Origin of the sequence: Ewingella americana (assembly GCF_006438725.1) — a bacterium.
GTDB classification, from domain to species: domain Bacteria; phylum Pseudomonadota; class Gammaproteobacteria; order Enterobacterales; family Enterobacteriaceae; genus Ewingella; species Ewingella americana_A.
Window position 1 is genome coordinate 114745 of the sequence record NZ_RCZD01000010.1, and the last position, 57671, is coordinate 172415.

Annotated in this window: 47 protein-coding genes (2 of these 47 only partly in view); 12 read left to right on the plus strand and 35 right to left on the minus strand. The window is 51.0% G+C overall.

The window, feature by feature from the left end; translation table 11 throughout:
* Both EAH77_RS18020 and rbsK read right to left on the minus strand, forming a co-directional pair.
* Nucleotides 1-242, minus strand: partial view of a dihydrodipicolinate synthase family protein gene (locus EAH77_RS18020; RefSeq protein WP_140474198.1) — the start only. It extends 682 nt beyond the left edge of the window; only the first 242 of its 924 coding nucleotides appear in the window; the start codon lies at nt 240-242; the stop codon falls past the left edge of the window.
* A gap of 74 nt (nt 243-316) precedes the next feature.
* On the minus strand, nt 317-1528 hold the full coding sequence (gene rbsK / locus EAH77_RS18025; protein WP_140474199.1) for a ribokinase: 1212 nt from the start codon (nt 1526-1528) through the stop codon (nt 317-319).
* 261 nt (nt 1529-1789) lie between these two features.
* Here rbsK and glpG point away from each other — a divergent pair, with 261 nt between their 5' ends.
* The 3 genes from glpG to glpD all read left to right on the plus strand — a co-directional run bounded on the left by glpG (nt 1790) and on the right by glpD (nt 5185).
* Nucleotides 1790-2620, plus strand: a complete 831-nt coding sequence (glpG, locus tag EAH77_RS18030; protein ID WP_140474200.1) for a rhomboid family intramembrane serine protease GlpG — start codon at nt 1790-1792, stop codon at nt 2618-2620.
* Nucleotides 2621-2635: 15 nt separating this feature from the next.
* On the plus strand, nt 2636-3394 hold the full coding sequence (locus EAH77_RS18035; RefSeq protein ID WP_140474201.1) for a DeoR/GlpR family transcriptional regulator: 759 nt from the start codon (nt 2636-2638) through the stop codon (nt 3392-3394).
* 279 nt (nt 3395-3673) lie between these two features.
* Entirely contained in the window at nt 3674-5185 is a 1512-nt protein-coding gene (gene glpD, locus EAH77_RS18040) for a glycerol-3-phosphate dehydrogenase (protein WP_140474202.1), read from the plus strand.
* Nucleotides 5186-5246: 61 nt separating this feature from the next.
* On the opposite strand, the gene glgP is transcribed toward glpD, so the two are convergent.
* From glgP to asd, 6 genes are all read right to left on the minus strand, one after another.
* On the minus strand, nt 5247-7694 hold the full coding sequence (gene glgP / locus EAH77_RS18045) for a glycogen phosphorylase (protein WP_140474203.1): 2448 nt from the start codon (nt 7692-7694) through the stop codon (nt 5247-5249).
* A 55-nt stretch (nt 7695-7749) separates the two neighbouring features.
* A complete protein-coding gene (gene glgA / locus EAH77_RS18050; protein ID WP_140474204.1) occupies nt 7750-9186 on the minus strand; it encodes a glycogen synthase GlgA in 1437 nt (478 codons plus the stop codon).
* A gap of 260 nt (nt 9187-9446) precedes the next feature.
* Complete coding sequence (gene glgC / locus EAH77_RS18055) at nt 9447-10724, minus strand: glucose-1-phosphate adenylyltransferase (protein WP_140474205.1); 1278 nt, start codon at nt 10722-10724, stop codon at nt 9447-9449.
* Nucleotides 10725-10775: 51 nt separating this feature from the next.
* Nucleotides 10776-12782 carry a glycogen debranching protein GlgX gene (gene glgX, locus EAH77_RS18060; protein WP_140474206.1) on the minus strand — a complete coding sequence of 669 codons (2007 nt, stop codon included), beginning with the start codon at nt 12780-12782 and terminating at the stop codon, nt 10776-10778.
* Nucleotides 12779-14965 carry a 1,4-alpha-glucan branching protein GlgB gene (gene glgB / locus EAH77_RS18065; protein WP_140474207.1) on the minus strand — a complete coding sequence of 729 codons (2187 nt, stop codon included), beginning with the start codon at nt 14963-14965 and terminating at the stop codon, nt 12779-12781. Before glgB ends, glgX begins: the two co-directional genes overlap by 4 nt.
* A 515-nt stretch (nt 14966-15480) precedes the next feature.
* Nucleotides 15481-16584 carry an aspartate-semialdehyde dehydrogenase gene (gene asd / locus EAH77_RS18070; RefSeq protein WP_140474208.1) on the minus strand — a complete coding sequence of 368 codons (1104 nt, stop codon included), beginning with the start codon at nt 16582-16584 and terminating at the stop codon, nt 15481-15483.
* A 330-nt stretch (nt 16585-16914) separates the two neighbouring features.
* Here asd and EAH77_RS18075 point away from each other — a divergent pair, with 330 nt between their 5' ends.
* Nucleotides 16915-17508, plus strand: coding sequence for a YhgN family NAAT transporter (locus EAH77_RS18075; RefSeq protein WP_140474209.1), 594 nt, complete (start codon nt 16915-16917; stop codon nt 17506-17508).
* 67 nt (nt 17509-17575) lie between these two features.
* Here the strand turns inward: EAH77_RS18075 and nadS are convergent, their stop codons facing one another.
* The 3 genes from nadS to gntT form a co-directional block, all read right to left on the minus strand.
* The gene (gene nadS / locus EAH77_RS18080; protein ID WP_140474210.1) at nt 17576-17866 is read right to left on the minus strand and encodes a NadS family protein; all 291 of its coding nucleotides are present in this window, start codon (nt 17864-17866) and stop codon (nt 17576-17578) included.
* Nucleotides 17859-18107: a hypothetical protein gene (locus EAH77_RS18085; protein WP_140474211.1), complete on the minus strand. Its 249-nt coding sequence runs from the start codon at nt 18105-18107 to the stop codon at nt 17859-17861. The genes nadS and EAH77_RS18085 overlap by 8 nt, the downstream gene beginning before the upstream one ends.
* Before the next feature lie 144 nt (nt 18108-18251).
* Nucleotides 18252-19568 (minus strand): gluconate transporter, encoded by a 1317-nt coding sequence (gene gntT, locus EAH77_RS18090; RefSeq protein ID WP_140474212.1) that lies wholly within the window; start codon nt 19566-19568, stop codon nt 18252-18254.
* Nucleotides 19569-19815: 247 nt separating this feature from the next.
* Between gntT and EAH77_RS18095 the strand changes: the two genes are divergently transcribed.
* Complete coding sequence (locus EAH77_RS18095; RefSeq protein ID WP_140474213.1) at nt 19816-20331, plus strand: gluconokinase; 516 nt, start codon at nt 19816-19818, stop codon at nt 20329-20331.
* Between the two features lie 24 nt (nt 20332-20355).
* Here the strand turns inward: EAH77_RS18095 and licT are convergent, their stop codons facing one another.
* The 9 genes from licT to EAH77_RS18140 all read right to left on the minus strand — a co-directional run bounded on the left by licT (nt 20356) and on the right by EAH77_RS18140 (nt 30846).
* The gene (gene licT, locus EAH77_RS18100) at nt 20356-21183 is read right to left on the minus strand and encodes a BglG family transcription antiterminator LicT (protein WP_140474214.1); all 828 of its coding nucleotides are present in this window, start codon (nt 21181-21183) and stop codon (nt 20356-20358) included.
* 129 nt (nt 21184-21312) lie between these two features.
* Nucleotides 21313-22725, minus strand: a complete 1413-nt coding sequence (locus EAH77_RS18105) for a glycoside hydrolase family 1 protein (protein ID WP_140474215.1) — start codon at nt 22723-22725, stop codon at nt 21313-21315.
* Nucleotides 22726-22757: 32 nt separating this feature from the next.
* On the minus strand, nt 22758-24626 hold the full coding sequence (locus tag EAH77_RS18110; RefSeq protein WP_140474216.1) for a beta-glucoside-specific PTS transporter subunit IIABC: 1869 nt from the start codon (nt 24624-24626) through the stop codon (nt 22758-22760).
* Nucleotides 24627-24820: 194 nt separating this feature from the next.
* On the minus strand, nt 24821-25816 hold the full coding sequence (gene gntR, locus EAH77_RS18115) for a gluconate operon transcriptional repressor GntR (RefSeq protein ID WP_140474217.1): 996 nt from the start codon (nt 25814-25816) through the stop codon (nt 24821-24823).
* A 71-nt stretch (nt 25817-25887) separates the two neighbouring features.
* Entirely contained in the window at nt 25888-26808 is a 921-nt protein-coding gene (locus EAH77_RS18120) for a LacI family DNA-binding transcriptional regulator (protein ID WP_140474218.1), read from the minus strand.
* A 21-nt stretch (nt 26809-26829) separates the two neighbouring features.
* The gene (locus EAH77_RS18125) at nt 26830-28212 is read right to left on the minus strand and encodes a glycoside hydrolase family 1 protein (RefSeq protein ID WP_140474219.1); all 1383 of its coding nucleotides are present in this window, start codon (nt 28210-28212) and stop codon (nt 26830-26832) included.
* A gap of 18 nt (nt 28213-28230) precedes the next feature.
* The gene (locus EAH77_RS18130) at nt 28231-29556 is read right to left on the minus strand and encodes a PTS sugar transporter subunit IIC (protein WP_140474220.1); all 1326 of its coding nucleotides are present in this window, start codon (nt 29554-29556) and stop codon (nt 28231-28233) included.
* Nucleotides 29553-29876, minus strand: coding sequence for a PTS sugar transporter subunit IIB (locus EAH77_RS18135; RefSeq protein ID WP_140474221.1), 324 nt, complete (start codon nt 29874-29876; stop codon nt 29553-29555). Before EAH77_RS18135 ends, EAH77_RS18130 begins: the two co-directional genes overlap by 4 nt.
* Nucleotides 29877-30150: 274 nt before the next feature.
* The gene (locus EAH77_RS18140; protein WP_140474222.1) at nt 30151-30846 is read right to left on the minus strand and encodes a pirin family protein; all 696 of its coding nucleotides are present in this window, start codon (nt 30844-30846) and stop codon (nt 30151-30153) included.
* Nucleotides 30847-31182: 336 nt separating this feature from the next.
* Here EAH77_RS18140 and EAH77_RS18145 point away from each other — a divergent pair, with 336 nt between their 5' ends.
* The 6 genes from EAH77_RS18145 to EAH77_RS18170 all read left to right on the plus strand — a co-directional run bounded on the left by EAH77_RS18145 (nt 31183) and on the right by EAH77_RS18170 (nt 38280).
* Nucleotides 31183-33630, plus strand: a complete 2448-nt coding sequence (locus tag EAH77_RS18145) for a glycoside hydrolase family 73 protein (protein WP_161985822.1) — start codon at nt 31183-31185, stop codon at nt 33628-33630.
* A complete protein-coding gene (locus tag EAH77_RS18150) occupies nt 33614-33961 on the plus strand; it encodes a hypothetical protein (RefSeq protein WP_140474223.1) in 348 nt (115 codons plus the stop codon). Before EAH77_RS18145 ends, EAH77_RS18150 begins: the two co-directional genes overlap by 17 nt.
* A gap of 219 nt (nt 33962-34180) precedes the next feature.
* On the plus strand, nt 34181-34606 hold the full coding sequence (locus tag EAH77_RS18155; RefSeq protein WP_140474224.1) for a hypothetical protein: 426 nt from the start codon (nt 34181-34183) through the stop codon (nt 34604-34606).
* A 438-nt stretch (nt 34607-35044) separates the two neighbouring features.
* Complete coding sequence (locus EAH77_RS18160) at nt 35045-35542, plus strand: GNAT family N-acetyltransferase (RefSeq protein WP_140474225.1); 498 nt, start codon at nt 35045-35047, stop codon at nt 35540-35542.
* Between the two features lie 215 nt (nt 35543-35757).
* On the plus strand, nt 35758-37458 hold the full coding sequence (locus tag EAH77_RS18165; protein WP_140474226.1) for a lysophospholipid acyltransferase family protein: 1701 nt from the start codon (nt 35758-35760) through the stop codon (nt 37456-37458).
* 537 nt (nt 37459-37995) lie between these two features.
* A complete protein-coding gene (locus EAH77_RS18170) occupies nt 37996-38280 on the plus strand; it encodes a helix-turn-helix domain-containing protein (RefSeq protein ID WP_140474227.1) in 285 nt (94 codons plus the stop codon).
* 128 nt (nt 38281-38408) lie between these two features.
* Here EAH77_RS18170 and EAH77_RS18175 read toward each other — a convergent pair whose 3' ends face one another.
* Both EAH77_RS18175 and EAH77_RS25175 read right to left on the minus strand, forming a co-directional pair.
* Nucleotides 38409-39659 (minus strand): diguanylate cyclase, encoded by a 1251-nt coding sequence (locus EAH77_RS18175; RefSeq protein WP_140474228.1) that lies wholly within the window; start codon nt 39657-39659, stop codon nt 38409-38411.
* 353 nt (nt 39660-40012) lie between these two features.
* Nucleotides 40013-40186, minus strand: coding sequence for a hypothetical protein (locus EAH77_RS25175; protein WP_161985823.1), 174 nt, complete (start codon nt 40184-40186; stop codon nt 40013-40015).
* A gap of 254 nt (nt 40187-40440) precedes the next feature.
* Between EAH77_RS25175 and EAH77_RS18180 the strand changes: the two genes are divergently transcribed.
* Nucleotides 40441-40752, plus strand: a complete 312-nt coding sequence (locus tag EAH77_RS18180) for a hypothetical protein (RefSeq protein ID WP_161985824.1) — start codon at nt 40441-40443, stop codon at nt 40750-40752.
* Here EAH77_RS18180 and EAH77_RS18185 read toward each other — a convergent pair.
* From EAH77_RS18185 to EAH77_RS18245, 13 genes are all read right to left on the minus strand, one after another.
* The gene (locus EAH77_RS18185; RefSeq protein WP_140474230.1) at nt 40733-41443 is read right to left on the minus strand and encodes a GNAT family N-acetyltransferase; all 711 of its coding nucleotides are present in this window, start codon (nt 41441-41443) and stop codon (nt 40733-40735) included. The genes EAH77_RS18180 and EAH77_RS18185 overlap by 20 nt on opposite strands.
* Nucleotides 41444-42363: 920 nt before the next feature.
* On the minus strand, nt 42364-43929 hold the full coding sequence (locus tag EAH77_RS18190) for a putative bifunctional diguanylate cyclase/phosphodiesterase (protein ID WP_140474231.1): 1566 nt from the start codon (nt 43927-43929) through the stop codon (nt 42364-42366).
* Nucleotides 43930-44670: 741 nt separating this feature from the next.
* Nucleotides 44671-45234: a fimbrial protein gene (locus EAH77_RS18195; RefSeq protein WP_161985825.1), complete on the minus strand. Its 564-nt coding sequence runs from the start codon at nt 45232-45234 to the stop codon at nt 44671-44673.
* Nucleotides 45235-45257: 23 nt separating this feature from the next.
* Nucleotides 45258-45788, minus strand: a complete 531-nt coding sequence (locus EAH77_RS18200) for a fimbrial protein (protein WP_140474233.1) — start codon at nt 45786-45788, stop codon at nt 45258-45260.
* A gap of 54 nt (nt 45789-45842) precedes the next feature.
* On the minus strand, nt 45843-46463 hold the full coding sequence (locus EAH77_RS18205) for a fimbrial protein (RefSeq protein ID WP_140474234.1): 621 nt from the start codon (nt 46461-46463) through the stop codon (nt 45843-45845).
* Between the two features lie 9 nt (nt 46464-46472).
* Complete coding sequence (locus EAH77_RS18210; protein ID WP_140474235.1) at nt 46473-47525, minus strand: fimbrial protein; 1053 nt, start codon at nt 47523-47525, stop codon at nt 46473-46475.
* Nucleotides 47526-47527: 2 nt separating this feature from the next.
* Nucleotides 47528-50191, minus strand: coding sequence for a fimbria/pilus outer membrane usher protein (locus EAH77_RS18215; RefSeq protein ID WP_241673491.1), 2664 nt, complete (start codon nt 50189-50191; stop codon nt 47528-47530).
* A gap of 48 nt (nt 50192-50239) precedes the next feature.
* Entirely contained in the window at nt 50240-50941 is a 702-nt protein-coding gene (locus tag EAH77_RS18220; protein ID WP_431306778.1) for a fimbria/pilus periplasmic chaperone, read from the minus strand.
* 117 nt (nt 50942-51058) lie between these two features.
* Nucleotides 51059-51622 (minus strand): fimbrial protein, encoded by a 564-nt coding sequence (locus tag EAH77_RS18225; protein ID WP_161985826.1) that lies wholly within the window; start codon nt 51620-51622, stop codon nt 51059-51061.
* Nucleotides 51623-52093: 471 nt separating this feature from the next.
* On the minus strand, nt 52094-53029 hold the full coding sequence (locus EAH77_RS18230) for a LysR family transcriptional regulator (RefSeq protein WP_140474238.1): 936 nt from the start codon (nt 53027-53029) through the stop codon (nt 52094-52096).
* Nucleotides 53030-53235: 206 nt separating this feature from the next.
* Nucleotides 53236-54405 carry a fimbrial protein gene (locus EAH77_RS18235; RefSeq protein WP_140474239.1) on the minus strand — a complete coding sequence of 390 codons (1170 nt, stop codon included), beginning with the start codon at nt 54403-54405 and terminating at the stop codon, nt 53236-53238.
* Between the two features lie 18 nt (nt 54406-54423).
* Entirely contained in the window at nt 54424-55140 is a 717-nt protein-coding gene (locus tag EAH77_RS18240; RefSeq protein ID WP_140474240.1) for a fimbrial biogenesis chaperone, read from the minus strand.
* A gap of 12 nt (nt 55141-55152) precedes the next feature.
* Nucleotides 55153-57671: the 3' portion of a fimbria/pilus outer membrane usher protein gene (locus EAH77_RS18245; RefSeq protein ID WP_241673487.1), read on the minus strand. 22 nt of this gene lie beyond the right edge of the window; the window shows 2519 of its 2541 coding nt (coding positions 23-2541); its start codon lies off the right edge, out of view; the stop codon is at nt 55153-55155.

The following is a 57671-nucleotide window of genomic DNA, read 5'->3' on the forward strand; positions in this document are numbered from 1 at the left end:
ATATGCCCAGAAGCGATCACCGGAATACGACCCGCCACTTTTTCAACCACAAAACGTGACAGTTCAACACGCTCATCAAGAGTGAGAAATTGCATTTCACTTGACTGGCATACGGCAAACAACGCATCGACCCCCTTATCCAGATACCAGTCGATCAGACGTGCCAGACCGGCATAATCAATTTGGTTGTCGCCCGTGAACGGGGTCAGCATAACCGGCACAATACCTTCAATTTTCTTCATTTTATTCTCCTTGTGATACTCCAATGGCATCGACGTAATCGATTACCTTTCTAGTCAAAAACATGTTGCGAAATTTAGTACTGCGCCATGCGCGCTAAAGCCTGCGCATTGTCTGGCATATTGGATGCACCTTCCCGCTCCACTGCCAGCGAAGCAAATGCAGAGGCATAAGTCGCGGCCTGCGCGACAGACTCCCCACGCGCCAACGCCGCAGCAAATGCCCCATTGAACGCATCACCCGCTCCGGTGGTATCAACACTCAGCGCCGAAAATGCAGGAATATGTTGAAATTGCTGGCCGTCGAGGATCAGCGCACCGCGAGACCCCATTGTAATGATCACCCGCTGCGCGCCCTGACTGGCAATACGCAGAGCGGCCTCTTTGGCACTGGAAAGGTCTTGCACATCGATACCGGAAAGCTGTGACGCTTCGGTTTCATTAGGAGTGATCACGTCGACATACTCCATACACTCCAGAGCATGAGGAGAAAAAGGGGCTGGATTGAGAACCACTTTGATACCGAGCGCTTTCGCCAGTTTCATGGCGTTGAGGGTAGCGGCGAAGTTATTTTCAAGTTGCACCAACAACACATCGGCATCCGACAACTCTGGTGTGATCGCCGCCACTTCATCATCTGTGATGGTTTTATTGGCACCCGAGTAAATCGCAATCATGTTCTCGCCGTTTTGTTGCGAAACATAGATAATGGCGTTACCCGTTGGCTCAGTATCGGATTGATACAACGTAAAAGAGTGGATCTCAGAAGACGTCAGATGGTCATAAGCAAACTGGCTGAACTGATCGCGACCCACTTTGGAGACAAAGTGTACTTTCGCCCCAGCACGGCTGGCTGCCGTAGCCTGATTCGCACCTTTGCCACCCGGTCCAAGGGTGCTGCCTAACGCCAGCAACGACTCACCACTTTTAGGAAAACGCTCTACTTTTGCCACAATATCGACGTTAAAAGATCCCAAAATACACACTTTACCGTTCATTTTTTTTCCCGTTTTAGACGCTGACGGACGGACTTTATGGCTGTGTAAGCGCTTCAGTAACACTTCAAAATCTCCGCCAGTATCGGTGATCAGTTTCGATTGCAGGCTACGGCGAATCACTCTCGCACCGCCGTGACAACGCTGAGCAAGTTGCTGTACATTCAGCGCATTCAGGTCGCTGCGGATAGTTTCTTTGGTCACAGAAAACAGTGATGCCAGTTGTTCGACGCTGGCACGTTCGAATTTATCGAGATACTCCAAAATGTGTTGTCGTCTTTCCTCTAAAAACATATTTATCAGTCCTCTCTTATTTTCAGAATATAAGCCTCGGTTTTATGAAAGAGTGATGCTGCTCATAGCCTGATTGTTAAAACGGAAGTAAACAAAAATTGTCGTTTAAGTTATGCAAATGTTTTAAGCGAGCGGAAAATTTGACTGATTTATGCAGCATGCTGGATGGCAGGTATAATCGGTTTTCTCAATGCTGGCAGAAAAAGGTTATCCTACCCATGTCGTCGAAAAATCAATCCATTACAGGACCAGCAAAATAATATGGTACGTATTCTTAGCCTGAACAATCCCCGTCTGGCCCTGGCCTTTGTCGATTACATGGCGACGCAGGGGATAAAACTGCAGGTCAAAAAAGAGAGTCAGGAAGTGCAGTTGTGGCTGGAGGATGAATCCCGCCTGCCCGAAGTAGAACAGCAGGTCGCACTGTTTTTAGAAGATCCGCTGCATGCGCGTTATCTGGCCGCAAGCTGGCACACCGGCAGCACCGATGCCAACTTGAGTTATCAGCACTATTCTTACTGGCAGCGTATTCGCAGCCAGGCCGGGCCACTGACCATGGCGATGATTTTCCTGTGTATCGCGGTCTATATTCTGCAACAAATTTACGGCGATGAAAGCGTAATGCGCGTGCTGGCGTGGCCGATGAACAGCAGTCAGTATGTTGAAATCTGGCGCTGGTTCAGCCCGGCATTGCTGCATTTTTCCCTGCTGCATATTTTGTTCAATCTGCTGTGGTGGTGGTATCTCGGCGGGCCGGTGGAAAAACGCCTCGGCACCGGCAAACTGTTTACGATTACTCTCGTGTCGGCACTGATCAGCGGCTGGGGCCAGTCGTTATTCAGCGGCATCTGGTTTGGCGGTTTATCCGGCGTGGTATATGCCCTGATGGGTTACGTCTGGCTGACCGGCGAGTTAAAACCTGATCGCGGTCTTTCTCTGCCACGCGGACTAATGGTATTTTCCATTGCCTGGCTGGTGCTGGGTTATTTCAACGTGATGGGAATGGCCATCGCCAATGCTGCCCACGTTTTCGGTCTGGTGCTTGGCCTGTTAATGGCCTTTGTGGACACCCGAACGTCACATAAAAAATAGAATTAGGGGATTCAGGTGAAACAGACACAACGCCACGATGCCATTATTGATCTGGTACGCCAGCAGGGCTATGTGAGCACCGAGGAGCTGGTAGAGCATTTCGCCGTCAGCCCTCAGACTATCCGCCGCGACCTCAATGATCTGGCGGAGCAGAACAAGATTCACCGCCATCACGGTGGCGCAGCCCTGCCCTCTAGTTCGGTTAATGCTGCCTACAACGACCGTAAAATCATGTGGTCGGAAGAGAAAGCGCGCATTGCCCAGCGCGTCGCCGCCCAGATCCCCGATGGTGCAACGCTGTTTATCGACATCGGCACCACGCCGGAAGCGGTGGCTCATGCGCTGCTCAATCATAAGAATCTGCGCGTGGTCACCAATAACCTGAACGTCGCTACCCTGCTGACGGCCAAGGAAGATTTCAGGCTGATCCTGGCCGGGGGCGAAGTCCGCACCCGCGACGGCGGCATCATGGGCGAAGCCACGCTGGACTTCATCTCTCAGTTTCGCCTCGACTACGGCATTCTGGGCATCAGCGGCATCGACATGGACGGTTCGCTGCTGGAGTTTGACTATCATGAAGTACGCACTAAACGCGCCATCATCGAGAATTCACGCTGCGTAATGCTGGTCACTGACCACTCGAAGTTTGGCCGCAACGCCATGGTGAATCTCGGTAACATGAGCCTCATCGACTATCTGTTCACCGACCAGCAACCGCCGGAAAGCGTGATGAAGATTATCGACAAATACGACGTCCAGCTCGAACTCTGCTAAATCGCCCGGCCCGCCGGGTGCGCTCACTGCGTGCATCCGGTTATCCCCATTCGCTCAATCTAACGTTCTAAACGAACAATTACGAAAAGCTCCGCGCCTCTTCCCTTCCTTTTGCTTCTTCCATGACATTTTTGCGCAAAAACGCCGAAATTTTGTTACCTGCATCACGCATAAATGTTTTTATTTGGTTAACGCTTGGCTTGTTTGACGATTCTCGATTACAATCGTGAGCGAAAACGAACATAAAAGAGCTATTACGAACATCTGGAGGAAGATGACGTGGAAACCAAAGACTTGATCGTAATCGGTGGCGGTATCAATGGTACTGGCATCGCTGCGGATGCGGCTGGCCGTGGGCTGTCCGTTCTGCTGCTGGAAGCGCAAGACTTGGCGTGCGCGACCTCTTCGGCCAGTTCAAAGCTGATTCACGGTGGTTTGCGCTACCTTGAACACTACGAATTCCGCCTGGTGAGTGAAGCACTGGCTGAACGCGAAGTCCTGCTGCGCCTTGCGCCACACATCGCTTTTCCGATGCGCTTCCGCCTGCCGCATCAGCCGCACCTGCGCCCAGCCTGGATGATCCGCATCGGTCTGTTTATGTATGACCATCTGGGTAAACGCACCAGCCTGCCGTCCAGTAAAGGCCTTAAATTCGGCGCGGATTCCGTACTGAAACCTGAACTGACCAAAGGTTTCGAATATTCTGACTGCTGGGTAGATGATGCGCGTTTAGTGGTGCTCAACGCTCAGGAAGTGGAAGAGCGTGGCAGCGAAGTTCGCACCCGTACTCGCGTGAACCGCGCATGGCGTGAAGATGGGCTATGGATGGTCGAGGCCGAAGAGATCGATACCGGCAAAACCTTCACCTGGCGCGCCAAAGGTCTGGTGAATGCTACGGGTCCGTGGGTCAAACATTTCTTCGACGACGGCCTGAAGCTGAAATCCCCTTACGGTATTCGTCTGATCAAAGGTAGCCACATTGTGGTGCCACGCGCCCACAATCAACCACAGGCTTACATTCTGCAAAACGAAGACCACCGTATTGTGTTTGTGATCCCATGGCTGGATGAGTTCTCCATCATCGGCACCACCGACGTGGAGTATCACGGCGATCCGAAAGATGTAAAAATCGATGAGAAAGAGACCAGCTATCTGCTGAAAGTGTATAACGACCACTTTAAGAAACAGCTGACCACTGAGGATATTGTCTGGAGTTATTCCGGCGTGCGTCCACTGTGTGATGATGAATCTGATTCACCGCAGGCCGTTACCCGCGATTACACGCTGGACGTGCACGATCAGGACGGCAAGGCACCGCTGCTGTCAGTATTCGGCGGCAAGCTGACCACTTACCGTAAGCTGGCCGAACATGCGCTGGAAAAACTGACCAAGTACTACCCGAAAGCCGGTCCGGCCTGGACCAAAAACGCCGTATTGCCGGGTGGGAAACTGGGTGGGGATCGCGAAACCTATGCCGCCAACCTGCGCAGCCGTTTCAAATGGTTGCCAGAATCGCTGGCCCGTCGTTATACCCATACGTACGGCAGCCAGACTGAGTTGTTTATCGCTGATGCCACCAGCCTGGAATCTTTGGGCGAAGATTTCGGTCATGGATTCTACGAAGCCGAGCTGCGTTATTTGGTGGAAAAAGAGTGGGTTATCGAGCTGGATGACGCCATCTGGCGCCGTACCAAACTCGGCATGTGGTTGGACAAGGCCCAACAACAACGCATCACCGACTGGCTGGCAAGCCATAAGCAGCAGAAGAAACATTTGTCGCTGGCGTCGTAAACTTCAGCAGATCAACAAAAAAAGGCACCCATCGGGTGCCTTTTTTATATCGACGTTGCTGCTACAACTTAATCGGTTTGATATTCCAGATCTCGTCGGCGTACTCCTGGATGGTACGGTCAGAGGAGAAATAGCCCATATTGGCGATATTAAGCAGGGTGCGGCGGGTCCACTCTTCGGGCTGTTTGTAGAGTTCGTCCACTTTATCCTGGGTGTCGACGTAGCTGCGGTAATCTGCCAGTACCTGGTAGTGATCGCCGAGGTTCACCAGCGTGTCGAACAGATTACTGTAGCGCTTCGGTTCGCCAGGGCTGAAAACACCGGTGGCGATCTGGGTCAGCACCTGGTGCAACTCTGGGTCCTGCTCGTAGTAGGTATGCGGGTTGTAGCCATCGCGGCGCAACTGTTCCACTTCTGGCGTCGTGTTACCGAAGATGAAGATATTCTCCTCACCAACGTGTTCGAGCATTTCGACGTTAGCACCGTCCAGCGTACCGATGGTCAGTGCACCATTTAGAGCAAACTTCATGTTACTGGTGCCTGAGGCTTCGGTACCTGCCAGAGAAATCTGCTCGGAGAGATCGGCTGCCGGAATGATCATCTGTGCCAGACTGACGCTGTAGTTTGGAATAAACACCACTTTGAGCTTATCGCGCACGCGCGGATCGTCATTGACGACGGTGGCGACGTCGTTGATCAGCCGAATGATCTGCTTGGCGGCGTAATAAGCCGATGCCGCTTTACCGGCGAAAATGACGGTGCGCGGCACCCAGCCTGCATCCGGCTCTTCAATAATGCGGTTATAGCGGGTGATCACATGCAGTACGTTCATCAGTTGACGTTTGTACTCGTGAATGCGTTTGATCTGCACATCGAACAGGCTTTTCGGGTCCACCACCACGTCAAGTTTCTGTGCGATATAAACCGCCAGACGCTTTTTGTTCTCAAACTTAGCCTTGCGCAGCGCCTCAAGGAAACTGGGGTAATCGATATTCTGTTTCAACTCTTCAAGCTGGCTCAGGTCAGTACGCCAATGGTGGCCGATGGCATCATCCAGCACTTTCGACAGCGGTTTGTTGGCCAGACCCAGCCAGCGACGTGGCGTCACGCCGTTGGTTTTGTTGCAGAAGCGATCGGGATACACTTTGGCAAAATCGGCAAACAGCGATTGCACCATCAATTCGGAATGCAGCGCCGACACGCCGTTGACTTTATGACTGGCAATCACCGCCAGCCAGGCCATACGCACCTTGCGGCCATGCTCTTCATCGATAATCGACACGCGCGACAAAATCCCGCTGTCATTCGGCACTTTCACCGCCACCTCTTTAAGGAAGTGATCGTTAATCTGGAAGATGATTTCGAGATGGCGCGGCAAAATTTTACCGATCATATCCACCGGCCAGGTCTCCAGCGCTTCACTCATCAAGGTATGGTTGGTGTAGGAGAAAACTTTGCTCACCGTGTCCCAGGCTTTATCCCAGTCGAATTTATGCTCGTCGATCAACAGCCGCATCAGTTCAGGAATGGAAAGGACCGGGTGCGTATCATTGAGATGAATGGCGGTTTTATCGGCCAGGTTTTCATAGGTATGGTGGGTGACGTAATGGCGGTTGAGAATGTCCTGCACGGTGGCAGAGACCAGGAAATACTCCTGACGCAGGCGCAGCTCGCGGCCTGAGTAGGTGGAGTCATCCGGGTAAAGTACCCGCGATACGTTCTCAGAGTGGTTTTTATCTTCTACCGCCGCAAAGTAATCACCCTGATTGAACTTACCGAGGTTGATTTCGTTACTGGCCTGCGCGCCCCACAGCCGCAGCGTGTTGGTGGCATCAGTGTCAAAACCGGGAATGATTTGGTCGTAGGCACAGGCAATGACTTCTTCGGTTTCCAGCCAGCGGGTTTTGCTCCCTTCGTGCTGCAGACGGCCGCCGAAACGCACTTTGTAGCGGGTGTTATGGCGCTGGAACTCCCACGGGTTACCGTATTCCAGCCAGTAATCTGGCGACTCCATCTGCTGGCCGTTAATAATATTTTGCGCAAACATACCGTATTCGTAACGGATGCCGTAACCGCGCCCGGGCAACGCCAGCGTTGCCAGCGAATCAAGGAAACAGGCCGCCAGGCGCCCCAGACCGCCGTTGCCGAGGCCTGGGTCGTTCTCTTCGACAATCAGTTCCTCAAGGTCAAAACCCATCTCATCGAGTGCCTGTTTGATGTCATCATAAATGCCCATCGACAGCAGGGAATTCGACAGCGTGCGGCCAATCAGAAACTCCATCGACAAATAATAAACCTGCCGGACATCCTGTGAGGTCTGGGCGCGGTTGGAGCGCAACCAGCGTTCCACCATGCGGTCACGTACGGCAAACAACGTGGCATTCAGCCAATCATGCTGAGTGGCAATAGAGGGATCTTTACCGATGATAAACATCAGTTTGTAGGCAATGGAGTGTTTCAGCGCTTCAACACTGACGGTCGGCGAAGTGTAATTAAACGGTGAAGTCATAGCGTTGCGTTCCCAATCAAGTAATGCCGCTTAGCAGCTCTCATGACAACAAGCATCACGACAGCAAGCGTTGATAAAGTGACAGGTAGGCCTGAGCCGCTACCTGCCAGCCGAAGTCGATACCCATGGCGTGATGCTGTACATGGCGCCAGTGCTTTGGCCTGCTCCACAATACAAACGCCCGGCGAATGGCGCTACCCAAAGATTTGCCGTTAGCCTCTTCGAAAACGAATCCACTGGCGGTGCCGTCGGCCAGATTTTCCAGCGCGCAGTCCACCACCGTATCGGCCAGCCCGCCAGTACGTCGAACCAGTGGCAAGGTGCCGTACTTCAGACCATAAAGCTGCGTCAGGCCGCAGGGCTCAAAGCGGCTTGGCACCATGATGACATCCGCACCACCGATAATGCGGTGCGAGAACGACTCGTGATAGCCAAGTTGTACGCCCACCTGCCCTGGGTTATCTGCCGCTGCGGCCAGAAATGCCTGTTGTAATACCGCGTCACCGGCGCCGAGCAGCGCCAGTTGGCCACCACGCTCCAGCAAGTCCGGCAGCGCTTCCAGCACCAGATCCAGCCCTTTTTGATGGGTCAAACGGCTCACCACGGCGAACACCAGCCGCGAGTCATCCACATCCAGCCCCATTGCGCGTTGCAGATAGGCTTTATTGATCATCTTGGAACGCAGGTCATCTGCGTCGTAGCGAGCCGACAGCAATACGTCATCACGCGGCTGCCAGATAGCATCATCGACGCCGTTGAGGATCCCCGTCAGGCGGCCTTCCCGCTGTCGTTCGAGCAGCAAAGCTTCCATCCCATACCCAAATTCAGGGCGGGTGATCTCTTTGGCATAGGTCGGGCTGACGGTGGTGATATGGTCCGAATAAAATAGCCCGGCTTTCAGATAAGAGATCTGCCCATAGAACTCCAGACCGTACATCTGGAAGAACTCAAACGGGATCTGCAAATGCTGTAAATGGTAACCGTCGAACAACCCCTGAAATGCCAGATTGTGTACGGTGAAGACGGTTTTGACCGGAATATGGCGCGCGCGTACATAAGCCGACGTCAGCCCAGCGTGCCAGTCATGCGAGTGAAGAATGTCGGGTTTCCACATTGCGTCGAAACCATTGCCCAGTTCTGCGGCCATCCAGCTCAGCAGGGCGAAACGCAGATGGTTATCCGGGTAAGCGTAAGAAGACTGATCGTGATACGGGCTGCCGGGGCGGTCATACAGTCCTGGTACATCAATAATATAAATACCCACGCCCTGAAAAACGCCATAGCGCAGCGTTACGTGCCCGGCGAAGGTATCAAGGTGGCCAACAACCTGCGTCTCTCCGATGCCTCGTTTAATATCGGGGAAGGCTGGGATCAGTACACGTACGTCTGTCCCCCCCGCTATTTGAGCAGCGGGAAGCGCACCCGCGACGTCAGCGAGTCCCCCGGTTTTTAACAAGGGAAACAGCTCTGAACAAACATGTAAAACCTGCATTCGCGCTCCTGAATTATCACCGCCATCACGGGATAAAAACCGCAATGGCGAGTAAATATTATCGGGGCAGACGTCAACAATCTCCCTGTTGCACCGTCCCGGACCACTTTCATTCCGAGTTATCTCGTTTTCAATTTCTCACAGACATACCCAAGTCATTGGCGTTGTGGCAAGGCGGCAAACGAGTGAATTCCGATGAGCTTACACAGGTAAGTGATTCGGATTCGCGAATGCAGCCACGGCTTCAAGGACGTCGGGTATTACAATTTTGCCAACATCGCCCGGGTGACTAACACTACGCCGTCCTCTGAGCGGTAAAAACGTTTACTGTCTTCATCGGCGTTTTCGCCGATCACCATGCCTTCGGGAATGTGACAGGCACGGTCGATCACACATTTACGTAAGCGGCATGAACGGCCAATGTTGACGTCCGGCAATAAGATGGTCGAATCAATATTGCAAAACGAGTTCACCCTCACGCGCGGAAACAGCACGGCATTGACCACCACCGACCCGGAAACGATGCAGCCACCGGCCACCAGAGAGTTCATGGTCATGCCGTGACTACCGGAGCGGTCCTGCACAAACTTGGCGGGCGGCAGCGGTTCCATATGAGTACGGATGGGCCACGAGCGGTCGTACATATCCAGTTCCGGCGTGACTGACGCCAGATCCAGATTCGCCTTCCAGTACGCATCGAGCGTCCCGACATCGCGCCAGTACGGCGGTAATTCCGTGTTTTGCGTTACGCAGGACAAGCTGAAAGGATGAGCCCAGGCCACACCTTCGGCGGTGATTTTCGGCAGCAAATCTTTGCCGAAATCGTGGCTGGAATCCTCCTTGGACATATCCTCTTCGAGCAGGCGGAACAGGTAGTCAGCATTAAAAATGTAGACCCCCATGCTCGCCAGCGCCATGTCCGGCTGACCGGGAATGCAAGGTGGGTTCTGCGGTTTCTCAAGGAAGCTGTTGATTTGATAGTCTTCGCCAACATCCATCACACCAAACTCACTGGCTTCCGCCAGCGGCACGGCGAGGCAGGCGACGGTACATTCCCCTCCCTTTTGCACGTGATCCACCAACATGCGCGAGTAATCCATCTTGTAGATGTGATCCCCGGCGAGGATCACCACGTACTCGGCCTCATAGCGGCGGATGATATCCAGATTCTGATAGACAGCATCGGCGGTGCCTTTGTACCAATGTTCGGTGCTTTGGCGCTGCTGGGCGGGCAGTAAATCGACAAATTCGTTCATCTCTTCATTAAGAAATGACCAGCCACGTTGAATATGTTGAACTAGCGTATGTGACTGATATTGCGTAATAACGCCGATGCGGCGAATGCCCGAATTCAGGCAGTTCGACAGCGCAAAGTCGATGATGCGGAACTTGCCGCCAAAATGAACCGCAGGCTTGGCGCGGGTAGCGGTTAAATCCTTAAGACGTGAACCCCGACCACCGGCCAGGATCAGCGCGACGGATTTAAGAGGTAACTGTCTGGCCAGCATTACCGGATCTCTGTTTTCTGTTTTATTCATGGCTGACTCCTTGCATCACTCTGCTGACATTCCTGCATGCGTGCGGTGTTGTTATTCATGGCAATGGAGCACGCAGAGGGTTTTTGCTGCGGCACGCCAGGTCGAACCGTCCCTGACACGCTGGGGTTCTTCTCCAAACAGCACCGAATTAAACGGGGCAACCGGCTCCCAGCGGCCTTGTGGCAGTTGCATATCGACATCGCTGAGCGAGGCGTTCAACACCAGCAACCAGCGGCCAGAAAGGCGGATTTGCAGCCATTGCTGCGGTCCGTGCTCCCAACTGGCCGCCTGCATCGGCTGGCCCTGCGCATCCAGCCACTCGACATCATTACCCTCGCCGCGCCACCATTGGTTTTGCGTCAGCGCGGGAATTTTTTTGCGCAGTGCAACCAGCGCCGCCACGTAAGCCGTCAGGTTGTCATCGGCGCTGTTCCAGTCGAGCCAGGTCAGCGCGTTGTCCTGACAATAGGCATTGTTGTTGCCCTGCTGGCTGTTGCCATGTTCGTCACCGGCCAGCAGCATCGGGGTGCCCTGCGACAGCAATAAGGTCGCTAAGAGCGCGCGCTGGCTAAGGCGCCGCTGACGCTGCACCTCTTCAGAGGCATCCAGCCCTTCCTCGCCGTGGTTCTGGCTGTAGTTTTCGTTATGCCCGTCGCGGTTGTTTTCGCCGTTGGCCTGATTGTGTTTATCGTTGAAACTGACCACATCGCGCAGGGTAAAGCCGTCGTGCGCGGTAAGCATGTTGATGCTGGCGTGAGGCAAGCGCCCGGCGTGGTCGAACAGATCCGCAGATGCCGCAAAGCGCCCGGCAAACTGCCCGAGAGGCAAATCACCGTGCAGCCAAAATTTGCGCATATCGTCACGCCACAGATCGCTCCACTCGGCGAACGGCGGCGGGAAATTGCCGAGCTGATAGCCGCCAGTGCCAATGTCCCAGGGTTCGGCAATCAGCTTGACGTGAGACAGTACGCTGTCGGCACGCATTGCGCTGAACAGCGGGGATTGCGGGGTAAACGACGGGGTTCTGCCCAGAACGGTGGCGAGATCGAAGCGAAAGCCGTCCACATGGCATTCGCGCACCCAGTAACGCAGGCTGTCGAGCGTCCACTCGACGATGTCGTCATCCACCAGTCGCAACGCATTACCACAGCCAGTGACGTTATCGTCGCTGCCGTCTTCGCGCAGCCAGTACCAACTGGCGTTATCTATGCCGCGAAACGAGACGAAAGGCCCGTCAATAGCCAACTCGGCGCTGTGGTTGAACACCACGTCGAGGATCACTTCAATGCCGGCCTGATGCAGCGCTTTGACTGCCGCTTTGAATTCGCTGAGCGCTGAAATACCTTTTTGCCGGCTGGCGTAGCGTGGCTCCACCGCGCAAGGGGCCAGCACGTTATAGCCCCAGTAATTACTCAACCCAAGGCGTTGCAGCCGGGGCTCGTCAGCGTGATGCTGCACCGGCAGTAACTCAATCGCCGTGACACCCAGATGCTGTAAATACTCCAACATGACCGGATGCGCGAGGCCGGCATAGGTACCGCGCAGCGCCGCCGGAATGTGCGGATGCTGGCGCGTCAGGCCGCGCACATGTGCCTCATAAATCACCGTTTCGGCCCACGGCGTGGCGGGCGGTGCGTCATTGCCCCAGTCAAAAGTGTCACTGACCACCACCGACTTCGGTGCGGCCACGGCGCTGTCTTTTTCGTCCAACGTATCAATGCCGCCGTTTAGCCGTGCGTTATCGCGCAATTCGCCTTCCAGCGCACGGGCACTCGGGTCGATCAGCAATTTTTTCGGGTTAAAACGCAGCCCTTTCGCGGGTTCGAACGGCCCGTAAACCCGGTAGCCATAGTGCTGACCGGCCCTGGCTCCGGGTAGAAAACCGTGCCACAGATTGCCGGTGCGGCCCGGTAAAGTGAGACGCTGCTCGCTGCCAGATTCGTCGAACAGACAGAGTTCAATTTTTTCCGCATGGGCTGAAAACAAGCAGAAGTTCACGCCGTCTGCCTGGAGGTGTGCGCCATACGGCGCTGGCTGGCCAGGTTCGAGCTGTTTCATCGCACCTCCCGCCGCAGATACACGGTCGCCAGCGGCGGAATAGTCAGGCAAATAGAGTGCTCACGCTGATGGTGGCCGGTCGGCTGGCTGTACACATCGCCGTCGTTACCAATATTGCCGCCACGATAGAAGTGCGAATCCGTATTGAGGATTTCGTGATAACGCCCGGGGCGTGCCACGCCAATGCGGTAGTCGTAACGCGGCACCGGCGTGAAGTTGCTGACAACGATGATTTCATCACCGTTGTCGTCGCGACGTGCAAAGGCGAACACCGAGTTTTCGTGGTCATCGACCACCAGCCATTCAAAACCGCGCGGGTTGAAGTCCAGTTCGTAAAGTGGCGTTTGCTGGCGGTAAACATGATTGAGGTCCCGCACCAGATGCTGGACACCACTGTGCCAGCCGTTTGGGTCATCCAGCAAATGCCAGTCGAGGCTGCTGTTGAAGTCCCACTCGCGGCCTTGTGCAAATTCACAGCCCATAAACATCAGTTTCTTGCCGGGATGCGCCCACATAAAGCCGTAATAGGCGCGCAGGTTGGCAAACTTCTGCCACGCGTCACCGGGCATTCTGTCGAGCAGCGAGCCCTTTCCGTGCACCACTTCATCGTGGGAAAGCGGGAGCATGAAGTTTTCGCTGTAGGCGTAAAGCACGCCGAACGTCATGAGATTGTGGTGATATTTGCGGTGAACCGGATCAAGTTGCATGTAATTGAGCGAGTCATGCATCCAGCCCAGATTCCATTTGTAATGGAACCCCAGACCGTTGGCGTCGGGTGGCATGGTAACGCCAGGGTAGTCGGTGGACTCTTCCGCCAGCGTCACCGCACCATCGAGCTCGCGACCAATCGTCTGGTTGGTGTAGCGCAGGAAAGAGATGGCTTCGAGGTTTTCGCGGCCACCGTAATGATTGGGGATCCACTCTCCCGCTTTGCGGCTGTAGTCGCGGTAAATCATTGAAGCCACGGCGTCAACCCGCAGGCCGTCAATGCCGTAGCGCTCAATCCAGTAGAAACCGTTGCCTGCCAGATAGTTACGCACTTCGTGGCGGCCATAGTTGTAAATCAGCGTGTTCCAGTCCTGATGGTAGCCTTCGCGCGGATCGGCATATTCGTACAGCGCGGTACCGTCAAACTGGGCCAGGCCATGGGCATCACTCGGGAAGTGGCCCGGCACCCAATCGAGGATCACATTCAGACCGGCGTTATGCGCGGCATCGATGAAGGCTTTGAACTCCTGCGGCGTACCATAACGGCGGGTCGGCGCATACATACCGAGCGGCTGGTAGCCCCAGCTGCCGTCGAATGGATGTTCGTTAATCGGCATCAGTTCGATGTGCGTGAAGCCCATCCATTTGGCGTAAGAGACCAGTTGCTCCGCCAGTTCGCCGTAGCTTAACCAGAAATTATCATCAGTATGACGACGCCAGGACCCCAGATGGACTTCGTACACGGAGACCGGCTGGTTCAGCGCATTGGCTTTTTTACGTTCAGCAGAGAACGGCACTTTTTCAGGAAGATGGCTGACCAGCGACGCCGTTTCCGGGCGCATTTGCGCTTCAAAAGCATAAGGATCGGCGCGCAGGGAGATGTGACCCCGGCAGTCGATCACTTCGTACTTGTACAGCTGCCCCTCGCGTACCGCCGGGATAAACAGCTCCCAAATACCATTTTCGCGGCGCTGACGCATCGGATGACGGCGGCCGTCCCAGAAGTTGAATTCACCGACCACGGAAATACGCGTCGCGTTGGGTGCCCAGAGTGCAAAGCTCACCCCTTCAACGTTGTCCAGCACCTGCGGGTGCGCGCCCAGCTTCTCGTATGGCCGCAAATGCGTGCCTTCAGCCAGCAGCCAGATATCCAGTTCCTGCAGTAACGTGCCGAAGCGGTATGGATCGTCAATTAACTGGGTATTTTCGCCCCAGCGGACTTCCAACTGGTAGCGAAAGAGATTTTTGCGCCGGGGCATTATCCCGACAAAAAAGCCGCGATGGTCATCACGGCGCAGTTCAGCCACTTTTGTGCCTTTCTCGGCATCAATCACCCAGACCTGATCGGCATCCGGCAAAAGTGCGCGCACCTCAATACCCGCCGCCACAGAATGCATTCCCAATAACGAAAACGGATCAGCATAGTGGCCGGAAATGAGTTGATTAATAACGTGCTGATCAAGAAGTACTGACATGCATTTCGTCCTATGATTAATTAAATCAATAAGTTCAATGAAATCATTCAGATGCTCAACAATAAATCTCTAGTCAGTTTGCTCCTGAAGGGGTGATCACCTTGTGATGAGAGTGTCACTTTTTCTTGTTTAAACGTGCCTGCCAGCGCTCAAGCTCACAGATTCTAAATAAGTGCTTGTTTGTGCTTCTCAAAAACGCTTTGGTCATCTACTAAGCATAGACAAAAGTCGCCAAAAGCGGGGGGCAAAAGCCGAGGATTTTTTCACCACGTGAAATTCAGCTAAAAGCGCTGGCGAAGAGATTCAAACCGGGTGAAGTGATTGATGAGTGGAACAAAAACGGGACACCGTGCTGGTGTCCCGTTGGGTGAAAACAGGGTTATTTACCCATTGAGTAACCAAAATAATTGACGTTGCAGCAAGGCAGCTAGCGAGTGAATCCCGATGCGCTGACATGAGTCAGTGATTCGGGTTCGCAAGCGCAGCTCACACAGCTGCAGCTTCAAGTATGAAGGTTACAGCAGGATGCGCAGCATGCGGCGCAACGGCTCTGCCGCCCCCCACAACAGCTGGTCACCCACGGTGAACGCAGACAAATATTGCGGGCCCATATTCAGTTTGCGCAGACGCCCAACCGGCGTGTTCATGGTGCCGGTGACCGCAGCCGGTGTCAGTTCACGCATCGACAGCTCGCGGTCATTCGGGATGACGCGCACCCAGTCGTTATGACTCGCCAGCATCTGTTCGATTTCAGGAATCGACACATCTTTTTTCAGCTTCAGGGTAAACGCCTGGCTGTGGCAGCGCAGCGCACCGATACGCACGCACAGGCCATCCACTGGGATCACGCTGGAGGTGCCCAGAATTTTGTTGGTCTCAGCCTGACCTTTCCACTCTTCTTTGGTCTGGCCGTTATCAAGCTGTTTGTCGATCCACGGAATCAAACCACCGGCCAGCGGAACGCCGAAGTTGTCCGTCGGCAAGGTGCCGCTGCGGGTCAGCGCAGTGACTTTACGTTCGATGTCCAAAATGGCGGAGGCCGGGTCCTGCAACTCTTTCGCCACGCTATTGTGCAGCATGCCCATTTGGGTCAGCAGTTCGCGCATGTGGCGCGCGCCGCCGCCGGAAGCTGCCTGGTAGGTGGCCACTGAGGCCCACTCGATCAGGTCATTGGCGAACAAACCGCCCAACGACATCAGCATCAGGCTGACGGTACAGTTACCCCCGGCAAAGGTTTTGATGCCTTTGTCGATGCCCTGATGAATCACCGCGCTGTTGACCGGATCCAGAATAATGATCGCGTCATCATGCATTCTCAGAGAGGATGCTGCGTCGATCCAGTAGCCTTTCCAACCGATTTGACGCAGCTTTGGATAGATTTCGTTGGTATAATCGCCGCCCTGACAGGTGATGATAATGTCCAGCGCACTCAGTGCGTCGAGGTCATAAGCGTCCTGCAATGTGCCATGCCGGCCGGTAAATTCCGGTGCAGCCTGGCCATGTTGCGAGGTGGAGAAGAATACCGGGTGGATGGCGTCAAAATCGCGTTCTTCAATCATGCGTTGCATGAGTACAGAACCGACCATCCCGCGCCAGCCAACGAAACCTACATTTTTCATAATTACTGTCCTGCCCTGAGCGTGATCGCTGCGTAAAGTGTGTTTGAAATTTTTAGCGCTGACGACCCTGTCAACGCAACGAGAAATCTCCAAAATCATTCGAGTGGCAGGAAGGCGGCGAACGAAAGAATCCCGATGAGCTGACATAGGTCAGTGATTCGGGTGAGTGAGCGAAGCCAACGCATCTGCCACTTGAATGATGCAGGAGATACAAAGTTACAAGATGCATAAGAAGTGGCAAGTGAATTTAATCGATAGTCGGGGCTTTTTTAGCAGCGCGACTTATAACAGGCGTTTTTAAGAAAGCCGAACTCTGTCTTTGAGGTAGTCATGACTGAAATGATTTCAGCAACCATCCTGCTGTTTTTAATTATGGATCCGCTGGGCAACCTGCCGATCTTCATGTCGGTATTAAAACATCTGGATCCAAAACGCCGTCGCGTGGTGTTGATCCGCGAGATGCTGATCGCGCTGATCCTGATGCTAATCTTCCTGTTCGCCGGTGAGAAGATCCTCTCCTTCCTCAACCTGCGTACTGAAACGGTGTCGATTTCCGGCGGTATTATTCTGTTCCTGATCGCCATCAAAATGATTTTCCCGTCCGAAGAGAAAAGCAGCAGCGGCTTACCGGCCGGTGAAGAACCCTTCCTGGTGCCGATGGCGATCCCGCTGGTGGCCGGGCCGTCGATTCTCGCCACGCTGATGCTGCTATCGCATCAATATCCCAACCAGATGACTCACCTGACGCTGGCACTGTTTATCGCCTGGGGATTGTCGATGGGGATATTGCTGCTGTCGAACCTGTTCCTGCGCCTGCTCGGCGACAAAGGCGTCAGCGCGCTGGAGCGCCTGATGGGGCTGATTCTGGTGATGCTCTCCACCCAGATGTTCCTTGATGGGATCAGGGCGTATTTGAAGATTTAGTCGGTGGTACTCTTTAGTCATAAACAAAAACGGCGGCCCCAGAGGTCCGCCGTTTTTGTTGCCGTCTTTAAATCGTTTTCAGCGTATTTATGATTTGCGGATTTAGCTCAATCATTTTTAGCAATTTTAGTGCGGCACCGTTAGGCAAACGTTTTTGTTGCTCCCACGCCTGAACCAGAGAAGGAGAAACACCAATCAGTTTAGCGAACTCTTCCTGCTTAACTCCGGCCTTAGAACGAATCTCTTTTACCGCTGGCATAGCAACACGTGTCACGTTAGCCGCTACCATCTCACCCTTGCGGATAGCGACCATCTCTTCGGCTGATTGCCGCAACTCCTCGAATAATTCTTTATTCATGGTCTATCTCCTGTTTCACGACAGACTTTGTACAATATCTTTCAAGATCGCTTTTACCCTGGCCTTGGCGCATCCAGCGGATCTTCCGACAACCTCCGGTCCCAACAATAATCGCCCCGGCATCGGGTGAATGGGTTAGATATTCCTGAAGCTGGCGATATTCATCCTCAGTAAGCAACTCTTTGCATTTGCGGCTGAATGTCGGCGTCTCAATAAACTCCACATATTCCATATGACTCATTCCCTGACTCAAGATGGCCAGATAATACTCTCACAGGGTAAGAGTTCAACGCGAGGTTTTTCTCGTCATAAACAAAAACGGCGGACCCAAAGGTCCGCCGTTTTTTATTCTTTAAGGCTTTGCTTTACTTGAAAAAGTAACCCGTTACACCACCATCGACAGCAGCAGACAACCGCCGAGGCCGCACAGGGAGATGATGGTTTCCAGTATTGACCATGACTTGAAGGTTTCAACGATAGTCAGGTTGAAGTACTCCTTGAACAACCAGAAGCCGGGATCGTTAACGTGGGAGAAAATCACGCTGCCGGAACCGACGGCGATAACCATCAGCTCAGGGCTGGCGCCGCTGGTGGCAATCAGTGGGGCAACAATCCCGCCTGCGGTAATCGCCGCAACGGTCGCTGAACCCAGTGCGATACGCAGTACCGCAGCAATCGACCAGGCCAGCAGGATTGGCGACAGATTACTGCCGTTCATGATATTGGCGATGTACGGCTCGATGCCGCTGTCGACCAGTACCTGTTTGAACGCCCCGCCACCACCGATGATCAACAGCATCATCGCGATGATTTTGATCGACTCCGTAACGGTGGTCATCACCTGATCCATCGAACGTCCACGGTTCAGACCGAAGGTGAAGATAGCGATCAGCACGGCAATCAGCGTTGCCATCACCGGGTCGCCGAAGAATTCTGCATAGGCCAGAACCGGATGGCCTTTCGGCAGGATCATTTCGCAAACCGCGCGGAAGGCCATCAAAATCACCGGCACCAATGACGTCGCGACGCTGACACCAAAGCCAGGCATCTCTTCTTCCGTAAAGGTTTTCGGGTTGAACAGGCCCTCTGGAACGGGCTTATCAATGCCTTTCAGAAAACGAGCAAACACCGGACCCGCGAGGATCACCGTCGGCACGGCCAGCAGTGAACCATACAGCAAGGTTTTACCCATATCAGCATGGAAAATCGTGGCAATCGCAGTCGGCCCAGGGTGCGGAGGCAGAAAACCGTGGGTGACTGACAGCGCAGCCGCCATCGGCACACCCACATACAACAGCGGCAAACGTGCCGCCGCCGCGATGGTGAAGACCAGAGGTAACATCAGCACGAAGCCCACTTCATAGAACAACGCAAAACCGACGATAAAACCGGTCAGCACGATGGCCCACTGAATGTGTTCTTTGCCGAATTTGGCAATAAGCGTCGTGGCAATGCGCTGTGCACCGCCGCAGTCCGCCAGCATTTTACCGAGCATGGCACCAAAGCCCATGATCAGCGCCAAACCGCCGAGCGTGCCGCCGACGCCGTTTTTAATTGAGGTGATGACCTTATCCACCGGCATACCCTGCATGATACCGACCGCCAGTGCGACCAGGATCAATGCGATGAAGCCGTTGAGTTTGAACCGGATCATAAGCAACAGCAGCAGCGCGACGCCAACCGCTACAATGACTAATGGCATATCTTTTCCCCTTATGCGTTATCCCGTGCTTCAGGTAAAAATCACGGGTGCATTATTTTTTAATTTTCAACGAATTGTAGGAGTTAACAGTGCAACGGGTACAGGCCGCGACCGATAAATCAGCAGTGCATTCCTTTGTGATATTAGTCACATCTCCATTTGTTACCGGTATCATGATACCGGTAACATGCTAATATTAGGACTCACTACACAGTCAATATTTTCATTTTGGGATAGAGATCAACTTATGGCAGGACAAAGCATCATTCTGATGGGCGTGTCAGGCAGCGGTAAGTCCACCGTCGGCGCGGCACTAGCCCGGGAAATTAACGCAAAATTCATCGACGGCGATGATCTCCATCCCCGCGCCAATATTCAGAAAATGGCCAGCGGTCATCCTCTGGATGACGAAGACCGCGCGCCGTGGCTCAAACGCCTGAATGACGCCGCCTACAGCCTGTATCACAAAAATGAAAGCGGGGTAATTGTCTGCTCTGCGCTCAAACGCCGCTACCGCGATGCGCTGCGTGATGAAAATCAGGGTGTGGTGTTTATCTATCTAAAAGGCAGCATTGATGTGATTTCCGAACGCCTGAAAGCCCGCGCCGGTCACTTTATGCCGATGGACCTGCTCAAAAGCCAGTTCGATGCACTCGAAGAACCCGGCGAAGATGAACCGGATGTGCTGCGCGTGAATATTGATCACAAGTTTGAAGGTGTGGTGGATCGCTGTGTGGCGGCATTAGATAAGCACAATCAGTGATCTTTAGCAGGTAACCAGGCCCGTCTAGACGGGCTTCAATCGATTGATGTGTATGGTCAAAAACATCAGCTCATCGGTGGTCAGTTGGCTCTGGTGATTTTTCGCCACGTAATCATTGATCTTTAATGCGCACTGGTAAGATGCTGGCATGGCATCCTGAATTCCGGCGTAAATACTCTGGTCATTATGATTGACGGCAGTGCGGTTTAATAACCGCAAAGAAAAGAATTTCAGGTGGGTAACAATACGCTGATAGTCGATGGATTTTTCATCATATTTAATACGTAAATCATATTTGATGATATTAAGAATATCTTTAATCATACCGGCACTTTGCATGGTGCTCTGCATATTATTATTGGTCGCATTAGCCAGATGCAGGGCCAGAAAACCCGCCTCATCTTCCGGCAGTTCAATCTGCAATTTCTGGTTAATCAGCGTCAGTGCTTCCATGGCGACCGCAAACTCTGCCTGATAAAACTGCTTAATATCCCACAGTAAGATGTTCTTTATCTCGAGCCCTTTTTTAAATCTTTCCACCGCAAAACTGATGTGATCGCTTAGCGCAAAAAACAGCGTTTCCTGCACGTCGATATTCAGCCTGGATTTAGCCAGTACAATCACCTGCTGGGTGATGAAGAGATATTCCGTCGGTATCGCTGCCGTCAGTTGCGCCAGAACATCGGTCATGCCGCTGGCTTTTTTAACGAACTGGCTTTCAATATCAGCAGGATTAACCTCGTCACCCGCCTGTTTACCGAAACCAATCCCCCGACCAATGGCCACCATTTCCTGCTGATCATCCGTCGTGGCAATAATGGCGTTATTGCTTAATACCTTTATGACTTTCATCACCGTGATCTCATGCCGGATAATTCCTTACTTTATTCAGGGCCATAAAACTTCACCCGCTATAAAACATAAAGGCGATAACGCATCACACGTTATCACCTTAGCACCGGTCAGGGTGATTATTACCATTTATGGCAATGCGTTGTTTTTAATCACATCGGCATACCAGTAAGAACTGAGTTTACGAATACGCCGCAGATCTTTCAGATCAAATTCGTCGCGGTTCACGTAAATTAAGCCGTAACGCTTGGAGCAACCCTGATGGGTGGAAATTAAATCCAGCGCCGACCACGGCGTATAACCAAATACTTCCACACCATCGGTTATGGCTAACTGCATTTGTTCCAGATGGCGGCGTAAATAGTCGATGCGGTAGTGGTCATTAATTTCCCCGTTTTCATCCAGTTTATCGAATGCGCCCAAGCCGTTCTCCGTGATCAGCAGTGGCAAATGATAACGGTCGTAGATTTCACGTAAGGTATTACGAAAACCCACCGGATCGATTTCGGTGCCAAATTCAGTACGTGGCAGATGGTTATTTGCCGCCCCACGGTGCACACCATCTTCCCCTGATTTCAGCAATTTGTTCCCACCGCGGATCACTTCATCCTGACCATCACCACGGCTGGCTTCCACCGCCTGGGTGGTGTAATAGTTGAAGGCAATAAAGTCCGGTTTTCCGCTGCGCAGGATCTCCATATCCCCTGGCTGAATATCCGGCGTGTAGCCCTTCTCTTCCATATACCGCCACGCCATGACGTTATATTCCCCGCGCGCGGCCATATCCAGATAAAGCCAGTTGCGGATAGCGTTATAGTTAAATGCCGCCAGAATATCTTCAGGTTTAGAAGTGGCCGGGTAAATAACCGCAATGTTTGGCGCCGGGCCGATTTTGGCTCCCGGAATTTTATTATGCAGCGAATGCATCACCCTCGCCTGCGCCACCAGCATATTGTGATTTTGCTGATAGAGATTCTTCTTCTGCCCTTCCAGTTTCTCATCCAGCGTACCGAGCGCCGCACCCTGTAAAATCATCAGGTTCTGCTCATTGATGGTCAGCCAATATTTCACTTTGCTGCCGTACTCATCAAACAGAATATCGGCATAGCGCGCAAAGGCATCCACCGTTTCGCGGTTATGCCAGCCGCCTTTTTCCTGCAGCGCCTGCGGTAAATCGAAGTGGTACAGGGTGACAATCGGCACGATGCCGTGACTGAGAATTTCATCAATCAATTTATGGTAAAACGCGATGCCGGCGGGGTTAATCTCACCGCTGCCGTCGGGCACGATACGGGTCCAGGCAATAGAAAAACGGTAAGATTTGAGGCCAATTTCGGCGAACAGGGCGATATCTTCTTTATAGCGATGATAGTGATCGCTGGCGACGGTGAAGTCGGTGGTGCCGGCCGGGTATGCACGGCGTGCGTCAATCACTGAGGGGCCTTTACCCTCTTCATTCCATGCGCCTTCTACCTGATAAGCTGAGGTGGAAGCGCCCCATAAAAAGTCGGCGGGAAAAGGTTTAAGTTCACGGTATTTCACGGTGTTCTCCTCTCTTTTTGAGACAAATTGGGTTAAGACAGCGTCAGCAGCACATCACCAGCGATGGCATCGGGCTGACGCGTTTTATGGAAACCTTTGTACTGCTCAGAATTGGTGATGATCACCGGCGTGATGGTGTCGTATCCGGCCTGGCCGATGGCTTCTAAATCAAACTCGATCAGCAGGTCGCCCTGCTTAACGCACTGATTTTCCTTCACATGCATGACGTAGTGCTCGCCGTTGAGCTGCACGGTATCCAGCCCGATGTGGATCAGCACTTCCGCCCCGTGATCAGAGAGAATTTGCAGCGCATGGCCGGAGTCAAAGGTCGCAGTGACGATGCCGTTTACCGGCGAATAGACCTGCCCGTTGACCGGCTGAATGGCGATGCCATCACCGACCACGCCGCTGGAGAAGACTTTGTCATTCACCTCTTCCAGCGCAATCACGCGCCCGGCAACCGGCACCATGATTTGTTCGGCAACGCCGGTAGGAACGGCAATCACCGGGCGGGAAGGCGAGGGTTTTGCAACCGGTGCAGCGGCAGACTCTTCCACCGGATCGTCAAATCCGACGATATAGGTAAGAACGGCGGCCATCACAAAGGAGATGACGATCCCCAGGATCAGCCCACCAAACCCCTCACCGTAAAAGATCGGTAAGGTCAGCAGGCTCGGAATGCCGGTAGAGATCGCCGCACTGTTGGAATAACCGACCACCCCACCGCCCACGGCGGCAGCAATCACCGCGCAGACAAAGGGTTTTTTGAGTTTGAGCGTCACGCCGTACACCGCCGGTTCCGTAATGCCGAACAGCGCGGTAATAAAGGTGCTGCCTGCCAGCGCCTTCATCTTTTTGTTTTTGGTTTTGAACATCACCCCGAGCACGGCTCCGGCCTGGGCGAAAACAGCAGGTACCGTCGAGGCTTTCAGCGTACTGCGCCCCAACACCGTGATGTCGTTGATGATCACCGGCGTAAAGGCCCAGTGCATCCCGAAGATGACAAACACCTGCCAGAGTGCGGCAAACAGGGCGCTGGCGATAATCGGGTTGTAGCTGAAGATAGCGACAAACACGCCTGCCGCCGCTTCGCTGGTGTAAATCCCAACCGGGCCGAGGGTGATGAGCGTCAGCGGCACCATGATCACCAGCAGCAGGAACGGCGTGATAATGCTGCGCACCGTTTCATGGATGAATTTATCGAACAGCCGCTCCAGATGGCACATGACATACACCGAGAAGATGATCGGCACCACCGTCGAGGTGTACTTCATCATCACCACCGGAATACCGAAGAATGTCACTTCCACCTGACGGGTGAAGAGGTCAATCATCGACGGGTAAATCAGCGCACCAGCAATCGACACGGCCACAAACACGTTACCCTGAAATTTTCTGGCGGTGGTGATGGCCAGCATGATCGGCAGGAAATAGAACAGGCTGTCGGAGGCCGCCTGCAAAATAATGTAGGTGGATTCGGTTTTCACCATCCAGCCCTGCGACGTCGCGATGTTCAGCAACCCTTTCAGCACACCGGCGGCGGCCATTGCCCCCAGCAGCGGAGTGAAAATGGCCGAGACGATATCAATCAGATGGCCGACCCGGCTGCCGCTGCGTTTGGCGGGTTTCTGCGCATGGTGATGGCTGTCTTCGAGCAGCGCCGTGAAATTCCCCAGCTCGCGGTACACTTCTGCCACCCGGTTGCCGATCACTACCTGGAACTGGCCTGAACCGGTTACCGTGGTGATCACGCCGTCCAGATTTTCGATCGCCGCCACGTCGGCTTTGCTCTTATCACGCAGCGAAAAACGCAGGCGGGTGGCGCAATGCACCACGGTTTCCACGTTAGCTTCCCCGCCGACTAAACGGATTATTTCTTCTGCCAGGGATTTGATATTCATCGTTTTTATCCTTATTCCCATACTGGACTTGCCGAATTACGGCCAAAAAAAAACCTGATTCGACGTCTGTCAGTAAAGACAGACGTCGAATCAGGTTTCGCTCAGGGTACTGCGCTGATAACGTCCCGAAGCTCGTTTATAACGTTGCGTTCATCCTCAAACAAGGCCGGTTATGGCGTTCTGTGACAGGACTCTCAGATACTTCCACCCGGAGATATCGTAAAACCAACATCGACCATACGTGGCGTCACAGCTTCGCCACGTAATCTTGCCAGCAGGCGTTCGGCGGAAATCTGCCCCATACGTTCACGTGGTGTCAGGACGCTGGCGAGCTGCGGCTCCATCGCCTGCCCCATGTTGTGGCCGTGGAAACCGGCGATGGCCATCTGAGAAGGAATATGCAGCCCCTGGCGCTGGCACTCAAAAAACGCGCCCGCCGCCAGGTCATCGTTGGTGCTGAAAATACTGTCGATCTGCGGCCAGTCTTTCTGCGCCTGCTTTAGCAATTCAGCCCCTGCCGAATAGCTCGATGAGCGGCTGGTCATCACGCTGTACGGCTCAAGCCCGGACTCGCGCATCGCCTGCTCGTAGCCCTGCTGTTTGATCAGCGTTCGTTCATCCTGACGCGCGCCGAAATAGACCACATGACGGTGGCCACGGGCGATAATCTGCTGAGTCATCTGCCGTGCGGCTTCGAAATTGTTAAAACCGACCGCCAGATCGACGCACGGCGACACGCAGTCCATCATCTCAACCACCGGAATGCCCGCCACTTCGATCATCTTCAAGGTGCGCGCGGTGTGCGTGCGCTCGGACAGAATCAGGCCGTCGATATTGTAGGAAAGCAGCGACGTCAGCCGCTGCTCTTCGCGTTCCGGGCTGTAGCCGTAATGCGCCAGCATGGTCTGATAGCCATGAATATCGGTCACGCTTTCGATGCCGCGCAGCACTTCAGCGAACACCTGGTTAGTCAGCGACGGCAGCAGCACGCCAATGGCGCGGCTTTTGGCGTTGGAGAGAATATCGGGAGCCCGATTGGGGATGTACCCCAGTTCATCAAGTACCGCGGAGATTTTCTCCTGCAATGCGGTAGAAACCTGTTCAGGATTACGCAAATAGCGGCTGACCGTCATTTTAGTGACGCCCACTTTATCTGCCACATCCTGAAGCACTGGCCTTTTTTTCTTCATTATTTTCAATGAACTGGTTAAGGGAATCTGAAGCTGATTTTAGCAAAAATTCGCCCTGACGGATAACGTAATCAGAACGGGGTCATCAGCGTGCCGCGAACCGGTGCCGTACCAGCAACGGCAGAAAGCGGCGCGGTTAACAGGGCGATGGCACGCTGTGCCAGTTTTTCCAGCGGATAGGCAATGGCCGGTACCGCCGATGCGCCCTGCGGCAACGTGCTGTCGAGGCTGAACACCATGACATCTGCCGGCACCTGACGGCCAAACTGCGGCAGTAAACGCAGGGCCTCCTGCGCCATGGCGTCGTCCGGCACCAACAATCCGTTGAAGCTGACATTCTGATTAAGCAGCCGTTGCAGCGCATTCTCCCCGCTGAACACCCGTTGGCGGTTGTAAGGCAGCAGATGGTGTTCCAGCGCCTGATGGTAGCCCTGTGAAACCTGTTCGGCAGCGTCGCCGTCATGCAGGTTAATCAGCGCGATGTTACGCCGTCCCTGATTAATCAAATACTGGCTGGCCGTTTCAGCGGCAAAGCTGTGATCAAACTGAATGCTGCGCTCGGTGTGACTCTGCAGGCAATCAATGGTGATCGCACTGTGCGGCAATGGCGGCAGAGGAAAACGCGCACCAATGACAATCACCGCATCACATAAACCGTTGCCGATTTCATTGAGGGAATGCGCGACACTCGCCGCATCGCTGGCAAAGCGCAGCAGCAGATGTTTTTGGTTGAGCCGCAGCTGCTTTTCCAGCGCGTGAAGATAACCGGTGGTCTGGTTGATATTCTCCGACGCGCAGACCACACCAATGCAACCCGTAGACTGGTTCGACAACGACTGGGCAATGACGTTGGGCTTGTAGTTCAGCACTTCCACCGCCCGCATCACGGCCAGGCGGCTCTCCTCTTTTACGTTGCGACTGCCGCTGAGCACCCGCGACACGGTGGCTTTCGACACCTGCGCCAGCCGCGAAACGTCATTAATGTTTGCCATACAACCCCTATAGATAGCCGGTTAATCAAAGCCGTGCTGTGAAGCTACACGGGCAAACCACTCACCGCTCTTTTTCACCGTGCGTTTTTGCGTCGCCAGATCCAGTTGCACAAAGCCATAACGGTTTTTGTAGGCGTTCATCCACGACCAACAGTCGATAAACGTCCACATATGGTACCCGAGACAGCCGCTGCCTTCCTGTAATGCGCGGTGCAGCCAGGTCAGATGCCCGCGCACGAAGTCGATGCGGTAATCATCATCAATTCGGCCTTGCTGTTCGAAGCGCAGCTCGTTTTCCACGCCCATACCGTTTTCGGAAATAAAACAGCGCGGGTTGCCGTAGTTTTCGCGCAGATTAGTCAGGATGTCGTAGACACCCTTTTCATAGATTTCCCAGCCACGGTACGGGTTCATCTTACGTCCCGGCATCTCATAGCTACTGAAAAACCATTCAGGCATAAACGGACTGTCAGGATTGACCATGCTGTCGCGGCACTGAATACGGCGCGGCTGGTAATAGTTGATGCCGAGTAAATCCACTACGCCCTGCTGCAACAATTCGGCGTCACCCGGCTGACAGGCAGGAAGTTGATCGTGTGTTTTCAGCAACGCCACCAGTTCCTGCGGGTATTCCCCACGCAACGCGGGGTCGAGGAAACTGCGGTTGAACATCAGGTCAGCGATGTTGGCGGCTTTAAGATCCGCCGGATTCTGCGAGCGCGGATAAGACGGCGTCAGGTTGAGAATAATGCCGATTTCGCCGCCCTGTTGACGCGCCCGGTAGGCTTTCACCGCCAGCGAATGCGCCAGCATGGTGTGATAAGCGACCGTCGCTGCACGTTTAAAATCCACCACGTTCGGATAGTGGAAATCATACAGATAACCGCCTTCCACTGGCACTACCGGCTCGTTAAAGGTGAACCAGTGTTTCACGCGGTCACCGAACAGCGCAAAACAGGTGTCGGCGTACTTTTCATAGGCCCGGACCACGTCGCGATTTTCCCAACCGCCGATCTCTTGCAGCGCCATCGGCATGTCAAAGTGGAACAGGTTGATGAACGGCTGCACGCCCTGCGCCAGCATTTCATCAATCACCTGATTGTAGAAGGTGACCGCCTCCTGATTCACTTCGCCGCGCCCGTTGGGAATCAGACGCGCCCAGGAAATTGAGGTACGGAACGTGTTGTGATTGAGCTGCTTCAGCAGCGCGATATCCTCGCGCCAGTGTTTGTAAAACGTCGAGGTGTCCTGCGGCCCGACCTCACCGTGAAAACGGTTCGGTTGTTGTTCAAACCAGTGATCCCAGACCGTGGCGCTTTTGCCATGAGTCAGGGTTTCACCTTCTGTTTGCGGCGCAGAGCTGGCACTGCCCCACCAGAATTCTTTAGGGAATGGGTATTTCATCGTCATCCTCGCAGTCCGTTAGCTGTTTGCTGGCACGGCGTTACCCGCCGTTTGTGGAGTGGCCTTTTCTGCTTCCTGTTTCAACAACGTGCGCTCATAGGCTTTCAGGAACGGGTAGTACATTACCGCCGATAACACCATACAGAACAGGCACATAATCACCGGGCTGAACGCCCAGTTAGCGGCCCACGATGCCCCGATGGGCGCGGGGGTAGTCCATGGCGTCAGCGACACCACCTGCGCGACCCAGCCGAGTTTGGTGGCGGTGTATGCAAAGACGGCATTGAGCATCGGCACACAGATAAACGGCAGGAAAAACACCGGATTCATGATTATCGGTGCGCCGAACAGAATCGGTTCGTTGATATTGAAGAAGCTTGGCACCACGCCCATTTTACCGATGGTTCGCAGATGAATGGCTTTACTGCGCAGCAGTAAAAAGGCCAACGGCAGGGTCGAACCGACGCCACCAATCAGCAGGTAGTGGTCCCAGAAACCTTGCAGATAAATATGTGGCAGCGGGGCGCCGGTGGATAATGCGGCCTGGTTCAGTGCCAAATTGGTCATCCAGAACGGGTTCATGATGCCGGTGACAATCAGCGCGCCGTGAATACCGGCAAACCACAACACCTGGCAGATAAACACCGAAATCAGAATCGCAGGCAGGGAGTCGGATGCGGAGACCAACGGGGCGAGCAGTTGCATGATGGCTTCAGGGATGATCATGCCGGTGGCAGCCTGAATAAACAGATTCAGCGGATGCAGCGTCGCGACAATCACGATCACCGGGATCAGGATTTCAAACGAGCGCGCCACACCGGTTGGCACCTCTTTCGGCAGACGGATAGTGATATTGCGCCGTTTTAATAATGCATACACTTCGGCGGCGTAAATCGCCGTCAGAATGGCGGTGAAAATGCCCTCACCGGAGAAATATTGGGTGGAGATTTGCTTGTCATGATACGGCGCCGCCACCAGCAGGAAGGCCATAAATGCCAGCAAACCGGTCATGATCGGGTCGAGTTTATAGTGTTTTCCCAGACTCGCGCCAATGCCGACCGAGATGAAAAACGTCATAACACCCATGCTCAAATACCACGGCAGCATCAGCTGTTCGCGGTATTTCAGCGACAAATCCAGCCATCCACGCGCAAAACCGTTGGTGGTGTCCGGCGAAAATGGCGGGAAGATAAACACCAGCATGAATGAACCGATGATCATAAACGGCAGCGCAGCAATAAAGCCGTCACGAATCGCAATCACGTGTCGTTGCTGGCCGACGCTGCCGGCCAGTGGCGTGATGTGCTTTTCGATGACATTCACCATCGACTGGTAAGCACTCATACGTGGCTTCCTTCCTGCTCAATCAGCGACAGGGCGTGGTCCAGCACTTTCTCACCGCGCTGCATGCCGTAATCCATCATGTCGATGGTGGCAACAGGAATGTTGAACTCAGCCGCTTTGGCCGCCAAATCAGCATGCATATAACGAATCTGTGGCCCCAGCAGTACCACCTGATAGTCGCGGAATTTCTCCTCGAACTCGCTGGCCCCAAAGGCTGCTATTTCTACTTCGTCGCCGCGCGCCTGCGCCGCTTCGTTCATCTTGCGAACCAACATACTGGTCGACATTCCCGCCGCACAACAAAGCATGATTTTTTTCATAGTGCTTCACTCCAGTGATGATGAAAGGGCTACTGAGTTAAATGGATCACACAGGCATTGGAGTCATTTTGGAAACCGGTTTCCACACTTAAAGATGAAGAATGAGAGCGCGTTCAAAAATCGGGCGTAACCATGCACAAGGCTGTGAATGGCATCACGAAGTTGAATGAAATATCAGCAATGTTATGCAGGGAAGACTATGGCGCAGGGGAATGAAAACAAAAAAATGGGCAACCGGCGTTGCCCATTATGACGTCGCAGAACCTGATACTTATCAGACCGGTGGCAGATCAAACAACAGGATTTCACTGTCTTCATCGGCATGTACCGACAGCGCGGTTTCGTCCCAGATGGCCAGGGCATCACTCGGGCCGGCTTTCTGACCGTTAATCGATACGGTGCCTTTTACCACCTGGATCCACACGCGGCGTTCTGCCTGAATCTGATAAACCGACTGTTCATCTTTCTTCAGCGCCCAGCGTGACAGTTCCATGTCCTGGAACACTTTCAGCGACCCCTCGCGGGCATCCGGGGAAAGCACCAGTTGGCGGCCCTGCGGCGCGTCGAACATCCGCTGTTCGTAACGCGGTTCCAGACCTTTTTTATCAGGCATGATCCAGATCTGGTACAGGTGTAATTTCTTATCTTTATTACCGTTGTACTCCGAGTGCGTCACGCCGGTCCCGGCGCTCATGATCTGGAATTCACCGGCCTGGATCTGCTCTTTATTGCCCATGCTGTCCTGATGTTCCACGGTGCCTTCCAGCACGTAGGTCAGAATTTCCATGTCTTTGTGCGGATGCTTGCCAAAACCTTGCCCCGCGTCGATGAAATCTTCATTGATAACCCGCAGCGCGGAGAAGCCCATGAAATTTGCATCGTAGTAATCGGCGAAAGAAAACGTGTGCCAGCTTTCCAGCCAACCGTGACTTGCGTGACCGCGTTCTTGTGCTTTGCGTAAGTAGATCATGTTCAACTCTCCTCAATGTTTTCTCTAGTCTAGTCAACGGCTGAGAATAAGAAAGCGTAAAAATCTCATCCCTCTGTTCAAAAAATATGAACAAGTGTAGCTGGCTAAATTCAAAGGATTTGTGGGAGATATTGGGGAAAGTAATGAAAATGAAAACGCACATTTCACGCTTAGCGTACGTTTTCATTCTATTGGATTTCATATCTCTATCACCCGCCCTAAAAAATTTGGGTTAGGAAGAGCTGCGAGTATGATGCGGCTATTGTCAGCCGGGAATGCTGTGAGCTAGTTCCCGTCCAGGCAAAGATGGACTACAACCAACAGGGAAGGAACTCTATGTCAGCAAGACTACCAAAAATCAGTTACCCGGTGCCGTCGAACAGGAACGGCACCGAGTTTTCCTCACCGGAAGACCTGCTCACCGTCCTCGGCGGCGAAAGTTCGGGGCAGTATCTGGTGGGGAGTCAGGGGATGTGGCATGGGGGCATTCACATTACGGATGCGACGGTGCCGTGGTGCGCGTTGAGCACCGACAGCGAGGAGGAGAAGGCCTATCTCCGGCAGCCTTACAAAGGGGAGCAGTTCATTCGGTGCATGGCGGACGGCGAAATCGTGGCCTTTCGGGTGTGCAGGGATTACGCGAGCGAGGCCATCCCGTGGCGGGATGAGCATTTGCACCTCTCCACCTCCTTTGTGCTGGTCAGGCACCGTGTTCAGCCGGGCAATACGGCGGCCAGCGGGCTGACGTTTTACACCCTGTACATGCAGCTCGCCCCCTTTGCCGCGTACGCCCCGCAGGGCGGTATGCTGGAGCGAAAAACCAAGGGCACTCAGCGCTATTACGCCAGCGCGGACGACGTACTGGCAGGGAAGGCCGGCGGCACGCTGGCGAAAGATACGCGCGTCACCCTGAGCAATAATATCATTACCCGCCACAGCGACGGCCACCAGTTTACGGAGGTGACGATTGCCGCAGAGACGAAGAACGCGGCGGGCGTCACCGTGGCGGCCGGGACGAAGGTCTGGACGGTGTCCGATCAGGGCTTCCTGAAATCCGCAGCGCCGTCAGTCCCCCTGCCGTCATGGTGGGATAAATGCTGGCCGGCCTACGGTTCGCCGCCGGCCGGCAGCGTGAACTGCACCGCCCGCACGAACTGGCAGTATTACCTGAGCCGTGACGACGTGCTGCAGGGGAAAAAGGCGGGAGCGCTGACGGCGGGCTTCCCGCTGACGTATGAGCCGGGCAATACCACGCAGCAGGTGACACGTCCGGGCAAAACCCCGGACGAGGCTTCCCGCGGGTTTAGCCTGGTCACGCTGGGGCGCGACGTGGGCAAGCAGAAAAAGGGCGACCGGGTCTGGGTGGTGTCTGACGGCGACAGCCTGACGCCTCAGACCGCCACGGCCTCCGGCAGTCATCCGGTGTTCGGTGACGTAGTGGTACCCTCCGCGCCCATCGCGATTAAGGCTGGTGACAGCCTCGGGCATATGGGCTTTTACCAGCTGCCGGAGGAGAACGGCAAGCGGTCACGCTATCAGGTGCATATCGAGTGCCTGAGCATGGACGACAGTCTGCCGACGTTCCTGACGAACCCGGAGCACGCGGGCGAGCAGTCGCCGGCGTTCCTTAAGTACCCGGAAGGCGCGACGCTGTTTGTCAAAAATGGCGAAGGCGAGATGGCGGACAGCACGCGCAAAACGAAGGCGCCGGGCATTCTGACCCTGAGCAAGGTGCCAGTGCTGGAGGCGAACGGGCAGCCGGCGTATTACCAGATACGGCCTGAAGGGGGCTGGGTTGCCGCCGCGGATGTCCAAAAGATCTCGCAGTATGCGCTGGCAGACCGTGGATTTGTGACGCTGAACAAGGCCGGGGCGAGCTTTGACCTGATAAACGGCACCCTGCAACCGGATAACATCGTGAAGGTTATTCTGGAGCAGTTGAAAAAGGCCGCGCAGGCTGAAACCCGGCCGGCTTATGCCCTCAATCAGTATAACTACCAGCGCCTGCTGGAGAAGATTGACAGCAACAAGGACGGACATTACTCGACTGAAGAGTATCTCCAGGCGATTCATATCGTCTCTTACCGCGACCGTCTGCAACGCATTATCGCGAAACACGCCAGCGAGTGGTATTACGGCAAGGATGACCCGCTGTGGAAGACGTATCTTGATACGCTGGCGACGGACGGCGCCCTGTGGAAAACCTACCTTGAAACATTTATTGATAAAATGGCGTGGATGAAGCAGGTGGAGGGCATGGGTCCGGAGCCGTGGCATATGCATCCTGTGGCGTTTTTGGAGGCAATTGCAGTTGTTAAAAAAACGATAAAAAGGCCTAAGAATGTTCAAAATTTTCTTGATATGGCTTCGTCATCAGCAAGCTCTGTTTCTAGTCGATGTGGGGTACCAGCATCTGTATTGCTAGCTCAATCTGCGTTGGAGTCTGGCTGGGGGCAGTATGTGAAAAATAATGCTTATTTTGGAATAAAAGGTAAGTCACCAAGTGGTAACAGCGTTTCATTTGGAACAACTGAGGTTATTAATGGAAAGGTGATTCATATAACAGACTCTTTTAGAGCATATGCAGATTATGCCGAGTCGGTCGATGATTATGGGCAATTCCTCAGAGGAAACAATAGGTATAAAAATGCCTTTTTATATAGTACTCAGCCTGATTTATTTATAACTGAAATAGCAAAGTCTGGTTATGCAACTGATCCTGATTATGCTCAAAAACTCATACAGTTAATGCGGAAATATGATTTATATGAATATGATAATTAAGGTTTTTATTTTAACTTCTTTGCTATTTTCTTCATCTTATTCTTTTGCTGATAGCAATGAGGATAAGGTGATTGAAATGGCTTACCATGAAATTTATAAAAATAAGTTAACGAGTACCAAAGGTGAATGTTTGATGTTTGATTTTGATAATTCAAACAATGAATATTATTTAATCTCGGTAAGAGAAAATCATGCCTCGGTAGTTTGCGGTGGCGACTCGAATGTATCAGTAAAAATGTTTGATTTGCGAATAGATAAGAAGGATCGACGGGTCTTTACAAATCAAGGGAGAGACTCAGAGCATTTTAGAGAATTGAAAGATAGTGAATAATACTTAAGAGTTATTTTATCTGTGCCTAACTACTAGCCCAGAAACAAAATATCTTTCAATGGGTTGACTCTGAGCCAGCATTTTTAAAGGATCCTCTTGAGATCCTTTTGCTCAGCAAAAAGCCAGCCCACTAAAAGGTGGGTTGGCTTGAGTTAGACGGTAAGACCGACCTTCACCTCCCAGGAGGTTATATCTTAAATGTATCAGAGGGATAAATAAATGCGCTGTTTTTTTATTTTATTATTGGCTATTTCATTTACATCCAATGCTAGCGATAATTTAGGTTTGTGGGCAACCACTTGCAACGATGATGGTTTTTATTTCCCTTTTGAACAAAAAACATCTTCACTAGTTGTCAACGACAATCAGATTGTAATTTCTGTACACTCTGTAATCAAAGAGAGTGTTGTTGATGTTTATCTTGATGGTCCATTAGATCTTGGGCGCGGAGGGATGAACATAAAATGGGATGATATAGATAAAAGCAAGAAAATTGCCGAGTTAGAATATAAACATAAATCTGGTAATTTAAAATGGTTTGGTTTCTTTGATAAGAAAAAAAATAATTATTTTTGGACCGGAGACCCTGATTTTGTCCAGTCATACTCGCATGATGGAATAGTAAATATGACAAAATGCGAATAATTTATTAATGGCTCAGTTGAGATCCTGTGTTCTGCGCGTCATCTACTGCCCTAAGCTACCGTGGAATATTTTTTTCCAGAACTACGGCCGGTTACGCATCGGCTATGCGAAAAGTGGCTGGACGACTGTGAATGAATGAGTCAGGTAACCAGGATGAACGCGCAGCCAACGCATCTGCGGTTCGAAGTATGAAGGGCAAAAAAAAGCCAGCACTTGGCTGGCTAAATAATACTGGAAGCAATGTGAGCAATGTCGTGCATTCATGGGGACCCGTTTGACCATGGTGTGTGGCCATCCCCGGAACACATGACAATAATAATCATTATCATTCGCACTTGTAAAGGATTATTTTTAAGCCAACATTCCGTTGACACTTTTTAGAATCCTGATAAATCTAAAGGATATTCAAACAGTAACCCCCACAACAGGAGTGTCGCCATGAGCGAAATAGTCATACGTCACGCACAAGCCTCGGATGCAGAAGCCCTTCATCAGCTCTACGCTCAGGTTTCTGTTTACCGCGACACTCTCCAACTCCCTTACCCACCGGCAACACTTTGGGAAGGCCGCCTGGCCACCGATGTGCCGGGGAAATTCGCGCTGGTGGCCTGCATCGACGGCAACGTCGTCGGCAATATTACGCTGAAAGTTGAAGACGTCTGGCGACGCCGCCATGTGGCGTCATTTGGGCTGGGCGTTGATACGGCCTGTCAGGGAAGAGGCGTGGGCAGTCAGTTGCTCGCCGCCGCCATTGAACTGTGCGACAAATGGCTCAACGTGAAACGCATTGAGCTGACGGTCTATGCCGATAACGACGCGGCTATCGCGCTGTACAAAAAGTTCGGCTTTAAGCTCGAAGGACGAAGCCCTTGCTACGCGATGCGCGACGGGGAACTGGTGGACACGCTACACATGGGGCGTATTCACGGGGTCTGAGGCCTTTTCAGTGCGGGGCATGCGTTCTGCTGCAAGGCCCCGAGCCAGGCCTCTATACCCAGGGGATTACCCGAGTCATCATGACGTCAGGAAGAATAATTTCCGCAGGGTAGCGGAATTTTCGGACTGACGCTTTCCACATTCTGTCATTTCACTGCAATTTCGCTGTCATCTGCGCTGCTTATGTTCTGAGTAACTTAACCGGAGGACATCCTATGTTCAGCATGGATACCGTACTTCAGGACTTAGACCCACAGCGCATTACCCCTCCCTGGCAGCTCAGCCTGTTAAAAACCCTGTTTCATGAGAAAGAGTTCCACCAGTTGGCGGACCAGAACCGCCATCTGAAAGGCATGGATATGGTTGAGCAGGTGCTGGAATATTTTGATATCCGCTGCGAACTGGCCGAACGCGACCTCGAACAAATCCCCAGTTATGGCCCGGTGGTGGTGATCGCCAACCACCCTATCGGTACACTTGACGGTCTGGCGCTGTTGCACGCCATCGCCTCAGTGCGTCCCGACGTCAAAGTGGTGGCGAACCGCCTGTTGTCACGGGTGGAGTCACTCAACAGCCTGATGATCCCGGTAGATAATATGGGTAGCCGTACCCAGCGTTCACAAGTGTCAGCAATGCAGGAACAGCTGGAAAACCAGGGCGTATTGATTGTCTTTCCGGCAGGCGAAGTGTCACGCCTGACGTCAAAAGGCGTGCGCGATGGCCGCTGGCATACCGGGTTTATCCGCATGGCGGCCAAAGCCCGTGCGCCCATTGTGCCGGTGCATATCGGCGGCGCCAACAGCGCGTTGTTTTATCTCAGCTCACTGATTTACCGGCCGCTCTCCTCGTTATTACTGGTGCGTGAAATGTTCCGTCAGCGTGGCAACTGCCTGAAATTACAGATTGGTGCGCGAATTCCTTACGCCAACTGGCATGACGGCCACACCCCGGCCAATGATCTGGCCGAGCGTTTTCGCCGCCACGTGTACCGTCTCGGGCAGGGCAAACAAGGGTTATTTCAGTCTGAGTCAGCCATTGCCCGCGCCGAAGACCGGGCAGTACTAAAGCGTGCGCTGGAAACCAGTGAGAAACTGGGCCAGACGCCGGACGGAAAACTGATTTATTTGTACCGTCGCAACGGTGAGGACTATGTGCCGGTTCTGCGCGAACTGGGACGCCTGCGGGAAATCGCCTTCCGCGCGGTCGGTGAAGGCAGCGGTCGCCGCCGCGATCTCGATAGCTACGATGATGAGTATTATCATCTGGTGTTGTGGGATCCGCAGGATCTGGAAATTGTCGGCGCATACCGTTTTATTCCCACCGCCGGGCGCATTAATCAGAAAGGTTTAGACAGTATTTACAGTCAGAGTTTGTTCAATTATGGACACCAGATGGACCCGATTCTGGCGCAGGGTATTGAGCTGGGCCGCAGCTTTATTCAGCCCGCCTACTGGGGCAAACGCGGGCTGGATTATCTGTGGCTGGGCATCGGTGCATATCTGGCGAAATATCCGCAAACCCGCTATTTGTTTGGCCCGGTATCGATTTCAGGTGGCTTCCCACTGGCCGCTCGCGACCTGCTGATCGCATTTTACCGGCTCTATTTCGCCCCCACGTTACCGCTTGCGACCTCACGCCGCCCTTATCCGGCATCACTGCCAGACGTACTGGCGCAGTTTTCAGGTGATGATTACCCGCAGGATTTACAGCGCCTGAAGCGACTATTAAGCAATTTAGGGTGCAGTATTCCACCACTTTATAAACAGTATTCAGAACTTTGCGAAACCGGTGGCGTACAGTTTATCGATTTCGGCTCCGACCCGGCGTTCAATCACTGTATCGACGGACTGGTGCTGGTTGATCTTCACCAGTTAAAACCGGCCAAATTTGAGCGATATATTGGCGTTCATCAGTAACCCCTAGATCGGGGTGAAAGTCAGCCTCTGATAAACCGCCGGTAATCAACCCGCCGGGGCGCAATCAATGTATTGCGCCCTTTTTTATTGCGCGGGCTGCAACGGATGTAATGGAAAAAGTTTAGCGGAAGCTGTCTCTCACGTTATTGATTTGAGGGTTGGCGGGCATTAAGTCGTTACGGTATTATTGCGCCACTGCGGCATATCCGCAGTGCGGGAATTGCAGCCCGGAACTGACGACAGCAAGGAATGCGCGAGATGCAAAACCCTTGTGAAAGCCTTGTCACATCCGTAAAAAACACCCCGTTCTTGTGGTGTTGGATACGTTCAATGGTGGCTCAGGCGGGGCTGACTTCGGTCAGGCCGGTGTCGTTAGTGCCGGTTACTGCAATTCCCGTCTGAGCTACCACCCAAAGAGAATTGCAGCTCTTGGATGGTAGGAATTATTTACCTACTAACGAGACTTACAATGAAACGAATTTCACACAGCCCAACTTTCCTGCCGTTTCTCGCCCTCTGTTTATGGGGAGCTGAGCAATGAAAAAACCTGCTAAGACCGACTGGCATCAGGCCGATATCATCGCCGCACTGCGCAAGAAAGGCACCACGCTGGCCGCCACATCGCGCGCTGCGGGTTTATCCTCTTCGACACTGGCAAATGCCCTTTCCCGCCCGTGGCCGAAAGGTGAAATGATTATCGCGCAGACAATCGGTGTCCCGCCCGCTCAGATCTGGCCCAGCCGCTATTTTGATCCGCAGGGAGAGAAAATCACGAAAGTGATAAGGCAAAAAACATCGTGCCTTATATCATCGCGCAGGTAATGGCGGGATTGCAGCGGCGCCGGTACTGTATGCGCTGATGCCCATCCCCGGCGGCCTGGTGGGTGTCTATTTAAAACCGTGCAACGGCGCGGTTTTTTTTATCAAAACATCCGGCGCGGGCGTAAAGCCTACCCCGCCATCACCTTATTACGCCCTGACGTTTTAGCGCGGTACAGCGCTTCATCCATACGCTTAAACAGACTGATGGAGTCTTCATCGGTCAGATGCTGTGCAACGCCGATGCTCACGGTCAGTGGCGGAAAATTGGGCTGGCTGAGCTGCTGCACGGTTTCACGCAGGGATTCCGCTACGTGCAGCGCGCCTTGCAAATTGGTCAGCGGCAACAGAATAACAAACTCCTCACCGCCCCAGCGGAACACCCGGTCACTGTCGCGAATACAGGACTCCAGCGCACGCGCCAACGAGATCAGCACTTCATCGCCCCGGTGGTGTCCGTATGCATCATTAATGGCTTTGAAGTGATCGGCGTCCACCAGCATCAGGCTGAAATCCTGCTCAAAATATTGGTTTTTGGCATGCGCCTGCTCAACCAGTTGTAGAAACTGACGTCGGTTACCCAGCCCCGTCAGTGCATCGCGCAAGGCCGCGTGTTCCAGCTCCTGTTCGAGACGCTTCTGTTCGGTGATGTCGTGAATAATGCATAACATGAGCCGCATTCCGTCCAGCTCCACCGGTCCGGCGTAGGTCTGCACGTGACGGAGATTGCCATCAGCCAGCCTATGAATAAAATTCAGCGGCTTGTGGCCGCCGGGTAATCTGGCGACTTCATGCATGACCGGCAAAACATCGCGGCCCATCGCATTGATCTCCCACGTATGCTTCTGGCACATCTCCTCACGGGTGTAGCCATAAAAATGCGTAGCGGCCAGATTAGCGTCCACAATTTTTCCTTCTGACGCCGGGTCAATCAGCAGCATCGGAGCCGTGTTGGTATGAAATAGCCGCTCGTAAAAGCCGCGTTCATCACGGCAATATTGTCTGATGCACAGCGGATCCTGACGCGGACTGGCGACCGGCATCGCCACACCCGAGGAATTCAGTCCTTCGACAATGATCACCGTACCCTGCACATCAAAGTGAGAGAGCGAGAGATGACAACTGAGCGGAAACGCAACGCCCTCGCGCTGAATGGTCCAGATTTCAACGATTTGTTCATTTTTAAGTAGGGCGGGCAGATAGGACGCCAGCGACAGCTGGGCACGGGCCGAAAATTGTCCGTTACGCAATAGCAGCAGTTGGCCGTGGCCGGCCAGTTTTTGTGCCGCCGTGTTGGCAAAAAGAATGTCCTGGCTGTTTGGTGAGACAACCCAAATCGGGGTGCTCAAAATATTCAACGCGTCGAGTTGGGCTGGCAGCATAGGCGGTCCCGATCACTGTTTGGGTATAAACCCACAATACAACGATTTGCGCTGAACTCACTGCTTTTCTGTTGCCGGACAGATAACCCGGCAAACGTTGGCGATTCACGTCGACGGCTGTTTTATGCGAAGAAGATGGGATGTGCAGAAACAATAAAGCCTGTCGGCTAAACCCACTGCAGATGAGGTGAATAGACTTGTGTGTTTTAGAGGGTTTGAATGTCAGCGGGGTGAGACCCCACGCTGAGCATCAAAATATCATTAACTGTCTGATTTAACGTCTTAGCTATCCCTTTTGACTACCATAACGCGCCGTCAAAAGTGGTATTAACCCAGATAAAAATGGACAGGTTCTACGCGTTATCAGCTTCTGGTTTGAGGCTTTCTGCCAGCTCTTTCTCTAACGATGAAATGTACTTCTTGACCATTTCGACATTCTGCCGACCGTTGCGACCACCTTTCCAGGTATCCCTCTCCCGGCGAGCTCGGATTAAATCGGACTCAATTTTCTCAACTGTGCGTTTCATTCTTTTCTTCCTACTGGTTATGAGACGAGATTGTATGCTTCTTAGCGCGTGATGACGATGATTTTGCGTCACGTGATTGCGGTGCAGGTGTCACTCGGTGAAAGCACCTGACATCTTGATCCTTTCCTCGCCAACATCCGGGCCTCAGGCGCTGGAAGAATACGCTGCAGGAAGAAATCGGTCACCGTCGCGGCTTATGTACTCTATTTTCTCAGCATGGTATTTAATCATGCTTTGTAGATTATATACGTGCGATGACTACCCCATTATTGGTTTTTATCTTTTACCGCCACGTAGACGCAATGCATATCTTATTATCTGATGTTGGATTTATTAAATTAATGCGTGTCATTAAACACTTCAAAAATATGACTAAAGGCATGACAAGAAATATAACCGGCCTTTCAACGGATGATGCTGAGATTAAAGCGAGTCCGCAAGCGCGTATTATGCGTCTGAAGCAAAATCCTACGCGAACATATTCTGCAAAATATCAATGCTGGCCTCACAGGGGCAAGACCAGCACTGTCATGGCGGACAATAACGCTATTTCTGTTGGGGCATAAATTCGGCTAGGCTTTGCTTTTGCTTACCCCGATCGTCCAGGTTAGCGGGGCTGAGCCAAAGCTGCATGGCTTGACGGATCCCAGGCCATTCATTATCAATGATGGAATACCAGCGAGTGTCGCGACTACGCCCTTTGGATATTTGTTTCTGTCTGAATGTGCCTTCATATTGAAATCCCAGCCGCTCTGCCGCCTGAATCGCTGCCTGATGCAAACTGTCACACTTCCACGCACATCGTCTGTATTGCAAAGTATCTAATACATAGGAGAGCAAAAGAAATATGGCCTCAGTGCTACATAAGGTGCGTTTCATCAGGGGTGACCAGTTAATCCAACCAATTTCCACCGCGCCATTTTCTGGCTCAATACGTTGTAAAGCGATGAACCCCACCGCTTTTCGCGTAGCGTTACTGATAACTGAATAAAAAAGAGGATCCTTGCTGCCAGCAAGGGAGGCAATGTAATGGTCACATTGCCTCATTGTAATAGGGCGGTTAATGTGGAAGTAGGTCCAGTCACGCTCATCATCAATGCTGTACCAGGCTTCATAGAGATCTTTGCTATGTTTGATGTCAATCGGCTCAAGAAGACAATGCTCTCCTTTGAGGATAACCCTTTGAGGGAGAGCACGCGGCAGCCAATCAGGTAATGATTTACCTACGGTTTGACCATAAATGTTTAATTCTTGCATTAAAAATAATTCCTGTGTTGTGGAATTTAAAAGATTTAGGTATACCCTCCAGAAAAAACAAATCTCACCTCCATGAAACTATTTGTTTTTCCGTTACATGCCAAATTTTCTGGCAAAAAGTAATTCATGTACTACCAAAATGTTAATAAATCCTTAATGCGCGTTATTTTGTAAAAAAAGTAATAATTACAGAGAGTCGCACCTACTGAACAGTGAGTATGTGAGCCGTGTCGAATAATTATTTTTATTTTACAATCATGAAAATAACTCAAGATAAAATCTCGATTGCTGATACTAAGCATAAATGACTTCATATATCTTACCTGTGAGACTGAAGTATGGCAAAGGTAAAATGGACAAAATCACAGAGTCAACGTCTGAAATGACCCGGCATCGAATATGCTGTCACCGCCCATTCGGTATCGCGTGTTTAAAATAAGGCGTTACTTGTTACTTTCCATGGAGTTAATCGTATAGATAAGGTCATTTAATCAAGCCAATAATAACAGATGGACAGTAAAAATAAGTTGACATGGCAAAGCCAATATCCATTTTAAATTAATGAAGAAAATGCAAATCATTTAAGCATGCAAAGCTGTTAAAATATGTGGATTGAAAAGTAAATTTGGCCTTTTTTAAAAGGGTTCGACTTCACATAGTGAATTTAATTTCCATAAAACCCAAAAATAGACCTATACTTTGAATTGGGCGTGGTCAACGCGTCCATGTTCCTGAGTAAAATTAAATTTGCTCGATTTAACCCGCTAATCCCGGGTTTTTTTTGAAAAAAATTAAACAAAACAGAACAATCTCATATCAATTGAAATTAATTTAGGTATTTTCAGGCAGAGTTACTGCACAGCTAATTTTAATTTTATTTTTTTGCAAAAAATATGGCCAGAATATCCACTGACTCGTTGTTAAGCATTATGCACTTCACTCATCTTCGTTGAAAAATCGTACCTCATACCGGGCATCACATAGTGTAAAACAGCGGCAGGTGCAGGCATGCCGAGTAAATAGCCCTGACCAATATCACAACCGAGATCCTGCAAACGAGCAAGCTGACTGGCGTTTTCTATACCTTCGGCGGTCACTTTTACCCCCAGGGACCCAGCCAGGGAAATAATAGCGCGAACAATTTTCTCTTGTTTCCCATTATGCTGAAAAGTATCGATAAAACTTTTATCGATTTTTAATTTATCAAACGGGAAATTGCAGAGCTGAGAGAGACTGGAATAGCCGGTACCAAAATCATCCAACGCAATTTTTATCCCCTCATCTCTGAGTTTTTTAAGCGTATATCGGGCAGCATTCGCATTCTGAAACAGTGCACTTTCCGTGATTTCTACCTCCAGGCGATCTGCCGGGAGCCCCAGTTCATCCATTATGCTCATGATACGCGGCCCCAGTTGCTTGTTGCACAACAGTATTGGGGGAATATTAAATGACAGCGTGACATCAACTGGCCAGCTTAACGCTTCAAGGCAGGCCTGCCGAAACAACTGCTCTGTCAGCTCAAAGATCTTTCCCAACTCTTCCGCCAGCGGGATAAACAGGCTGGGTGGAATGAATTTTCCTGGTGAGACCTCCCAACGGGCAAGCGCTTCAAAACCAACCGTTTTTTTGCTGATGAGCTCCACTAATGGCTGGTAATACATTGTAAATGCTTTACGGTCCAACGCATTTTTAAAATCATTCTTAAGCTGGGCCATTGAAAGAAGGGAATCTTGCATAGCGGGAATAAAGGCTCTGACTTCTTCCCTGCCCGCTTTCTTCGCGATGTGCATAGCACAAGTCGATTGCTGAATGACTTGCCTGAGATCCGCAGAGTCCTCGGGATAGCGCGATATACCCACGTTGGAGGCGATATTTAAGGTAAAACCGTTGATATTAATAGGAGCACCAATCGTCCTGATGATCCTTCCTCCGAGCAACAGGAGGTCCGTTTTGTCTTTATTTGATTTTAATATAAGGAATTCATCACCTCGCAATTTATAGACTTTACCAGGGAATATATTCGAGAGTCGTTGCCCTACAAGTTTAAATATTTCATTTCTGTTTTCATAATCTAACAGATCGCTAATATCCTTGAACTTATTTATTTCTATGCTGAATGCTGCATAATTGATTTCTTTTTTGTTCTCAGCAGAGCGGGAAATATAAGAATCAAGGAATTTTTGGTTGGGTAGATCGGTTAAGTGATCATGGCTGGAAATCCACTCAATGCTCTTTTCAGCCTCAATGCACCTTGCGATCTCCTTTGACATTTTGCTTATTTTCATTGCGCTGTAAATAAACATCACCAACCCGGTGATGTTTATCGCAATGAAAATCTCATCTGAATTGTATTGTTCATATTTCGAAAAAAATGAAAAAAGCGCCTCGCTAAAATTAAATAAGGATGAAATAAAATATGCACTTATAAACACAATTCCTGCAAATACACATTCCATCTTAATATTATTACGAGACACTGGTACCATACACCCTCCCAAAGTATTTCATGACCCTCTGTTTTATGATGTCGCCATAATATCTCGTCCATGGGCGGCGATATGAAGCCATCACAAACCTAATAGTAGCTTATCGGCACAATCAGCTTAAAGTTTAGGCTTATTACGTTTTTTTAGCCGGACGCTCAAGTTACGGTGAGGGTTTATGTGCAAAAACTCATTTTACATTGTGCAAAGTCAAGGGGTTATTGGCCCCTGGTATGCGCACGTAAATTTTTATCCTCTCTGGGTACGCTGGATACGACAGACTCAGGGTGGTAAATACGCATTTATTCATTTTGTGACAATCGGCATGGTTATTCGAGAAGCGTCATGGTACTGATTAACTTAGTACGCGATGAAACTGTATTTTTGTGCAAGGAAGCGAGTGACAGTAAACACCACTGTCCCCATATAAATTGCCAACACCAGGTCTGTAAATAAGTTTCTCTATGTTTATAATGAGCTGACAATAGAACAGCCAATCCCAAGAAAACCTATTACCAGCCCGCTTGAATGCGGGCTTTTTATACCCCAAAAAACGTGCAGGAAATAACCTGAGAAATGACTTTACTCGCTATTTAGCGATGAGATAAGACCGAATAGAGTACTGGCCGGTTATACCCAAAAACAACATGAACTGCGTGTAGTCTACGTTCTACTATTGACCGCTGTTAAAAATGGGGGAATTACCGTCACTGCCCCAATGTGTATTTGGGGTGGGAACAGACATCATTTATAATCAATTAAAAATTCCACATGTCCTGAAACCTTACCCACGGTCGCTCTACCGGCAGGGCTGATCATTCTGGCTTTAAGTAAGAATTCACCACCATGGGTTTGACTGTTCACTTCGGTTGTTAATGAATTACCGTTACTTAACTGGGTATTGCTACCCTGTGCGGCAAGTTCGATAGCCACATTCTCTGCCACATCAGGGGAGCTATCGGTCTTAACGGCGCTGTTTTTATAATAAAGCGCGTTTTCCGGGTCCACCTCACCGGTAAAGGTAATGGTGGCACGGGTCATCCGCGTTGGGCAGCGGTCCAGACCGATGGAGAAATTGGTCCATGTCCATGCTGCATTTGATGTCCCTAATACAGCGGCAGGCACCGTGCCTAAGTCCACGCTCTTCCCGTTGCTGCCATCATTATTGATCACCTCGCAGGCGCCCCCGGCAACAATGCCTTTAATAATAACATTGGTGTCATTGGCAAACCCGGGAGCAGAAACGAGCATCAGCGCCAATAACGCCGCAAGCGGATGACGATTGATACACAAAACCGGCCTTAACATAGGAGGCTCCTTAAAAAATGGCATTATTTATAGGTCATCGTCAGGTTAATAATGGCGTATACGTCACCCGGCGTTACGCTGCCTTTGGTGGTGTATAAACGCGCAGAAAGGGGTATATCGATACTGTTATCATCGCTCATCACCCCTTCAATCACATCGAGGTTATGTAACACCTTGGTTCCGCTTTTTAACTCTACGCTGAGCCCGGTGGCTACCGTGTCGCCGGTGGCCATATTTTTAAAACCGTCTTTGTCCAGCTCATCCATCGTGCCGCTGACCGTCACCCCGACCGCCGTCACCCCACCAAAACAGTTGATAAGGCGGATGGATTTTCCGGGCATATCTTTCCAGTCGGTGGCGCTGTCCGCCTGAGCTAAATCCGCCTCATTAATATAAAAATTAAAGGTGAAGTCGGAACCGGCGATGGTGCAGGAAGTTGGGGTGATAGTGAAACTGGTATAAACGTCAACAGTACCGACTTGGTCCGCATTTACACCACCAACGAAGAAACCCGGTATACTGAACAGGAGTATAAAATATAATTTACGAAACATTATGAATATCCGTTATAGGTTGCACTACAGATATAAAATCAATCAAGTCTCTCATTACTTATAGGAAACGACCATATACAAAAAAGCTTCACTTTTGACACTCATTGGAAAATTCGGTTGGGCAGTTGTTATGCGCATTATTCTGAATGTCATTGTCAAATTAAAACTGGTTGATAACGAACCCTCTCTTTGCAATGGTGATATGATCAATGGAGCCCGTGCAGTCCCATCATAACACGCCAAATCAATTGATTTTCCATTTATCATTGCGCTGCCTGTAATGCCGTATGGCATATTAGTCGGCCAACCTTGCCATGAATCATCAGGCCCAGATGACATGGTAGGGGTGAAATAAAAACCACAAGGTGTTAGTGATGTTTTATAAAGAAATGAAGGACCCGGCATTACGAATGACACTTCAACATTGGAATCAACGTCACAATCGCTAAACCGAACGCCAGCATTTACAGCCTGGCTGGTATCCCCGACATTTTGCAATCTGGCCACATCTACATCGCCGAAATTCACCATCAATTGGTTGGTTGATACGGTGCAAGGCTTAACAATGATATCACCGGTATAATGCAGGACAACCTGATTAGGCACATCAGCTTTACCTGCCAGTGGCAGAATAAATAATGCAACAGACAGAAATCCGGATATTAATGACTTCATAATAATCTCTCAGGGGAATTCGATATTCATGGTGACATTGGTGTCAAAGTGCCCACCGGTGATCACATTATTTTCGCTGGCGGTTTTTACGACTTTTGCCAGAACGGAATAATCACCGGTGCCGGACAGCGTACTGCGGTTCACCTGGTCCAGCACAAGTGGAGGCAGGTTAGTATTGGCCCAGGAAAGCTTTATGCCTACCGACTGAAGATTGGTATTAACGATACCGTTGGCCGCATCAGCAAAGCCGTGGGTGGAAGAGAAGGTAATATTCACCGGCGTTGCCGGGTCTGACTCATTGCCACAGATCAGGTACAAACTATAAGGTAGCGTCGCCGCTTTGCCATTACGCACATCTGATTTAGTCAGCGACGGCCAGTTAACGACTGACCCTTGCTTCGATTTTATCCCGCAGGAGCTGACGATATAATTAACGGTTAAATTATCCAGGAATAAGGTGTCATAATAAGGGGTGTATTTTGAGCTCCCCGAGGCGTTATAGGGGATGCCAAAGGACATCTGCGCTACTGATTGTGCAATAGTATACGTTAGCACACCGCTATTATTGGTTGGTATGGAAAAATTTGAGAGTGAAGAAACATCCACTCCGGCAGTGATTATACCATTGGTATTATTGTGCTGAGTATCGGCACCATCCATATAAAACTCACCTTCTCTAGGGTCTCCCGTATTAAAAAACGGCTCAATACCCAATTGAAGTACTCCAGCAGTAACCGGTATTTTCCAGGCAGGATTCCCCAGTGCATCAGTGGATTTATCCAATGTGCTGGCGTGTACAATAGCCTTGTTTGGCATTGCTTGTGAATAATAACTCTCAGTGCAATTCCCCACTCTAATAGGTGAAACACTACTGAAATGAAAATCTCCACGGCTAATAGGATAGTTCATACCAAACTTTGACAAATGAACCGTCATGGAGGCAGAAATATGCGCCGGCGTCACATCACAGGTTGGTGAGGCTAATGCCATCCCGGAGTAAATTAACGGTGCCATGCCAACCAGTGGCAGGTATTTGAGCAACTGTTTTATCTTCTTCAACATGATTATTTCCCCGCAGGCACCGACAGGCAATTAAGCATCAGCGTCAGTAACGTATCTTCAGTTTTATTGATTTTCAGCTGATAATCGGCCGTACATTGCTGATCGCTGCCTTTGCCCCACTGGGCTTTGAGCTGGCCTTTTTCGGCTAATCCGCTGATATAGGTTTCCCCCCCGTCACCGACAATGCCCGTATTCGGCTGATCACTCTCTTCGCTGGCTATTTGCATCACGGTGGCACCAAACGGCACCGGTTTGCCCCCCGCGCGCAATAAGGTGATCATGGCGCGCGCACCGACGTGGGTATTGAATTTTGCCCGCACGACGGCGCCACGTGTCGGGATCACCTCTTTCACGTTGTCGTCGATATCAACATTGGCACCGAGGGTGGTGGTATCCAGGCCTACGCTGTTACGGCGATACGGCGTGGCATAAGGCAGAACTGCATATCCCCGGGAATCGGTAAAGACGGTATTGTCATTGGTGGTACCGACTCCGCCAGCATCAGGGGCGGCAATCAGCACATTGGTTTCCCCCAGAGGTTGAGACAGTGTGATCCCACCGCTGTGGCCAATCACGCCGCCGGATAATCCGTAGTTCCAGCGTTGTGACTCCGGCGAGTAGCTGTACCCCAGGTTGCTGTTACCACGCTGGCCACGGTAGTTAAGGCTGCCGTTGCCCCCCGTGCTGTCGCCCTGATTGCCGGTATTGGTGCTCATATTATAATTAAGACGGTCGTCCATCGCCTGACCGCTCACCCCCGCTTGCTGAGTCACATGACCACTATTGTCATGACTTGAGCTGTAGGTGGCGGAAGCTCCGTGTATCCAGCGATCCAGCGGAATCGAGACATTCAGGGAAACCTGCTTATCCGCGGATTCACCCGGCGTTTGGGTATTGCTGTACGAAATGCTGTAGCTGATACCTCTCCAGCTATTGTTATAACCCGCCTGCGTGGTTTTCTCTTCGCCATCCACGCCCCAGTAATCCTGCATGCTGGCGGAGAGATAGAACGACCCCCAATCTTGCGGTAATGTCTGGGTCACAGAGCCCTGAACCTGGCTGCGTTTATGATGGGAACGGTTATAGTCGTTTGAATCGTCGTCCGTATTATTCATATCCACGGATTCCTGCAGGGTATAAAAGCCACTGGTGGAATAGCGGTAACCCAGCAGGCGGAAATCAGTACCTGTACCAATGAAGGATTTGGCATACAGGAAGCGATAAGACTGCCCTTTCGAAACCTCGCCTTCAGGGAGGTTCGTTTTACTTTGGGTGACGTCGACGGAAACGGCACCGATGTCCCCCATATTTTTACCCGCGCCTAATGCCACCGCGGTGTAATCCTTGCTGCCCTGCGTGCCCCCATACAGCGTTATGCCATGAGAGAACCCACGGATCAGCGTAAACTGACCAAACTCCGGCGTATCATCACCGCCGTTTCCACCGCGGTACTGGCCCGCCGTCAGGCTATATTTGATTCGCCCTTCACGTTGTAAAATCGGTACGGCCGAATACGGCTGAATATAGTGCTGCTCGCTGCCGTCTTCCTCTTTCACCGTAATGTCTAAGTCACCGCTGTCGCCACTGGAATAGAGATCGTTTATTTCAAACGCACCCGGAGAAACATATCCCTGATAGATGGTGTACCCATTTTGCTTGATAGTGACCTGAGCATTTGATTTGGCAATACCACGCACAATCGGGGCAAAGCCCTGCTGACTGTCGGGTAACATTTGATCATCTGACGCCAGTTGTGCACCACGATATTGCGCACTATCAAACACGTCGCTACCTGAGTTGCCATCGCCCATCGTCAGCTGGGATTTAAACGGCACAATACTGCGCTGGACATAGGTATTAATGTTCTGCCATTCACGCACGCCGTTATTGTCGTTCCAGGTGGAGTAATTTCGTACCCGCCACGCGCCAAGGTTGATGCCGTTACGTACGCTGAGGTAATAACTGTCATCCTTGGTTTTATCCGAGTTCGCGTAGGTGTTGGTCGCGTTCGACCCGGTAAAGTTGTAATCGAGCAGGAACGCGGGGATGCCTTCATCCCACAGGGTCGGGTCAACATAGCCGCGCACCGATTTTGAGAGTACGGCCTGTGGAAAACTCAAATTCAAACGCTGTTTCTCGAAATCAAACGCCGCCGAGGAGGAAGGGATCATTGAGATAAAATCAATGCATTCGCTTTCATCAGCAACCACGGAAGGCGTAGCCGGCGCGGTAGCGGTTTGATCCCCTTCTTGCTTCTCAGCGGCCTGCTGAGTCGCCGCTTTTTTGACCAGGGCGAGCAGCTGGGGAACGGCATCCAGTTTTACCCCGTACTGCTTGAGTTGTTCGAGTGTCAGGCAGGGAATTAACCCGTTGCCCTCAGGGTTAACTTTGTCTTTATCAGCATTGAACATGATCTCTTTATGATCAACGGCATCGTTGTTGACATAAATATCGACCATGTATTTCCCGGGGGCCTGGCTATTACCGCTATTAAAAGCGGATAAATCGGAAACCTCCCCAGTCCCCAGGTTTTCAAGCATTTCAGAACTGAATTCATTGCCCGCAAAACTGCTGGAAGCATATGAGATCAGTAATGCCAGAATGGTTAATTTGAAATAAGTCCCTTTAGCAGATAATGGATTAAGGCTCCCTGCCTTTTTTAATATTGCTTTATTTTTCGAGACCATTATCTTTTACCTAATGATTGAGCTTTGTTATTTAACAGCCATATCGATAGATTGGGTTAAGCCACCAAAATCATTGATACATTTGTATTTAACGGTGCTTGCATGGCCTGCCCCTTCGGGGATTTTGTAATGCATCTCCGACTGCGGCAACACCAGATTAGCGTCTTTAATATCTTTGCCATTCACACTCAGATTGTTGAATGAGACTGAATAGGCCGTCGGGTTTTTCACCACGAGATCATTGCCTTGTTGACTCCACTGTAATTTCCCCGGAGAGTCACTGACATTCCCTGCTAAACCAGCAGGCCGATAGAATAGTTTTACGCGGGTTTTAATTGCCATTTGCAGTACGTTCTGCCCATCACCTGCAGCAGGTGCCGGTGGAATAGCTTTAACGTTGACCCAATACACCGACTCTTTGTCGCCAGGCAGTTCCTTGTCACTTTTTTTAATAATACGCAGCATATTCTCTTTATTTGCGTTCAGTCTGAATAAAGGGGGGGTAACCGTAAAGGGCACATTTTTACTGCCACTGGCATCATCAACCCATGACTGAATTAAAAAATACTGCGCGCCACTGCGGTTAATTACCGACAGTGAAGCTTCACGACTGGCAGCATTATAAATAACGCGGGTCGCCCCAACAGCAATACCGCCACTTTCTGCCGCAAATACGCTTTGTGTACAGGCCATGATAAGCATGGCTGCAATAACATTTAATTTTTTCACTTATGGAGCCCTTTAATTAATGGTCTTTATTACCATCGGAGAGATAACCATGCCGTAATGACTACGGCATGGTTATAGAGCTAACTAAAGTAACCAATGATATAGAAGCCGGGTTGATTAGTTATACGTTACAGTAAAGTCAGTGTGACCATTTGCCAGACCCGCAGTAACAGAATCTGCAATAGAAATATAACGTGCGCTGTATGGCAGGATCATTTCAGTTTCAGTAATTTTAATTGCAGTAGTATCGGTATTCAAAGGCAGACCGGTCTGCGTGTTATCAAGAATCTGAATACCAACACCGGTTGCAATTGCCTGACCAGAAGTGTCAGAACCCGCATTAACTGCCAATGAGGTTTTAGCGGTGTCAGCACCGGCACCATTAAAACTTACAGTGGCTTCAAAAGGGGTCGTTCTGTCTACCGTACAGTTGCTCAGAACGATACTGAAAGGCTGGGCAGTAGAAGTATCTCCTTTTTTGGCGAACACAGATGATTTAACAGCGCCCAAATCCACTTTAAGGTTCTGGTTGCTAGCGCTAATTGCACACGGAGTGTTCGTGATGCTACCCGTGAAATCAACTGTTCCATTAGAAGTGTCATAAGCGCTATCGGCCATTGCAGAAGAAGCAAAACCTGCCATAACCAGTGTTAAACATACTGCTGATTTATTAAAAGACATATCATTTCCTTTTCGATACATATGAGGTGAAACATATATTAAAGTCATGGGCGGCTTAATGAAAAATTAGAAATACTAAAAACCCGTCCCGGGAAAATAATATTAATCAATTACGAGCCCATTATTGGAATGCATCATGATTCCGTGAAAGCAAGATAACTCACTTCTAATAGTGAGGATAGCTGGCGTTTTTTAGGGGGGAGGGGCAACCTGCGTAAATCACATTACAATCAGACAGTTAAGGTATATGTTGGCATTTTGAAAGATAACCTAATTCTATATAAAATATCATTCATGGCAATTTAAAACAATTTCTAGCACCAAATTGAACAATTTATTAACAATAAAGATTACCCACACCGTACCAGTGACGATTCAAGTCATTCCTGGGAATGGAAAAAAGAAATAAAAAACCGCACTCTCCTTGCAAAAGAAGAGTGCGGTTTTTTTAATCGCGGGTGTCTTGAGTTATTAGGAACCGAGGTTTTTAATCTTCTTAATCACTTCAATAAACTGCGAGAAGTTGGAATTTTGCATCGCACTTTTATTATAGGTCATATAAAAAATCATTGGTGGTAGTTCAAAAGAACACTCAAGTGCCTTAAGATTATAGCATTCACCAAATTTAGCAAAAAATGTTTCAGTAACAAAACTCACACATTCAGTGACCTCAGTCACTGCAGCATTCACTTCTACAGAACTGCTGGTAAAAAACTTATGGCGATTGCTTTTTACTTCCTCGATCATATCCTGAAAACGCTTTAGCCCCTGGGTATTAATATTTAAAAAGGTAAAACTCTCCCGCCCAAGATCTTCTGTGGTTAATTTATCGTTTAAGCGTGGGTGAGATTTTTCACAAACGGCCAGGACATTCTCCCTCATATATTCCATCGTTACCGTTGCGTTACCATATTGGGGCTTGGTATCGAAAATCACATCGGCTTTGCGGTACGTCAGAACATCTTCGCTGGCGTCCAGTGAAGCATCCGCACTAATATGGACCAGCTCATACGGTAAATTATTTTGGTGAATGACGGAACATATATCCGGTAGAATTCGTTGAGCCGTATAGGGCGAACAATAAACGATGAATTTATTTCTGGTATCAGACTCAGTGAAATTTACCAGGCTATTAACCAAACCACCCAGATCATCACCGATCCGTTCATGTAAAAGAATCGCGACAGTGGTAGGAACCAATCCTTGTCCCTTACGTACAAAAAGAGGGTCTGAGAAATAAGCACGTAACTTATTAAGAGATTGACTCACTGATGATGGGCTGGAGTCCAGCTTATCAGCGGCAATTGAAACACTGCTGTAGATAAATATTGTTTCGAAGACAAATAATAAGTTGAAGTCAAAAGCGTTAATATTTTCGAAGTTATTTATAATTGTGTTGCTGGACATAACCGTTTCCCCATTGTTTCTTTAATGTGCTGCTCAATAGCACCGAAGACACAATGCCGATAGAAAATCTGAGGCATTTCAGATTAATAGTAGTAGATATTTCCACCGAAAACAAAATCAATACCTTCAATGAAACCCATGCCATCACTATGGATGTTTATATGGGAAGGGTATTTGTCTGGTTTTCAGTCAGGGAAATGACGCCCCTAATAGTAAGTAATAGTGATATTCGCTTTGGCAGTAATGCCTCCGGTGAAGCTTTTACCCGCCGAGTCCGTCACCTCTGCTGCGGTTTGTTCTATAGCCGCCTGGAAGTTGGCGGTATTTTTACCCTGCTGCCCAATACCAAGATTTTGTTTAACCCCTGTTCTCACCGTTTTCCCGTCACTGTCATAGAGACCAACCGCAATCCCCTCCAGCTTTTTACCATCGTCTGCATTATGAACCACTAATGAATCGCGGGCGGTAAGTACAGAATTAGCGTCATCAAAGGTGAACTCAACATTATTTGTATAGCTGCTACAGGTGAAATCCATGCCGAAGCGCGTAAGCGGCCCCGTCTGCGGGAAGCTGCCGCTGCTGGTTTTACGATAGGTACCTAAATCGACTGTCTGATGTTTGTTGTCAAGTTTGCAGGACGGTGCAGCCATATAAACGCCGGAGCCCAGTGGTACGTCTACCGTACCAGCACCGTTAAGCCCATCAATCGTAAACGTTAAATGAGCGCCAGGGGGGATCACCGCCTCGGACTGATACTCCATCCAGCCAAGCTTAATCAATTCAGCGCGCATCGACTGAATGGCAAAGTTATATTTTTGATCATATTTATACAGCGTTTTGCCGTCATTATATTGGGCACCAAACTGAACCAGCGTGGTGTCGTTTTTACCATTAACAATGGGGTATTCAACACCAAGGTTTTTTCCGGCCGCCATTTTTGCAGGGGGATAACTGTTAGCCAGCGTTTCCTCATTTATTGACACGGCTTTGATATACATCTTGAGTTTGATGCCGTTATTCGTGGTCTGCGCCTCTCCAGCCCAATCCAGTGCCGTATCATTGACCGCGCTGAGGCTGAGCGAAATTTCCCCGTCAAAGGTTGCAGGAGCATCAAATTCCTGGCCATCTGAAGTGCATGTCAGGCGCATATTCGGCAAAAATTGAGCGTAATCAAGCGATAATAACACCGTGTAATCCGGCGTATTCTGATCTGCGGCAATCGGATTTTCCCGCGTATAAGGGGAGAAAGGCGCTGCGCCCCCGGTGTCGATATCACAATGCAAAACACCGGCCCAGCCCATGGCGGGTACAACCCCCAAAAGAAGTAGCGCTGCGCGTGAAAGTGAAATGGCAATGGGAGCCAACCTGTTTTTCATTTATTAAGCCTTCAAAATTTAGAAAGACTGGTGGAGTACCGCTGACTCACCACCAAAATCATTGATAACTGAATAATTCACCGTTCCTGATTTACCACCTACCCCGGTGGGGAGCAGATAACGTGCTTCACCTTTGGGTGGAACCATCACATTTTTATCCGCGATGGGCTGAGCTTTGCCACCGGAGGAGACAGAAAGTTCAGAGAAACTCGCGGAGTATTCTGTGGGGTTTTTCGCCACTAGCCAGTATTTCCCACCTTCATAGCTGGCCTGCCACTGTAATTTACCCACGGTATCGGCGGGTTTCTCTTTGAGTGCACCTGGCCGGATAAAGATCTTCAGGTGCGTACGCACTGCGACCTGCAACTGGTTTCCTTTGGATTTACTGACCGGCGGTATTTCCTGTATCCATAGCCAGTATACCGATTCACGGTCCTGGGGCAGTTTCCCCGGGATGATCACCATGCGCAATTTGCCTTCGCGGCCAGCGCCAATTTTAAATAGTGGAGGGGTCAGAACCAAAGGCAGGTTTTTATCATTGCCATTGAGATCTTCAATCCACGACTGCACTAAATAGTCCTGAGATTTATCATCATTAATGAGTTTTATGGAGGTCTCTTTATCGCTCTCCAGCGCGACCACGCGTGTCAGCGCCGGGCGTATGGCTGCACTGGCAGCATTCGTTAAGAGCAAGAGACTCATCAGTGCAGCAAGGGTCACTTTAGTCACATTCATAGAACACTCTGTTTAGCGGCAAACCGCATTGATTTGTTGATACCATGGGTCTGAAAGGCCTTTGGCAACGGGTAGAGTAAACTGACACTGGCTATTATTCTCCAGCGTCACATGCAGTGTCGTTTCTCCCTCAGCAAGTACGCCGCTGAGGTACAACAGTCCATTATCAGCGACCATGCCAACCTGCTCTTCTCCTTGCCGGACAGTCGCGCCGAAAGGCGCGGGCTTACCGTTTGCGAGTGATAACCCCACCAGAGCACGGCGTCCTACTTTTGTCTGGAAGCGGCGAACGACCACCGCGCCATGACTTGGAATAACGTTTGAACCGCCTTCCGTCAGTTCAATGTTATCGGCGGCATGGCGGGTATCCAGCGAAAGCGAATTATCGCGATAGGCTGAAATCGACGGCACTACGGCACGTCCCCAACGGTTGGTCGACACCCCAGGCTGCCCTTCCACACTGATATTCTGAGCTCCGGGTGTTTCAATAATCGCAATCGTGTCGCCCAGTTGTTGAGACAACACCACGCCGTGGTTATAGGCCACGACGCCACCAGAAATCCCGGCTGAATACTGGCGGCTATCCTGAGTGACGCTGGCACTGGCATTCATATTAGCCATGCTGTTGCGGTAGGTAACCGATGCCGAAGGCGAATATCCGTTGCTGTCATGCTGTGCTGACAAAGAGTAGTTCATGGCATTGTCCAATTCCGTACCCGATACCGTCGCCATTTGCGATCCACTGGAGTGGTTACCGGAGTTAGTGCTAAACGATAGATTGCGGCTTCTTCTGTCGCCCATATCCAAAGGAACGGAGAAATTGAGTGACAGTTGGCGATCGGGTGCGCTATCCGAGCCGTCATCGGAGTTGGCCTGATAGCTGTAGCTGATGCCTACATTGACCGCTTTAATATTAAAACTGTACCCCATGGTTAAAGAGGTATTGCTGGCGCTTTCGTCGTAATAATTATCGCGCTGAAGCGTCAGGTATCCATTACCGAAATCACCAAGACCTTGATTAAGCGTAGCCTGAAATTCATTTTTGCGATGATGCTGGGTATCGTCATTTCCCCACATTGCGCTCGCATATTCAGGAAAATCTAAAAAATCTCTGGACTGATACCGGTATCCCATCAGCTGCAATGATGTGTCCGTGGTGTCAAAACGACGCGCATAAAGCAGACGCAGCGCCCTGCCACTGGTTCCTGCGGCAGCCTGTTCATCCTCGACACGCATACCTGAAGCAGACTGATGTTTCTCCAGCGCCCAATCCAGCGAGATACTCCCGAGTGAACCGAGATTGAATGCGCCCCCCAGTGCCATGGAGTGATAACCTTCACCCGCCACCACTAAGTCATTGAGGGTTAACTTCTCCCAGCCATATTGCAGACTCCCTTGCGCAACCAGTGGCTGATAGGCAAGTCCGTCATCGCGATAGCGTCCGGCACTCAGACTGTAACGCCAGGTGCCGGGCCTCAGCATATTGGGCAGCGAGGTATAAGGCACCGTGAACTGCTGCTTGCTGCCATCACTCTCTTCTACGGTGACATCTAAATCGGCCCCAATTTGGCCATTGTTCAAATCACTGATCGCAAAGTTACCGGGTGGAACGGTTTTGCTGTAGATAATGTTCCCCCGCTGGCGGATAACAACGCGCGCATTGCTGCGGGCAACCCCACGGATCACCGGCGAATAGCTGAACGTATCCGAAGGCAACATTTGATTATTGGTTTCCAGCGTCATACCCCGAATCGGCAAGATCCCCAGCACATCGCTTGAGGTACTGGCATAAACATCACCGACGGTAAAACGCGAGACCAAAGCAGCGATATCACGCTCGGCATAGGCACGATCGTGGTTTTGTTCCCAGCCCTGCTGGGATTTATTGAACGTATCGAAACTATAGAAGCGCCAGTTACCGAGATTTACACCAGAGTTCAGACTCAAATAAGCCGTATCACTACTCTCAGAATCCCCATCGCGGTTGTCATGGCTATCGGTATGATAAACGTAACCCGAGTAACTCATACGCAGTGCATTCACACCGCGATCCCACAGCGAGGGATCAATCATTTCACGCTGCGAAGCGACATTGGTTGCAGCCTGCGGTGCGGTGATATTAAGTTGCTGCATCGCTTCATCGTACTTAATTGTGCCATCTGGCCATTTTGCTAACAGGTCGTAGCACGCTTCATTACCACTGGTGCCAGATTTATTTAGATGCTGATCCAGTCCCATCTGATGCAATAACGCCATGGTTAAGCATGGAGTGGCATTTTGGGAGTCGTTACCTGTAATAAAATTAATTTTCGTTTTGAACAGAGCTTTGCCGTTTAAAACAATATCAACATTCTTTATTCCGGCTGAAATAGCATTCGGGTGATAAAATTGTTGAGGTATTTCCTGAGTGTCTTTACGTAAAAAATCCGCATCGAATTCTGTATCTTTATTCGCTGGGGGTGTAATGCTCTCACCGGCGAATGATGATAAAGAGAAGAAAGCAGTCAACACAATGAAAGTTCTCAAAATAA

Coding starts and splice junctions, on each gene's coding strand:
- rbsK (WP_140474199.1), bottom strand. CDS start 1,528: ATGTTTTTAGAGGAAAGACGACAACACATTTTGGAGTATCTCGATAAA.
- glpG (WP_140474200.1), top strand. CDS start 1,790: ATGGTACGTATTCTTAGCCTGAACAATCCCCGTCTGGCCCTGGCCTTT.
- glgP (WP_140474203.1), bottom strand. CDS start 7,694: ATGACTTCACCGTTTAATTACACTTCGCCGACCGTCAGTGTTGAAGCG.
- glgA (WP_140474204.1), bottom strand. CDS start 9,186: ATGCAGGTTTTACATGTTTGTTCAGAGCTGTTTCCCTTGTTAAAAACC.
- glgC (WP_140474205.1), bottom strand. CDS start 10,724: ATGAATAAAACAGAAAACAGAGATCCGGTAATGCTGGCCAGACAGTTA.
- glgX (WP_140474206.1), bottom strand. CDS start 12,782: ATGAAACAGCTCGAACCTGGCCAGCCAGCGCCGTATGGCGCACACCTC.
- glgB (WP_140474207.1), bottom strand. CDS start 14,965: ATGTCAGTACTTCTTGATCAGCACGTTATTAATCAACTCATTTCCGGC.
- asd (WP_140474208.1), bottom strand. CDS start 16,584: ATGAAAAATGTAGGTTTCGTTGGCTGGCGCGGGATGGTCGGTTCTGTA.
- EAH77_RS18075 (WP_140474209.1), top strand. CDS start 16,915: ATGACTGAAATGATTTCAGCAACCATCCTGCTGTTTTTAATTATGGAT.
- nadS (WP_140474210.1), bottom strand. CDS start 17,866: ATGAATAAAGAATTATTCGAGGAGTTGCGGCAATCAGCCGAAGAGATG.
- EAH77_RS18085 (WP_140474211.1), bottom strand. CDS start 18,107: ATGAGTCATATGGAATATGTGGAGTTTATTGAGACGCCGACATTCAGC.
- gntT (WP_140474212.1), bottom strand. CDS start 19,568: ATGCCATTAGTCATTGTAGCGGTTGGCGTCGCGCTGCTGCTGTTGCTT.
- EAH77_RS18095 (WP_140474213.1), top strand. CDS start 19,816: ATGGCAGGACAAAGCATCATTCTGATGGGCGTGTCAGGCAGCGGTAAG.
- licT (WP_140474214.1), bottom strand. CDS start 21,183: ATGAAAGTCATAAAGGTATTAAGCAATAACGCCATTATTGCCACGACG.
- EAH77_RS18110 (WP_140474216.1), bottom strand. CDS start 24,626: ATGAATATCAAATCCCTGGCAGAAGAAATAATCCGTTTAGTCGGCGGG.
- gntR (WP_140474217.1), bottom strand. CDS start 25,816: ATGAAGAAAAAAAGGCCAGTGCTTCAGGATGTGGCAGATAAAGTGGGC.
- EAH77_RS18120 (WP_140474218.1), bottom strand. CDS start 26,808: ATGGCAAACATTAATGACGTTTCGCGGCTGGCGCAGGTGTCGAAAGCC.
- EAH77_RS18125 (WP_140474219.1), bottom strand. CDS start 28,212: ATGAAATACCCATTCCCTAAAGAATTCTGGTGGGGCAGTGCCAGCTCT.
- EAH77_RS18130 (WP_140474220.1), bottom strand. CDS start 29,556: ATGAGTGCTTACCAGTCGATGGTGAATGTCATCGAAAAGCACATCACG.
- EAH77_RS18135 (WP_140474221.1), bottom strand. CDS start 29,876: ATGAAAAAAATCATGCTTTGTTGTGCGGCGGGAATGTCGACCAGTATG.
- EAH77_RS18140 (WP_140474222.1), bottom strand. CDS start 30,846: ATGATCTACTTACGCAAAGCACAAGAACGCGGTCACGCAAGTCACGGT.
- EAH77_RS18145 (WP_161985822.1), top strand. CDS start 31,183: ATGTCAGCAAGACTACCAAAAATCAGTTACCCGGTGCCGTCGAACAGG.
- EAH77_RS18150 (WP_140474223.1), top strand. CDS start 33,614: ATGAATATGATAATTAAGGTTTTTATTTTAACTTCTTTGCTATTTTCT.
- EAH77_RS18155 (WP_140474224.1), top strand. CDS start 34,181: ATGCGCTGTTTTTTTATTTTATTATTGGCTATTTCATTTACATCCAAT.
- EAH77_RS18160 (WP_140474225.1), top strand. CDS start 35,045: ATGAGCGAAATAGTCATACGTCACGCACAAGCCTCGGATGCAGAAGCC.
- EAH77_RS18165 (WP_140474226.1), top strand. CDS start 35,758: ATGTTCAGCATGGATACCGTACTTCAGGACTTAGACCCACAGCGCATT.
- EAH77_RS18170 (WP_140474227.1), top strand. CDS start 37,996: ATGAAAAAACCTGCTAAGACCGACTGGCATCAGGCCGATATCATCGCC.
- EAH77_RS18175 (WP_140474228.1), bottom strand. CDS start 39,659: ATGCTGCCAGCCCAACTCGACGCGTTGAATATTTTGAGCACCCCGATT.
- EAH77_RS25175 (WP_161985823.1), bottom strand. CDS start 40,186: ATGAAACGCACAGTTGAGAAAATTGAGTCCGATTTAATCCGAGCTCGC.
- EAH77_RS18180 (WP_161985824.1), top strand. CDS start 40,441: ATGACTACCCCATTATTGGTTTTTATCTTTTACCGCCACGTAGACGCA.
- EAH77_RS18185 (WP_140474230.1), bottom strand. CDS start 41,443: ATGCAAGAATTAAACATTTATGGTCAAACCGTAGGTAAATCATTACCT.
- EAH77_RS18190 (WP_140474231.1), bottom strand. CDS start 43,929: ATGGTACCAGTGTCTCGTAATAATATTAAGATGGAATGTGTATTTGCA.
- EAH77_RS18195 (WP_161985825.1), bottom strand. CDS start 45,234: ATGTTAAGGCCGGTTTTGTGTATCAATCGTCATCCGCTTGCGGCGTTA.
- EAH77_RS18200 (WP_140474233.1), bottom strand. CDS start 45,788: ATGTTTCGTAAATTATATTTTATACTCCTGTTCAGTATACCGGGTTTC.
- EAH77_RS18205 (WP_140474234.1), bottom strand. CDS start 46,463: ATGAAGTCATTAATATCCGGATTTCTGTCTGTTGCATTATTTATTCTG.
- EAH77_RS18210 (WP_140474235.1), bottom strand. CDS start 47,525: ATGTTGAAGAAGATAAAACAGTTGCTCAAATACCTGCCACTGGTTGGC.
- EAH77_RS18225 (WP_161985826.1), bottom strand. CDS start 51,622: ATGTCTTTTAATAAATCAGCAGTATGTTTAACACTGGTTATGGCAGGT.
- EAH77_RS18230 (WP_140474238.1), bottom strand. CDS start 53,029: ATGTCCAGCAACACAATTATAAATAACTTCGAAAATATTAACGCTTTT.
- EAH77_RS18235 (WP_140474239.1), bottom strand. CDS start 54,405: ATGAAAAACAGGTTGGCTCCCATTGCCATTTCACTTTCACGCGCAGCG.
- EAH77_RS18240 (WP_140474240.1), bottom strand. CDS start 55,140: ATGAATGTGACTAAAGTGACCCTTGCTGCACTGATGAGTCTCTTGCTC.